The organism is Vibrio sp. 704, from assembly GCF_033339295.1.
In genome coordinates this window covers 1-57671 of sequence record NZ_JAWOUH010000012.1, presented here as the reverse complement: position 1 = coordinate 57671, position 57671 = coordinate 1, and the positions used below count along the sequence as shown (strand labels likewise).

Sequence of the window (57671 nt, the reverse complement as noted above, 5' to 3'; positions counted from 1 at the left end):
GCGACCAATGGTGTTTGCTTAACGGTAGTTGACTTCGGAAGCCACTATTACAGTGCTGATCTGTCATTAGAAACCTTGAAGAAAACTGGGTTTGCTGATTACCAAGTAGGCGATAAGGTGAATCTAGAAAAAGCCATGTTGCCAACAACGCGATTGGGTGGACATATCGTTTCTGGCCATGTCGATGGGGTTGGTGAAATTGTCGAACGCAATTCAGTTGGCCGTGCGATAGAGTTTTGGGTTGCAATGCCTGCGGAAATTAGCAAGTACGTTGCAGAGAAAGGCTCGATTACTGTTGATGGTATTAGCCTAACCGTCAACGACTTACGTAAAAATGCTTTTAAGCTGACGATCGTTCCTCATACGAGTGAAGAAACTACGATTGACCAGTTTCAAGTGGGGCGCAAAGTCAACTTAGAAGTTGATGTACTTGCGCGTTATATGGAGCGTTTACTGCAAGGACAACAAGAAGATAAGGCCGAGTCTCGTATCACGATGGACTTTTTACAGCAAAACGGTTTTGCATAAGTCTTGGGAGTGGCTGCGTGAGGCATGCGATAAAGAGCAGACTCACAGAACACCGCGAGATTCATTGACTTGCTTAATGCAAAGCTCAAACTATTGACCTAACTAGCATTCACTGCAACGTAATTTTTCATTGCTGTCGCAATAACAAATTTAGAATAACGGGATAACAGACTATGCCAATCAGTACGCCACAAGAAATTATTGATGATATTCGCGCAGGCAAAATGGTCATCCTAATGGATGATGAAGACCGCGAGAATGAAGGTGACTTGATCATGGCTGCCGAGCATATTACGCCGGAAGCCATCAACTTTATGGCAACCTATGGCCGTGGCCTGATTTGTTTAACCATGACCAAAGATCGTTGCGAAAGTCTAGGTCTGCCACCAATGGTGCAAGACAATAATGCGCAATACACCACCAACTTTACTGTTTCGATTGAGGCAGCAGAAGGGGTAACGACTGGTATTTCAGCCGCAGATCGCGCACGTACCGTTCAAGCAGCAGTCGCGCCAAACGCTAAAGCTGCGGATTTGGTGCAGCCTGGTCACATCTTCCCTCTCGCAGCTCAAGACGGCGGTGTACTGACTCGCGCAGGTCACACTGAAGCAGGCTGTGATTTGGCTCGTCTTGCTGGTTTAGAGCCAGCATCGGTGATTGTTGAGATCTTAAATGACGACGGCACCATGGCTCGTCGCCCAGATCTAGAGATCTTTGCAGAGAAGCACGGTATTAAATTGGGCACTATTGCCGACCTAATTGAGTACCGCAATAACACTGAGACAACGATTGAACGTGTGGCAGAGTGCAAGCTACCGACAGAGTTTGGCGAGTTCACGTTAGTCACTTACAAAGACACCATTGATAACCAAGTGCACTACGCAATGTGCAAGGGCGATTTGAAAGAAAAAGCGCCACTGGTTCGCGTTCATCTTCAAGACGTTTTTACCGACTTACTACGTAGCGATCGTAATGCAGAGCGCAGCTGGACACTAGATAAGGCAATGAAACGCATTGGTGAAGAAGGCGGTGTGCTGGTTGTTCTTGGCCATGAAGAATCGACCGATCTACTTATTCATCGCGTGAAGATGTTCGAAGCGCAAGACAAAGGTGAAGCCCCAACGCTTGCTAAAAAACAAGGCACGTCTCGCCGTGTTGGCGTTGGTTCACAGATTCTTGCGGATCTCGGTGTACATGATATGCGCCTTCTGTCATCGACCAACAAAAAGTACCACGCGTTAGGTGGTTTTGGTCTGAACGTTGTTGAGTACGTCTGCGAGTAACAACCGAACAATAAGTTCCTAGTCTTTGACGTGCTTAACTCGTCAATGGCTAGGAACCGGTGATTTGCCTCCAATTTCCATTAGATATTGCTCACAAATTTGTGCTAGAATCCGGCGATTCTCACTTGATGAACATATTTCACTTATAAATAGAGTTAAAGGAAAGCTTATGAAAGTGATCGAGGGTGGCTTCCCAGCGCCAAATGCAAAAATTGCTATCGTTATTTCTCGTTTCAACAGTTTTATTAACGAAAGCCTACTTTCTGGTGCGATCGATACACTAAAGCGTCACGGACAAGTAAGCGAAGACAACATCACGGTTGTGCGTTGTCCAGGTGCCGTAGAACTACCTCTAGTAGCTCAGCGTGTTGCTAAAACTGGCAAATTCGACGCTATTGTTTCTCTAGGGTCTGTTATTCGCGGTGGAACGCCTCACTTTGACTATGTTTGTAGTGAAATGAACAAAGGTCTAGCACAAGTGTCTATGGAATTCAGCATTCCAGTAGCATTTGGTGTTTTGACTGTTGATACGATCGATCAAGCGATTGAACGCGCAGGAACCAAGGCTGGTAATAAAGGTGCAGAGGCTGCACTAAGCGCACTTGAAATGATTAATGTACTATCTGAAATTGATTCCTAATGGGGGCCAGTGTGAAACCAGCCGCACGTCGTAACGCACGTCAATTCGCTCTACAGGCGATCTACTCATGGCAAATTACTAAAGAGAATGTTGCCAAGATTGAAGAACAGTTTTTGTCTGGCGACAAATACGATGAAGAAGAACTTCATGCATCTGAGCCAGCGCTTGCTGCTCCAGAGACAGACGTAGCTTACTTCCGTGAACTATTAAGCGGTGTTGTACTTAGCCACGCTGAGCTAGATAGCAAAATTCGTCCATACATCTCTCGTCCTATGCAGGATTTAGATATGATGGAACTTGCTCTTCTTCGCCTTGCTATGTACGAGATGACTCGTCGCGAAGATGTTCCTTACAAAGTTGTTATCAATGAAGCGATTGAACTTGCAAAAGTTTTTGCAGCAGAAGATAGCCACAAGTTTGTGAATGGTGTACTTGATAAAGCAGCACCTCACATTCGTAAGAAATAACGATTTCTTCAATGAAAAGGTCAGCACATGCTGACCTTTTTTGTATCAAAAGCTTTTACATCAAAAAGTAAGTGAATTATGTCTGGTGAATTTAATCTGATAGACAAGTATTTCGTCGGTCGTCAGAGCCAACGTAAAGATGTCCATCTAGCCGCTGGTGATGATTGCGCTTTGGTCAAAGCGCCAGCTAATGTTCAGATTGCGATTAGCACGGATACATTGGTAGCTGGAACGCATTTCTTAGCCGACGCGAACCCAGCATGGGTCGCACACAAAGCATTGGCTTCTAACATCAGTGATTTGGCGGCGATGGGCGCAACGCCTGCGTGGGTGAGCTTTGCATTAACGATGCCTGAGCCAGATGAAAAATGGCTTGCTCCTTTCTGTGATGCATTTTTCGAACTGGCTGATTACTATGGTATTCAGTTAATAGGCGGTGATACCACCAAAGGGCCATTGTGTCTGACACTCACGGTGCAAGGTTTTGTACCTGAAGACAAAGCGCTCACGCGATCCGGAGCCAAGCCTGGGGATTGGGTATATGTAACGGGAAACCTTGGCGATGCAAAAGCTGGCTTGGATGTGATTCTAGATGACTCTCTGCGCAGCAGAGCCGGCGCGGAAGCACTAGAGCGAGCTCATTACCTTAGTTCTCCGCGTGTGCTTGCTGGACAAGCTCTTGTTGGCTTAGCCTCGTCGGCGATAGATATTTCAGATGGTTTAATCTCTGATATTAAGCACATTTTACAGCGATCTCAGGTTGGGGTTAGTATTGATGTCTCTCAGCTACCGATCTCTTCAGAATTAGTCCAGTTTTTAGATGATAAGATCAGCGCGCAGCAGTATGCTTTAGCAAGTGGCGAAGAATACGAGTTGTGTTTTACCGTGCCGGAGCAAAATCGAGGCTCGTTACAAAGCGCTTTATCTCATACTGGCTGTAAGGTCACATGTATTGGTCAAATCCGACCAAATGGAACCTTCGAGCTGCATGATAACAATCAACCACTTGATTGGGACTTAAGTGGCTTCGACCACTTTAAATGATCTGAGCTAAGCTCTAGCCAAGAGCCTGTTACTATTGAGTAACTCGCAGGCATGACGATTGAAACCAAACTAGCAGTATAGGTTTAAGGATATGACCAACCCTCTTTCTCTGATTTCATTAAAGAATCCGTGGCATTTATTGGCGACGGGTTTTGGCAGTGGATTATCCCCGTTTATCCCTGGAACAATGGGCACACTGGCGGCCGTGCCTTTCTTTTTGCTGTTGGCACAATTACCATTTACGGCGTATGTCATTGTTGTTCTGATTTCGTGTGTGATCGGCATTCAAATATGCCAAGTGACGTCTGCAGACATGAAAGTACATGATCATGGTTCAATCGTATGGGATGAGTTTGCGGGCTTTTGGATTACGATGAGCATTGTACCTGCACTGAATATTCCACTCACTGAATGGAAGTGGTTGATCACTGGCTTCATCTTATTTCGTTTTTTCGATATGGTAAAACCTTGGCCAATTGGGTGGCTAGATAAGCGAGTTCACGGTGGGCTGGGTATTATGGTTGATGATATCGTGGCGGGAATTATGGCTGGTGTTGCCCTGTTTCTAGTCGCAAAATACGCTGGCTGGATGAATTAAACCATGAACTAAACACTGGACGTAAAAAAGGGATGCCATGAGCATCCCTTTTTACATGCTATTTTGCTAAATAATCCAAGATGGATTTTTCAATTCCTTTTGCATCGAGACCAAGCTCTTCATGCAGTTCATCTTGTGTTCCCTGATGAATAAACTCATCGGGTAAACCTAGGTTTAAGACTGGCTTAATGATTTTATCTTTCATCATGAACTCAACGACACCCGCACCTGCACCACCTGCGATAACATTTTCTTCTAACGTCACGAGCACGTCATGATCTGCGGCTAATTGACGAATTAATGCTTCATCGAGCGGCTTCACAAAGCGCATATCAGCAACAGTGGCGTTAAGGTATTCTGCCGCTTCTAGCGCGTTACCCAAGAAAGTACCAAAGCTCAGAATAGCAACTTTTTCACCTTGGCGAACCATGCGCCCTTTACCGATTTCTAACGCCGTAAACTCAGTTTCGATTTCTACGCCCATGCCGCTACCACGAGGGTATCGAACCGCACTCGGGCCAGAATGCTTATGGCCAGTGTAAAGCATTTGTCGGCACTCGTTTTCGTCGCTTGGCGCCATGATCACCATGTTCGGAATACAGCGCATAAAGCTCAAATCGAACGCACCTTGGTGAGTTTGACCATCTGCGCCAACGAGACCTGCGCGGTCGATCGCAAACATCACTGGTAAGTCCATGATCGCGATGTCGTGGATCAATTGGTCATAACCACGTTGCAAGAAAGTCGAATAGATAGCAACGATTGGATGATCGCCCGCAATTGCCATGCCTGTTGCCAGTGTCACTGCGTGCTGCTCAGCAATCGCCACATCAAAGTATTGGTCTGGATACTCTTTTGAGAAACGCACCATACCTGATCCTTCGCGCATTGCTGGCGTAATTGCCATTAGCTTAGGATCTTGGGCCGCCATGTCACATAAAAAGTCACCGAAGATCTTTGAGTAAGTTGGCTTACCGCCACTGCTCTTCGGCAGACAATTATGCGTTGGATCGAATTTAGGAACACCATGGTAGCCGATAGGATCTTTCTCGGCAGGCTCATAACCTTTGCCTTTCTTGGTCATGATGTGCAGGAATTGAGGGCCTTTGAGCTCACGCATGTTTTTTAGCGTTTTGACGAGTTCATTGACGTCGTGTCCATCAATCGGGCCAATGTAATTAAAGCCGAACTCTTCGAACAGAGTACCAGGCACTACCATGCCTTTGAGGTGTTCTTCCGTACGGCGAACCAACTCTTTAATAGGTGGAACACCAGACAACACTTTTTTACCGCCTTCACGGATAGAAGTGTACAAGCTGCCAGAAAGTACTTTCGCAAGGTGGTTATTCAGGGCGCCGACGTTTTCTGAAATCGACATTTCGTTGTCGTTCAAAATCACCAACATATCAGGATGAACGTCGCCAGCGTGGTTCATGGCTTCGAATGCCATGCCTGCTGTAATTGCGCCATCACCAATCACACTGACGATTTTGCGACCTTTACCTTCTTTTTGTGCGCTGATGGCCATGCCAAGACCTGCACTAATCGATGTCGAAGAGTGGCCGACAGATAAGGTGTCATATTCACTTTCTTCACGCCAAGGGAAAGGGTGTAGACCATCCTTTTGGCGAATTGTTGGCATTTTATCGCGACGTCCGGTGAGGATTTTGTGCGGGTAAGCCTGATGACCAACATCCCAGATCAATTTGTCGATAGGGGTGTTGTAAACATAATGCAGAGCGACAGTTAGCTCTACGGTGCCTAAGCCAGACGCTAAGTGTCCGCTAGATTGGCTCACTGAATTTAGCAGATACGTTCGCAGTTCATCACACAGATTTGGTAATGTTTCTTTCGGAAGAAGACGTAATTCTTCCGGTGTATTTGCTAACGCCAGTGTTGGGTACTTTGAAATATCAAGAGTCATATAAATGCGCGCTTATAGTGTTAATTTTTGCGCTCGATGACATATCGGGCGAACTCTTCGAGTAACTGAGTATTGTATGGGATAGCTTCCAATGCTTGAAGTGCTTCCTGTAACAGAGTGTGAGCTTTCTCTATGGCTCCCTCTAAACCCAGCAGGGAAGGATAAGTGCTCTTATTCAGACCTTGGTCGGAACCTTGAGGCTTACCCAGTGTTTCTGTGTCACTGATGATATCAAGAATATCGTCTTGAACCTGAAACGCCAAACCAATTGCTTTTGAGTAGCGCTCCAAGTGAGGTAGAACCTCGATACCTTTCTCACCAGCAGCTAATGCACCTAATTTTACCGCACAATCAATCAGAGCTCCGGTTTTTTTACGGTGTATCTCTTCCATTTCTTCAAGAGAAACTTGGCGATTTTCCGCGCCTAAATCTAAGGCTTGCCCTACACACATGCCGCTGGCACCAGAGGAATGCGCTAAGGCTTTGATCATATTGATGCGTTGAGCTTCTGCCGCCGAGCTTAATTGACCATCAGAAATAATAGTGAAGGCAAGAGTTTGTAGTGCATCACCTGTCAGTATTGCGGTTGCTTCATCAAACTTAATATGACAAGTTGGTTGACCTCGACGCAGTTCATCATCGTCCATGGCTGGCAGATCATCATGAATGAGTGAGTAGGCATGTATACATTCGATAGCAGCGGCGGGGGTGTCTAAGTCTTCAGGTTTACAGCCGAGCATTTGACCTGTGATGTAAACAAGAAAAGGGCGAACGCGTTTCCCACCTAGCAAAAGGCCGTATTTCATTGCTTGAATCAATGGCTGCTCTTGATATGGAAGCTGATCGAGCCACAAATTCAATTGCTGATTGTTTCTTTGTTGAAAAGACGTCAATGTCTGTTGCATCACATTGCTCACTACTGATTGTTATTCTGAATCTGGTTTGAAGTCACTCAGTGGTGCTTCATCATCTTCACTAAGAAGAATGCTCACGCGCTGTTCGGCGTCGCTTAATTTAGTTTGGCCTGCACGAGCTAAGGCAATGCCTCGTTCAAACTTACGCAGGGCATCATCTAGAGCAAGATCGCCATTTTCTAATTGATCAACCAAGCTATCAAGCTCTTCAATGGTTGCTTCAAAGGTCATGTTTTCTGGTTTCTTGACCGCCATCTTTTTTCTGCCTTAATCAAGCCTCGGGTAAGATGCACGAAAGTTACCTTAGCCTAGTAACTTGGTCAAATTTAACCTTATATAATTGTCACAAAATTAGCGTTCAACGAGTCTAAGCGATGAAACCCCATATTTTGGTTGAGGTTGTTAAGTGTAATTTGTGATCCATTAGCTAAGATTTTTCTAAAAATTCTGCGCGAGTTGTCGATACAGGTAATAATCCGCCCAATGGCAGTATTTGAGTATAGCGTGAGGAGTGCTTTGTGGATTTAGCAACCCTATTAGGTTTGATTGGTGGTTTTGCATTCGTCATTATGGCGATGGTGCTTGGTGGCAGCATCGGCATGTTTGTCGATGTCACGTCGATCCTTATTGTCGTTGGTGGCTCAATATTCGTTGTGTTGATGAAGTTCACAATGGGACAGTTTTTTGGTGCGACAAAGATTGCTGGCAAAGCCTTCATGTTTAAAGCGGATGAACCCGAAGACCTGATTGCAAAAATTGTGGAAATGGCCGACGCGGCACGTAAAGGTGGTTTTCTTGCTCTTGAAGAGATGGAAATAAACAACACATTCATGCAGAAAGGCATTGATCTACTGGTTGATGGCCATGATGCCGACGTTGTGAGAGCGGCACTCAAAAAAGACATCGCGCTTACGGATGAACGACATACGCAAGGTACTGGTGTATTTCGCGCCTTTGGCGACGTTGCTCCTGCGATGGGAATGATTGGCACCTTGGTTGGTCTTGTTGCGATGCTTTCAAACATGGATGACCCTAAAGCGATTGGACCAGCAATGGCCGTTGCACTCTTGACCACATTGTATGGCGCGATCCTGTCCAATATGGTGTTTTTCCCTATTGCGGATAAGCTTTCTCTTCGCCGTGACCAAGAAACGCTAAATCGCCGTTTGATCATGGATGGCGTATTAGCGATTCAAGATGGCCAAAACCCGCGAGTGATCGATAGTTACTTGAAGAACTACCTCAATGAAGGTAAACGTGCCCTTGAGATTGACGAGTAACTTGGAGAGTCGTGATGGATGATGAAGATAACAAATGCGATTGTCCGCCACCTGGCCTCCCGTTATGGATGGGGACATTCGCAGATTTGATGTCGCTGCTGATGTGTTTCTTTGTTCTTCTGCTCTCGTTTTCTGAGATGGATGTACTGAAGTTCAAACAAATTGCAGGATCAATGAAATTTGCCTTCGGTGTGCAAAATCAGCTTGAAGTGAAAGACATTCCCAAAGGCACTAGCATTATTGCCCAAGAGTTTCGACCGGGTCGGCCGGAACCTACTCCGATTGATGTTATCATGCAGCAAACCATGGACATCACTCAGCAGACGCTCGAATTCCATGAAGGAGAGTCTGATCGAGCTGGTGGCACAAAACGTGATGAAGGCAAGTTAACGGGTGGGCAATCGCCAGAAACGTCAACTCAAAACAATGAGTCTGCCGAAGCGGACATGCAACAACAGCAATCTAAAGAGATGTCGCAAGAGATGGAAACCTTGATGGAAAGCATCAAGAAAGCCTTAGAACGAGAGATTGAACAAGGCGCCATTGAAGTTGAAAACCTCGGTCAGCAGATTGTTATACGTATGCGTGAAAAAGGTGCATTCCCAGAAGGTTCGGCCTTCTTGCAGCCTAAGTTTCGCCCTTTAGTTCGTCAGATTGCAGAGCTAGTAAAAGATGTGCCAGGCATTGTTCGAGTATCTGGCCATACAGACAATCGACCGCTAGATTCGGAGCTTTATCGTTCTAACTGGGATCTCTCTTCTCAGCGCGCAGTATCAGTCGCGCAAGAGATGGAGAAAGTGAGAGGCTTCTCTCATCAACGTTTAAGAGTACGAGGCATGGCGGATACTGAGCCCTTGTTACCGAATGATTCTGATGAAAATCGCGCACTTAACCGACGGGTTGAAATCAGCATTATGCAAGGCGAGCCTCTCTACAGCGAAGAAGTGCCGGTAATTCAATAACTAGGCTTTAGTTTTAAGTCAGTAAAGAGATAAGAAAGCGAGCAGATTGCTCGCTTTTTTTGTTTTTCCAATCCGCTTGGGTGTATAATCTTGCGCCTTAAAAGTGAGCTCAGACTACTTTTTGTGACTGAAACGCGGTTTTACTGCGTATGAAGTATTGAAGTTGAGTGTCACTCTTTGTTGATTGCGAAACTAACCTGCGAATTAGACTATGAAATTTATTGTAAAGCCCCATCCAGAAATTTTTGTAAAAAGTGAATCTGTGCGTAAGCGCTTCACAAAGATTTTAGAGTGCAACATTCGTAACATCATTAAGAGCCGCACGGAGTCTGTCGCGGTATTTAACCGTCGTGATCACATTGAAGTGACCTCTGAGAGTAACGAATTCCACGCTGAAGTTCTTGAGGTTTTGACTCATACACCAGGTATTCACCACGTACTGGAAGTGAAGCAAACTGAATTTAAAGACTTGCACGATATCTTCGAGCAAGTACTAGAACTCAACCGTGCTGCACTCGAAAATAAAACCTTTGTTGTACGTGCGAAGCGTCGCGGCAAGCATGACTTTACCTCTATTGAACTAGAGCGTTATGTAGGCGGTGGTTTAAATCAAGCGATTGAAAGCGCTAGTGTTAAGCTACGAAACCCAGACGTGACGATCAAGGTAGAAGTCTCGAACGACAAGCTAAACCAAGTATTGTCTCGTCATAAAGGCCTAGGTGGTTTCCCTCTGGGTACGCAAGAAGACGTGTTAAGCCTGATCTCGGGTGGTTTCGACTCTGGTGTTTCAAGCTATCTTCATATCAAGCGTGGTTCAAAAGTACATTACTGCTTCTTTAACTTAGGTGGTCCAGCACACGAAATCGGCGTTAAGCAGGTTTCTCACTACCTATGGAACAAATACGGTTCTTCAGCAAAAGTACGTTTTATCTCAGTTGATTTCGAGCCTGTGGTTGCGGAAATCCTAGAGAAAGTCGATGACGGCCAAATGGGCGTGATCTTGAAGCGTATGTTCATGCGTGCAGCAGGCATGATCGCTCAGAAGATGAAGATCGAAGCATTGGTAACAGGTGAAGCGCTAGGTCAAGTATCGAGCCAAACGCTAACCAATCTACGCCACATCGACAACGTAACAGACACGCTGATTCTGCGTCCGCTTATCAACTGGGATAAAGAAGACATCATCAATCTAGCACGTGAAATCGGCACAGAAGATTTCGCGAAGACAATGCCAGAATACTGTGGTGTTATCTCTAAGAAGCCAACCGTGAAAGCGGTGAAAGGCAAGCTAGAAGCTGAAGAAGAGAAATTCGACTTTAGTATCCTTGAGCAAGTGGTTCAAGAAGCTCGCATGATGGACATTCGTGATATTGCGAAAGAGTCTGAGCAAGCCGCACCAGAAGTAGAGCAAGTTCAAGCGGTAGAAGAGCACGCGGTTGTGCTAGATATTCGTAGTCCTGAAGAGGAAGACGATAACCCACTTGAAATCGAAGGTGTGGATGTGAAACATATCCCTTTCTACAAGCTGGGTACACAGTTTGGTGACTTAGACCAGTCTAAGACATACCTACTTTACTGTGACCGCGGTGTGATGAGCCGTCTGCAAGCGCTTTACTTGCAAGAGCAAGGCTTCAGCAACGTAAAAGTTTACCGTCCATAGCTGACTGTTAAAATACGTTAAAAGGCGCAAATTGAGACATCAATTTGCGCCTTTTTTGTTTTTGATCGCGTTACAGACAACCATTACTTAGCATAATGTTGAGGCTTATCGCAAAGCCATACACTTTGTGTTGATATAACGATAATTAATCCGAAAGAAGAGTAATAAAGTGATATTGCTGCCAGATATGCGGAGGAGATTTTTGATAGATAAAAAAACACCGCCTAATTTAGGCGGTGTAACAAATTTGACAGACAGGTCAAAAATAAATACAGGAAGTATATGTTTTGTCACAGGGAGTGTGGACAAAACATTATGGTAGAAATCTACCTAACTCGAAATACGAGTTTGCAAACACAACATCGCAACAACGAAGCCAATTGATTTCCAAAGAAATCAAGCCGTTCAGGCCCGTGTTGCGGGGTGAAATATAGAATTTATCTGGCTGTTCGACAACGGACATTTTATAATGTTTCAGATTAAAAAAACTAATCCTATTAGAGGTCCCATATGTCTCGCAGATTGCCTCCATTAAATTCGCTTCGAGTCTTCGAAGCGGCTGCTCGTCATCTCAGTTTTACACGAGCAGCAGAAGAGTTATTTGTTACTCAAGCCGCGGTCAGTCACCAGATTAAAGCGCTTGAAGAGTTCTTATCATTGAAGCTCTTCCGTCGACGTAATCGTTCTTTGTTGTTAACAGAAGAAGGCCAAAGTTACTTTCTCGATATCAAAGATATTTTCACCTCGATTGCGGAAGCGACAGATAAGGTGTTGGAACGTAGCGAAAAAGGGGCATTGACGATTAGCCTACCGCCGAGTTTTGCTATCCAATGGCTTGTACCTCGTTTGGCCGATTTTAATGCTCAAGAGCCCGATATCGATGTTCGTATTAAAGCCGTAGATATGGATGAAGGCTCACTGACTGATGATGTTGATGTGGCGATCTACTATGGCCGTGGGAACTGGCCAGGTTTGCGAGCAGATAAATTGTACCAAGAGTTTTTGATCCCACTTTGTTCACCTTCATTACTTTTGGGTAACAAACCATTAGAATCTTTAAGTGACCTCAAATTACATACTTTGTTACACGATACTTCGCGTAAAGACTGGAAGCAGTTTGCTCGTCATTACAACATTGAAGGCATCAACGTAAACCACGGTCCTATTTTTAGTCACTCAACGATGGTGCTACAGGCAGCTGTGCACGGTCAGGGGGTCGCGCTCGGTAACAACGTACTCGCCAAACCTGAAATGGAAGCCGGACGACTCATTGCACCATTCGACGAAGTTTTGATATCCAAGAACGCATTCTATGTGGTGTGTCATGAACAGCAGGCAGATATGGGCCGAATCGCAACGTTTAGAGATTGGATGTTAGCAACCGCGAGAAAAGAACAAGAGGAAGTATTGGATGAATCACTGGATAGCTGAGGGGCCTGAAAACGGACCGCTGTTTATTTTTGCTCACGGCGCAGGTGCGGGGATGGAGCATGACTTCATGACAGCGGTTGCCAAAGGATTAGTGGAGCAAGGTATTCGTGTAGTGCGTTTTAATTTCCCTTACATGGTGAAACGTTCGGAAGATGGCAAAAAGCGTCCGCCCGATCGCGCGCCAAAGTTGCTCGAAGCATACAGCGAAGTGATCGCTCACTTTACTTCTTCTCCCGTGGTTATTGGTGGTAAGTCAATGGGCGGTCGTATGTCGAGCTTGTTGGCTGAAAATGAGCTGGTGGCGGGCATTGCCTGTTTAGGGTTTCCATTTCACCCGCCAGGAAAGCCAGAGAAATACAAAGGCGAGCACTTAGCAACCATTGAGAAACCTACGCTGATTCTGCAAGGGGAACGAGACACCTTTGGTAAGCGTGAGGAATTCGATGATTTCGTCCTTTCGTCACAAGTAACGGTGAGCTTTTTACCTGATGGTGACCACAGCTTCAAACCGCGCAAGATCTCAGGTCATACTGAAGTGGGTAACATTGCACTCGCGATAGAGCAGTTAGCGGCGTTTATACAAGAGGTGTACAGTGAAAAGTAAGTGGTTACTCTCATTCTCTGGTTTGTCTGGGCTGCTTTCGGTCGCTCTTGGAGCATTTTCTGCTCATGGGCTAAAAGCGACACTGGCCCCTTATTTGCTCGGTGTATTTGAGACCGGAGTTCTGTATCAATTTATTCACACGTTGGCGATTGTGTTTTGTGCCATTCTGCTTCTGCTCAATTTGGGACAAAAAGCACAAAAGTATTTTTTCATTGCGGCGATTTGCTTTATTATCGGCATCTTTTGTTTTAGCGGCAGTCTTTACGCGCTGGCGCTGACGGGCATTAAGTGGTTTGGGCCAATTACTCCTGTAGGAGGGTTGCTGTTCATGATTGGTTGGTGTCTGTTCTTTTTTGCTGCGTTCAATATCAAAGAGGTCTCCAAGTGAAACAACTAATGCTCTATTGCCGTTCTGGCTTTGAGAAAGAGTGTGCTGGTGAAATTCAGGACAAAGCGACACAGTTGGAAGTGTATGGCTTCCCTCGTGTGAAGAGAAACTCAGGTTATGTTGTCTTCGAGTGTTACCAAGATGGAGATGCCGACAAACTTGCGAGAGGTTTAGACTTTAAGTCTTTAATTTTTGCTCGACAAATGTTTGCGGTAGCAGCTGAGTTTCAATCGTTGCCAAGTGATGACCGCATTAGTCCAATTTTGAATGAACTAGCAGACATTGAAGCATTCCCTCGTTGTGGTGATTTGAGAATTGAAACGCCAGATACAAATGAAGCGAAAGAGCTACTGAAATTCTGCCGTAAGTTTACCGTCCCAATGCGTCAAGCGTTGCGCGGCAAAGGCTTAATGCTGAACAAAGATAACGCGAAAAAACCAGTACTGCACATTTGCTTTGTTGAGCCTGGCCACTGTTACGTTGGTTACTCTTACACTGACAACAACTCACAGTTCTTCATGGGTATCCCTCGCCTTAAATTCCCAGCAGACGCTCCAAGTCGTTCAACACTTAAACTGGAAGAAGCATTTCATGTCTTTATTCCACGTGAAGAGTGGGATGAGCGTTTGGCACCAGGTATGTGGGGTGTGGATTTAGGTGCATGTCCAGGCGGTTGGACGTACCAATTAGTGAAGCGCTCAATGTTCGTTCACTGCGTAGATAACGGCATGATGGCAGACAGTTTGATGGAAACTGGCCAGATCAAGCACCATATGGTGGATGGTTTTAAGTTCGAACCAGACCGCAAGAACGTAACATGGATTGTTTGTGACATGGTGGAAAAGCCAGCTCGTGTTGCTCACCTGATGGGACAGTGGCTGTTAAAAGGTTGGGCAAAAGAGGCCATCTTTAACCTTAAGCTGCCAATGAAAGGGCGTTATGACGAAGTGCTGCAAGACCTTGAAAATCTGAAGCAGTTCCTCATTGATAATAAGGTAAAGTTCAAGCTACAAGCTAAACATTTGTATCATGATCGTGAAGAGATCACGATTCATATCCAATGTCTGTCGAATATTTCACCTTACTAACTTTATTCCCCGAGTCTTTTGGGAATAGTGATTAGAATAGAAAAAGCGCCTTCAAATGGCGCTTTTTTAATATCTGCCGGATTTCATGGTGTGAAACTTCCATCGGGCACTACTTCGCTTTGTTTGGCCCTAAAAAGCGAATATCTTGCAAGTTAAAGCCTAGTTCGATATCGCACTTTAAAGCGGCGACGCGTTTACATAAACGAGCAGACTCAATGTGCTCGTCCAATTTTTTACGGTATTTCGGTACGAGGTCTTCACTAGCGTAGGCAGCTTCAATACTCTCAAACTGAGTGAGAATCTCTTTCGCTGCTTTCGGGCCAATTCCAGGTACGCCCGGAACCTGGCTAGAGCTTATCCCTGTCAATCCCCAGTAGTCCGCTAGTTGATTTGGTTTTACGCCGAACTCTTTTTCGATAAATGGTTCATCTAACCAACGGTGTTGGAAATAATCACGGATTTGTAGGGTAGGGGAAAGTAGCTGGCAGTAACCTTTGTCTGTGGAAACGATGGTGACTTTTTCACCATGGCTGGCCACTTTCGTTGCGAGTGTAGCAACCAAATCATCTGCTTCATCGCCTTCAGAAAGCAATGAATCAATACCTTGCTCCCACCACGCTTGTTGAATCGCATCTAACCCTTGCAGTAGTGGCTGAGGCATTGGCTTTCGGTTTTGCTTATAGTCAGGGAGAATTTCAGCGCGCCAACCTCTGTCTTGTTCGTGGTGATCAAAAACTGCGATGATGTGTGTCGGGTTGGCCTCTGACAGAATGCGAGTGAGGGTTCTTTGCGTTGTGGTTATGGTTCTTGCTATGTCGGTTGGATCTGGTTGTGCTGAGTGCACTCGGCGGATCAGGTTTAGGGCATCAATGATAACAAGATGAATAGACATAATGACTTAGCAATAAAAAAGGGGCGTAATGCCCCTAGTGTAACGAATGCTAGCCTGACTATCGACCACCAATTTCCGGGTGAGCGATTCGATAACACGGTTCGTAGTCTGAACCGCCAGGTAATTTCATTCGGTGCTGTTCGACAAAGTCTTTTAGCAACTTATCGAGTTTTTTCATGAGGACTGCGTCGCCATGAATGGTGAAAGGCCCTCTACGTTCTATTTCTCGAATGCCTTCAGCCTTTACGTTACCTGCCACTATGCCAGAGAAGGCTTGACGCAAGTTGGCCGCTAAAACTTGCGGTTCTTGATCTAGGCTTAAATCCAATTGTTCCATCGACTCATGAGTAGGCTCGAATGGTAGTTGGAAGTTTGGCTCAATTTTCAATGACCAGTTAAAGCTGTACGCATCGCCTTTCTCTTTTCGGTGAAGGCGTACCGAGTCCATGGAGCGTTTCATAATACGAGCGACTTCTGCCGGGTTGTCAATGATGATCTCGTAGTGCTTTTGCCCTTCCTCACCAAGTGTGTCGCGAATGAACTCATCAATAGAGCGGAAGTACTCTTCACTCTCTTTTGGTCCTGTTAATACGATAGGCATTGGCTGATCGGCGTTATCCGGGTGCATCATGATGCCAAGAATGTACAGTAGCTCTTCCGCTGTGCCCGGGCCTCCTGGGAAAATAACGATACCATGAGCCATACGGACGAAAGCTTCCAAGCGCTTTTCGATGTCGGGCATGATGACCAGTTCATTTACTATTGGGTTTGGTGGCTCGGCAGCAATAATCGAGGGTTCGGTTAAACCAAGATAACGTTGCTGAGTATAACGTTGCTTTGCGTGCCCAATTGCTGCACCTTTCATCGGCCCTTCCATTGCACCAGGGCCGCAACCTGTGCAGATGTTAAGTTCACGCAGGCCCAGTTCGTTACCCACTTCACGTGTGTACTGATACTCCACTCCATTGATAGAGTGACCACCCCAACATACGACAAGATTCGGTGCGATACCTGGAGTTAATGCTCTGGCATTACGAAGAATGCCGAATACGAGGTTCGTAATGTGAATTGGGTTAGTAAGGTTGAGCCGCTGGGCGTCTGCCAAATGCATGTTTACGTAAACGATATCACGCAATACGGAGAACAGATGCTCTTGGATACCTTTAATTATTTCGCCGTCAACAAAAGCGTGCTCTGGCGGATTAGTCAGCTCAAGCTTAATACCACGCTCACGACGCACGACGTTGACATCAAACGATTGGTATTTATCGAGCAGTTCTTTCGAGTTATCGGTATGGCTACCGGAGTTCAACACCGCTAATGTGCAATTACGGTACAGCTGATAAAGTTCACTCGAGGCTGTGTTCTTTAAGCGCTCTACTTCTAGTTGAGATAGCAAGTCCATGCTACCAGCGGGGCTTATATGGGTAATCATAACGCCTCCTTGTGTTGCATTAATTTGAGGGAAAGTACCAACTTACCTTTTTGGTGTTATACGTATGGTTTGATGAAAGGTAGTTGGCCGATTTGGTTTTATGGTTATCAACTCCCAAGCAACCTCAAGATGATACATTTGCCTTTTATAAATACATCATCTTGAAGTGACTTGGTTTTTTACAGCTTAGCAGACTAAAAGGGAAGAAATGTGATAACTCGTTGAAAATGGGTGGTTATAAAGCGAAGATTGCACCAAATTTGGTTTGTTTGCTCGCTTTTTGTACGAATCTTAGCTCCAGTTAAGCTGGTTTGTTCCACGTTTTTTAGCGTCCGCAAGCATCTTGCCAAGACGATCGAGCACATACTCTGGCGTATCGGACTCTTTGAAAGACGTCGATACAGCAGCTAAGGTAATCATGATATTTTGCTCACGGAACTTAAAGGGTAATTGGCTAATATCACGCTGGATATGCTTAATAAGATCCAGTGTGTATTCTTCAGATTGTTCCGGGACGAGTAGAATGAACTCCTCGCCACCAAAGCGAGCCACTGTTTCCGTTTCTGATACGCGCTTGTTAATAGTACGAGCGATGATCTTCAGCGCTTTATCGCCAGCCGTATAACCATAGCTATCATTCACCGCTTTGAAATTGTCTACATCAAACAGCACAACACGAAGGTTTTGCTGAGAGCGAATCCAACGGCGATACTCTAGCTCTAGTCGATCGTTAAATGCAGTGCGGTTATAAACTTTAGTCAGCGGGTCGAGCAACATACGCTGAGCTTGGTCATCTAAGCGTCGACGATAATCTTGCGTAGTTTCAAATACCGCTTCGAGTTGGTTCTTACTGTAACTTAACCGCTCTTGCAGCGCTTGCTCTCGCTCTTCCGTCATTTTCAGTCGCTCTGTCAGCGACGCCATTTTTTCGAGAAGAGGCGTGATTTCTTTTTTCACAACCGCGATATCTTGAGCTTGATTAAGTGACTTTTGGCTTAATTCAACCAAGCTGTTCATTTCTGTGTTGAGCTCTTGGCGGTGTTCAAAGTAGGTATGATGCTGGTCGACGTTCTGATGAACGGTTTTTAGGTTACTTGCGAGAGAAGTGTTCAGCTGATCAAGGAATTGGCTAGACGCCTCGCGCTCGAACTTTGTTGCTTCGACAACCAATTTCAGCGTTGAGAGCGTAAGCTCAATGAGAGACTCGGCACTCACGCCAAGGAGCAACTTAGCGCGAATATCCAGCAATCTATCGCCTGATTCTCCCTCGAAATCAAGCTCTGTAATAGTATGTTGGAGGTCGCTGGCTAAGCACTCAAGCTGAGATCTGTCGGGATTGTTTTCAAATTCACTAAGATGTAGACGTGAATTAGACGTGATGATTTTCAGAGCGCGTTCGTAAATACTCAGTAGCTTAGTGGCTTGATCAGCTTTATTGCTGGCGTGAACTTCAGAGAAACTCATCAGGTTCCGTAGTTCACGTTTTAACTGCGCAGGTAAGCCCGTGACACGTTGCAGTGTTTCACCACTGTGCTTGATTTGTTCGTCAAGGTAACCGTTTTGTTTATCCATCGTCTTCGACTGCTGTTTGAGCATCCTCTCTAATACCGCTAAACGCGGGATAAGAGTGCTGATATCTTTTTGATGTTGCAGCTCTTGTTGGATTTCAAATAGGTAGTTGGATACCTGAGTATTCGAACCCTGGCAAGCTGAAGACAATGATGCCACAACGCGTTTAAGAACTTGTTGTTCACGTTTGAATTTGAGTGAAGTATCACGATGAGTCAGTCTGAGTTGGTCAAGTTGACAACTCAGCTGATGCAGCTGCGACTGAATATCGGATTCCAAGATTCCCATGAAGTGACTACGGTTAAGTCCATGTACTACTGACAATTATCTGATAATAACAAAAAACTTTATAGCGTCATTAGTTATTACGTTCAACAGGCGTTTAATTATCCATTTTTTAATATTTTCTTGATGTCGTCCTCATTCTTGTAGGACGAATGGATCTTGATCAGGCCTTGGCTAATGGCATGTTGACAGGCAGTTCTTATGTTACCTGTTGCAAAGCTAGCAGCAGGCGCATTATCGATGGCTTTTAAGAACACCCAGTGGCTTTGCTTATCCTTCAAGCTGACTTCTCGTGCGATGTGAGTAGCAAGCAATAACAGATCGAGTAATTCCTCATCGTTAATTGCAGTGTAGGCTCGGGGTAAGAACGGATAATCGCTGATGCCCATACGAATAATACGATTGACGTTGTGCTGCTGTGCGAACTCATCCACCCAAGTCTGGAATTTTTCGAACATGACTTCGGCAGAAGCATCACGGTCAGCGTTCGGTTCTATGTAGAGTAAGTTCGCATCTGAGAAATGGTAAAGACGCGACGGTTTTTCTATTTTTTCCGCAAGGAAGTCGCCAAATGCCCGTTCTAGTTCTAGACCTGCCTTATAGCCGTTATGGACGTACATGCTTCGTAAGAATGGCAAATCGATCATAACAAAGCGTAGGCGATCATTAAGTGGTTCGTGGATCAATTCACCCATTTGCCATTGCTCGAAAGTTTCGCTCGACTTTTTCAATGAGCGAGAAAGCTTAACATTCAGCATACGCAAGTTACGTAAACGAGAGCGAGAGTGGGTGAAGAGGTCGTTACGCAGTTTTTCGATTTCACTTGCTTGGCGCTGCATAATGACACCACGGCGCATAATGAACAAAAACATGACCAAGACAGTAATAAACAATGCAAATGAGATTTTCTGGAATTTACGATGCTCTCTTTCCACTTGCTCTAAGCGTTCTGATTGACCGATGTAATGGATGGTTTGTTCGGCAAATTCTTTTTGCTGACGGAACGCATCCTCACTGATTTGGTTAAGCTGCTTTTGTTCTAGACGAACGAGGTTGGTGTATTTTTTATAAGCTTGCAGAGAAAGTTTGTATTCGCCTGCCTGCTCGTAACCCAACCCAAGTAAACGGTATGACTGCTGCTTAATGAAGTTGTTATTTTCAGGTGACTTTTCAGCAAGTGCTAACGCCAGCTTAGCATTAGTAATGACGTCTTTACTGTCATTTTGATGATAAGCCAGACCTGACTGAAGCAGGGCAGCCTTTGCTTCAAGCTTAGGAATATTGGTGTATTCTAAAAGCTCTTTAGAGCGGTCTAAGTACTGCTCTGCTAGCGCGTAGTTATAGAGTTGTAGGTAGGTAGCCGCCAAGCTTAAGCGAATTTTAATGATTCTATTGATGTTCTTACTGGTACTTTCATGGTCAAGCACGTTGAAGTAATGCACTAACGCAAGGTTAAACTTACCCTGATAAAAGTAGATGTCGCCCATTTGCTCTAGGACGTCCGCTAGGATCGGAGAGCTAGGGTAAGAGTCATAAAAATCTGCGGCTTGAGATAAGTATTCGATCGCTTTGTCGTACACTCGTCGCTCCTGGAAGAGCCTAGCCAAAAGGCGATTCACTTTTGCTAATCTTGCACCACTGTTACTTTCAATAGATTGCCAATAACCGTATAGCAGCTCTGACAAAGCCAAATTGTATTTCTTGCTATTGAGGTAAAACTCGCCGACGGCTGTGTAGTAGTCGATCAAGGCTAACTCAGAGCGGCTATCGTCAAGCATGGTCTTTGCTTCAGAGTACAAGTTTTCCGCTTTAATGATATCGCCACTATGTGAAGCGAGGAGTGCTCTTTGCATCACTAGTCGGTAGCGAACGCTGTCGGTGCGTTGTAATACGGCATCGGCTTCATCGAGCTGTTGTTCAATTTGGTTAAGCGTGTCTTCCGCTTTTGAGTAGTTTTCGTCGTACATCCAAATCATTTGGTTGCGCATCAGCTGGAGATCTAAGTCCATGTACGGCAATTGATATTCTTGCGCTAAGCGTTCCGCTTTATTTAGGTGCTCGATAGCCGAACGAACATTACCCATGGCGTAATCTGCCTGAGCGATAATCTTGTGCGCTTCGATGGTGCTGCTTGGTGTGCGAACGCTACGATCTGTTTCGTCGCGAGACATGGCTGAAGGGCTGTCACTTTCTTTGCGTTCTGTTAGCTCACGCTGTGACAAATAGTTGGTTGCCGCTTGTTTTGCTTGTGATGGTTCTATTTCCGCCAATTGTTGTGCTTCGTTGAGTAACGCGGACGATAAAATGGTTGCATGAAGTGGCTGTACAAACAGCAAGCAAAGAAAGCCAATCAACTTGAATAGACGCGAACTGTCCCAAAACATCCTTTCGTTCCCTCGAACTGTTTTTAGATATGGCGATAACGGCGAAAAGCCTCAATTAGCCTTTTAAATGCGGGTTGAAGCCATTTGATATAGTAACATGCCTGAACAATAAAAACGTCCGGCAACCCTTTAGATTGCCGAACTTATTTCTGTTGCCTATGCGCTTACTGACGAGCCATACGGTGATTGTGAGCTGGCTTATCTTGTTCCGTTGAGCGGTAAGGGTTGATATCCAAGCCACCACGACGCGTATAGCGGGCAAATACGGTCAGTTTGCTTGGTTGGCAGTATTTCATTAGATCCGTAAAAATACGCTCTACACACTGTTCGTGGAACTCATTGTGCTCGCGGAAAGACACTAAGTAACGTAACAACTTCTCACGATCTATTTTTGCGCCTTGGTAGCGAATTTCTACACTGCCCCAGTCGGGTTGGTTAGTGATTAAACAGTTTGATTTCAATAGGTGGCTATGTAGCACCTCTTCAACTTGTACTTCACCTGCTGCACCTTCAAGCAAATCGGCATCAAAATCGTAACTGGTGATGTTAATGTCTTGGTCATCAATACATTCACCGTCCATTGTTACGATAGGTTGATTGGTATAGTGGGTCACTGGATTCACCTCAACCAGCACCTTTTCACCTGCGCATTCAGACAGGTCTTGTGTTAAACGCTCAGTCACTTCTTCCCAGCTTGCAAAGCGGGTTTGGTTATAGCTGTTTAAGTACAGTTTGAAAGACTTCGATTCAATCAAGTTTGCACTGGTGGCTGGAATGTATACTTCGCCAACGGCCACTTGTGGTAAACCTTTACTATTTAACCAAGACAGTTCGTACAGCGTCCAAATGTCGTGCCCCATGAAAGGCAGAGTATCGCCTAACTGGAGGTCATCTCGGTTCAGGCTGCGAGGGACTGGTTGCAGTAAGCTTGGGTCATACTGGTTCGCATACTCGGTCGTTTTACCTAGTGTTAGGCCAGCAAGCTCTTTAGCGTCAGAATATTTGCTCATACTTTGTGGTCGTTTTCGATTAGAATGGCGAGAATTTTACTGAATCCGCTGGTCAATTGCCATCCGGCAAGTACGGCTATCTGATAAATAAGGAATGAGGAGACCTTCATGACCCAAAACGTTACTCAGGCGCTACAAGAGTTCAGCCTGTGCTACCAACAAGCTTGGCAAGCTAAGCACAATGAGTTGCCAAGCAGTGAAGAGCTTGCAGAGCTTGTTTCTCCTTGTGTCGAAGAGAAGCGTGATGGAAAGGTGCTTTGGAAAGCGGTCGCACGTGATGAAATTGCCGATTTCACCAATGTGGAAAATGCGATTGAGTTGTCACTGCAAGATGATGTTAAAGCCTTTTATGGTTCTCAATACTGCGCTGATATGGAGGCAACTTGGCAAGGTAATTCGTTGACGCTGCTGCAAGTCTGGAGCGATGACGATTTCGTGCGTCTACAAGAAAATATTCTTGGTCATTTGGTGACGCAGCGCCGCTTGAAACTTAAACCAACAGTATTTATCGCAGCGACAGATGAGGAAATGGATGTGATTTCTATTTGTAACCTCACTGGCAATGTGATTCTAGAGCGTTTGGGCACCTCTAAACGTGATGTATTGGCAGATTCATTGGTTGAGTTCTTGAATAAGTTAGAGGCTGCCGTCTAAGTATGTATGTTGTTGAGTTGCAGTTTGAGTGTTTTGATAACACCACCGTCAGCGCGGTAGACAAAGCCATTAATGGCTTGATGGATGCTCTGCGTTACAACGGCCAAGTATTAGGTCGTGAATTCCCGATAGTGATGGGAGAAGGTGAATTTTTCGTTCGTGTTGTTTGCCCAGAACAAGACAGCTTGCATCCACGTTATCACTCAGATTTCGTCAAAGTGTGCATGAACCGTTTGTCGGATGCGTCTTTGCTTGCTCCGAAAATGCGTATGCTGGGGCGTGATTTGAATTCAGAACAAGCAGCCGAAGAAGAGACACCTAGCTGGCAAGTGTTGTACACGACTTATGTTCATACGTGTTCGCCTTTGCGAAGTGGTGAAACCCTGTTGCCAATTCCTTTGTATCGTAATGAGCCAACACTTAATGGAGACCATAAAGCCGTCATTAAGTGGCAGACTGAGTGGCAAGCGTGTGATGAAATCCAAATGGCAGGGGGTTGCCGAGCGGAACATGCGGCGCTGCACGAAATTTGCGATGTGGATAGTGTGCTGTTTCGCCGAGGTTGGGACTTACGTGGCCGTATCGAATACATCACGAAGATCCCTACGTACTATTACCAGTATCGTGTCGGAGGTCAGTCGCTGGAGAGCGAGAAAGCGCGCAAGTGTCCAAAATGCGATGGCGAGTGGCTACTCGATGAGCCACTACATGACATATTTCATTTTAAGTGTGATGACTGCCGAATCGTTTCCAACATCTCTTGGGACCACCTTAAGTAGCGAATTGAAGTTACTTAAATGGGCGGATAGACAAATAGAAAGGGCTGATGTTTTCACATCAGCCCTTTTAGGTTTAGAACGTTTATGTTTAGAACGTTGTTTTCGGTCATGTTTTGAAAAGTGGGATTACCAACCTTTCACAACACCGCCTTTGAACAGCTCTTTTGCCGCTTCGTAAACTTCTTCCGTTTGGTAAGCTTTTACGAAGTTTTGTACGTTTTGCGCATTAACATTTTCTTCGCGAGCGACAATTAGGTTTACGTATGGTGAGTCTTTATCTTCAACGAACACGCCGTCACGCTCTGGCGATAGGTCGATAGAGCTTGCGTAAGTGGTGTTGATGATAGATAGCGTTACGTCATCCAGTGAACGTGGAAGCTGTGGGGCTTCTAGTTCAATGATTTCGATATTTTTAGGGTTGCCTACGATGTCACGTACTGTAGCGAGTAGACCAACGCCATCACGTAGCGTAATCAAACCTTGTTGCTCAAGAAGCAGTAGTGAGCGACCTAGGTTCGTTGGGTCGTTTGGTACTGCGATGCGTGCGCCATCTTGAATTTCATCAATTGATTTTACTTGCTTTGAGTAACCAGCAATAGGGTAAACGAATGAGTTACCCGCGATAGCCAGTTTGTAGCCGCGGTCTTTCACTTGTTGGTCTAGGTATGGTTTGTGCTGGAACGCATTCGCGTCTACTGAACCATCATCCAGAGCGGCGTTTGGTGTTACGTAATCGGTAAATGTTACTAGCTCAACGTCTAGGTTGTATTTCTCTTTTGCTACTTTAGCGGCAACTTCGGCTACTTGTGCTTCAGCACCAGCAATAACGCCAACTTTTACTTTGTTTACGTCTACTTCTTTGTCGCCGCAACCCGCTAGAGCAAGAGCAGAGGCGGCCGTTGCTACAGTCAAAAGACCTTTAAGGCTAAATTTCATCTTTATCTCCTTATAATTTGTATTTTTGATGCTTATCTGTGGTCTACACGGCGCACCACTGCGTCGCCGATAGACTGAATAATCTGTACTAGAACAATCAACATCACGACAGTCACGGCCATGATAGTTACATCGTAGCGGTGGAAACCGTAACGAATGGCTACGTCACCTAGGCCGCCGCCGCCTACCGTACCCGCCATAGCTGAGTAGCTAACGAGAGTGACCAAGGTAATCGTTACTGAGTTAACAATAGTCGGCATTGCTTCAGGTAGTAGAACTTTTGTGATGATCTGTGTTGGTGTCGCCCCCATTGACTGCGCTGCTTCCACCAAGCCTGTCGGTACTTCTAATAAAGCACCTTCAATAAGACGAGCGACAAAAGGAATGGCGCCAATAGTCAGTGGGACGATTGCTGCGGTTGTACCGATAAAGGTTCCAACTAGCATTTTTGTCACTGGAATAATCGCAACCATCAGTACGAGGAATGGTACAGAACGACCAATGTTAACGATAGCGCCTAAGCCGCTATTTAGTTTGGTGTTTTCAAGTAGGCCGCCTTTCTTAGTAATATGGAGGATTACGCCTAATGGAATACCCACAGCAAAGCCGACTAATCCGGCAACCGCAACCATGTAAAGCGTTTCCCACGTTGCACCTAAAAGTAGTTTGCTGTTTAAGCTCAGCCATTCAGAAATCGTATTAAAGGACATAACCAAGTACCTCTACTTTTACGTTGTGCTTACGCAGGTATTCAAGAGCTGCGTTGTCATCTTCTTCGTTACCAAATAGCTCTGCGACCATCATGCCGAATTTCACGCCACCAGCGTAATCAAGGTCGGAACTCAAAATACTCACATCAATATTGTATTTACGAGAAATTTGCGACATTAACGGTGCATCGACGGTTGCGCCAGTAAACTCTAAGCGAACCAACGGGTAGCTGCCATCAACACGCTCTGCTTGCAGACGAGCTTGGTAATCTTCAGGAATGGAAAGATCCAGCGTTGAGCGAATGAATTGGTGCGCTAGCTCTGTCTTAGGGTGCGCAAAAATATCGCCAACGGTGCCTTTTTCCACCAGCTCACCACCACCGATGATTGCTACTTCGTGACAGATACTTTTTACGACTTCCATTTCGTGAGTGATAAGTAAAATCGTGATGTTGAGTTTGCGGTTGATCTCTTTCAATAACTCAAGGATAGATTGAGTTGTTGCCGGGTCTAGCGCACTAGTGGCCTCATCACAAAGCAGCACGCTAGGATCGGATGCCAATGCACGAGCAATTGCCACACGCTGTTTTTGTCCGCCACTTAAGTTAGATGGGTAGCTCTCGTGTTTGTCGGCTAAGCCCACAAGCTTTAGCAACTCAGTTACTTTTGTTGTGATTTGCGATTTGTCTTTACCTGCCAGTTCTAGTGGCAGTGCTACATTATCAAACACAGTACGAGACGAAAGCAGGTTAAAGTGCTGGAAGATCATGCCAATGTTACGGCGTGTTTCGACTAGTTGTTTTTTACTGAGTTTGGTTAGATCCACACCATCAACGATGATGGAACCAGAGGTCGGTGCTTCTAGCATGTTGACACAGCGGATCAGCGTACTTTTACCAGCACCTGATGAACCGATAACACCAAAGATGGTGCCTTTGTCGATGTGTAGGTTAATGTCTTTCAGGGCAAGGATTTCCTTACTGCCTTGGTAGAACACTTTATTGATGTTTTTTATTTCTATCATGTTTCAACCTGCCCAAAGATACGGGGAACTTCGCTGTCAAAAACGGCCTTTGACAGAACTTAATGTTGAGCTTTATCTCAATTTTCAGTTGATGCTATGGGTTAAGCAGAATGAAGTCAATAGATATTTTTACGTCTAGACGTCTAAATGTATGGGTGTTCTGTTTTGAAACGAAGATGTATAGATAACAAGCAGGAGGTAGACGGCAGGGCACCCTCAGATTTACCGATTCTTGCCCAACAAATCAACCGTTTTGTCGAGGCCAAGAATGAATTAGATAGTGTTGAAGTTTATAAGGTATGTAATAATCTGATTAAACCGAGTTAATAGAGAAATACGTTTTGGCAAAACCTGCTGTTTTTATCGATCGTGATGGCGTGATAAACGTTGACCACGGCTACGTTCATGACGAACATGATTTTGAGTACATTGATGGTGTATTTGAAGCGACGAAAGCGCTAAAAGATAAAGGCTACCTTCTAGTGTTAGTGACGAATCAATCGGGCATCGCACGCGGTAAATTCAGTGAAGACCGTTTCTTGTCTCTGACTCAATGGATGGATTGGAACTTTGCTGATAAAGGTGTTGAGTTCGATGGTATCTATTACTGTCCACATCATCCAGAACATGGCATTGGCGAGTACAAGCAAGATTGTGAGTGCCGTAAGCCAAAACCAGGCATGTTCATTTCTGCGCGTGATTTCTTGAAGATCGACATGGAGAAATCTGTGATGATCGGCGATAAAGCTGAAGACATGATGGCAGCAGAAGCGGCAGGCGTTGGCACTAAGATTTTGGTTCGCACTGGTAAGCCAGTAACGGAACAGGGCGAAGCCATTGCAACGGTAGTATTAGATAGCATTGCAGATGTGCCTGCGTACTTAAACAAGTAATCTTCATTACTGACTGAGATAAGGGAAGCCACTGCTTCCCTTTTGTTTGATTCCTTCTTTTAATCTGAACACTTATGAGCAAAAAACTCACCATTCTTGATATCGCAAAATTGGCAGGCGTGGGCAAATCAACAGTAAGCCGTGTGCTTACTAACGATCCCAAGGTAAAACCGCAAACGCGTGAGAAGGTAGAGCAAATCATTCGTGAATCAGGCTACGTCCCATCAAAGTCGGCGCAGTCGATGCGTGGTGGCAGCCAAAAAGTCATTGGGGTTATCATCTCCCGTTTAGACTCACCATCAGAAAATCGCGCCGTTGGTACCATGCTCAATGCTTTGTATTCCGCTGGTTATGATGCGGTGATCATGGAAAGCCAATTCGATCGCGATAAAACCAATGAGCATTTGGATGTGCTTAAACGTCGCAACGTCGATGGGGTGATCGTGTTTGGCTTTACTGGATGTGATGAGCGAGCATTGGCGGAGTGGGGGAATCGTATCGTCGTGATCGCGATGGACACGCAAATGGTTTCCTCGATCAACTACGATAACCAAGGTGTGATAGACATGGCTTTGTCTCACCTTGAGCAGCAATCTTTATCTCGCATTGCTTATATTGGTGTTGATCCTGAAGACAAAACCACTGGCTTAGCTCGTCTAAATGCTTATAAAGCTTGGTGTCAACGCAAGCAAATTGCACCTTGTTTCCAAACGGGTAAGTTGAGCCATGAAAGTGCTTATCAGTTGGTAGACAAAGTCCTTCAATCTGATACTCAGGCCATCGTGTGCGCCAGTGACACTATCGCGTTGGGCGTGATTAAGCGTCTTCAAGAGTTAGGACGTGAAGACGTGGTTGTGACAGGTGTTGGTGGTAATGAATTGCTCTCTTTCCTTTTCCCTAAAGTATTTAGTGTCGACCCAGGTTATACCCTTGCAGGTGAGAAGTCCGCTAACATGCTGATCAATCAATTAAATGGCGATGAGGAAGTGGTTCACTTTACTCAACAGCCTATCGTTTGTTAATCCACACTAAAACGATCTGCTCTAAAATTATACTGTGATCATTCTCAATTAATGGGACTGTTCCCATTTTGTTTTTTGTCTTCGAATGGCAATATTAAAATTAAGAAATGGGAATGTTCCCATTTATAAAAACAAAATGATGAATCGAATGTATCCAATACAGGGTGGACAAAGTTATGAGTAAGATTGCGCGTCAAGATGTACAGCGTCTTATTGAGCTGGTCGGGGGATCGGACAATATTGCCAGTGTAAGCCACTGCTTAACTCGCTTGCGTTTCGTGTTGAATGACACTGACAAAGCCGATACAAAACAGTTAGATGCACTGCCTATGGTGAAGGGCTGCTTTACCAACGCAGGTCAATTTCAGGTCGTCATCGGCACTGAAGTTGATGAAGTTTACAAAGTACTGATCGAGCTAAGCGGCAAAAGTGAATCGAGCAAAGATGAATCTAAGAACGCTGCTCGTCAAAACATGAACATCGTTGAGCGTGGTATTTCCCACCTTGCTGAAATCTTTGTACCACTGCTACCTGCGATCATCACCGGTGGTCTGATTCTTGGCTTCCGTAACGTGATTGGCGACATCAAGATGTTTGATGGTCAAACGCTAACGGAAATCAGCCAGTTTTGGGCAACGGTACACTCTTTCCTATGGCTAATTGGTGAAGCAATCTTCTTCTTCCTACCAGTTGGCGTGTGTTGGTCGACAGTGAAAAAACTCGGCGGTACTCCGATTTTGGGTATCACATTGGGTGTCACGCTGGTTTCGCCACAGTTAATGAACGCCTACCTAATTGGTAAGCAAGTACCCGAAGTGTGGGATTTTGGCTTATTCGCCATCGAGAAAGTGGGCTACCAAGCGCAAGTGATTCCGGCAATGCTCGCTGGTATGGCACTGGCGTTTATTGAAACCAACTTAAAACGCATCATTCCGTCTTACCTTTACCTAGTGGTTGTGCCGTTTGTCTCTATCATTGTGTCTGTGATTCTTGCGCACTCTATCATTGGCCCATTCGGTCGTATGTTGGGTGATGGTGTTGCTTTCGCAGCAAAAGCAGCCATGACAGGTGACTTCGCAATGATTGGCTCAACCATCTTCGGCTTCCTATACGCGCCATTGGTCATTACTGGTATTCACCACACCACCAACGCGGTTGACCTTCAATTAATGCAAGAGCTAGGCGGCACGCCAATTTGGCCTCTGATTGCGCTTTCAAATATTGCTCAAGCGTCTGCGGTCGTCGGCATCATTATCATCAGTAAAAAACATGGCGAGCGTGATATCTCAGTACCTGCGGCTATCTCTGCTTACCTTGGTGTGACCGAGCCGGCGATGTACGGCATCAACTTGAAATACAAGTTCCCAATGCTGAGCGCGATGATCGGTAGTGCGTGTGCTGCTGCTATTTGTGGTAGTGCGGGCGTAATGGCGAACGGTATCGGTGTGGGCGGTTTGCCGGGCATCTTGTCTATCCAACCGCAGTTCTGGGGCATTTTTGCTTTGGCTATGTTAGTCGCAATGCTAGTACCTGCTGCATTAACGTTAATTCTTTATAAGCGTGCACAAGCCAAAGGTGAGCTTGAGCCTGCAAACGCGTAATTCTATTTGAGGCAGTGACTTGGCTGCCTCCTCCTATTTTTCTTTTCAAATTTTAAGTTTCCGATTACTGGTAAGTGAGTGTTAGAAATGGCTATGACCAAGCATGATGAGAGCTGGTGGAAAACCGCAACCATCTATCAAATTTACCCAAAAAGCTTTTGTGACAGTGGCAGTAAAGGCACGGGCGACATCAAAGGGATCATTTCTAAGCTGGATTATCTTAAACATCTTGGTGTGGATGCGATTTGGCTGACGCCGGTTTACCAATCACCAATGATCGACAACGGTTATGACATATCCGATTACTACTCGATCAACCCTGAGTTCGGCACTATGGAAGATTTCGATACTTTGCTAGCAGAAGCGCATCAGTTGGGCATTCGTATTATCATGGACATTGTAGTGAACCACACGTCGACAGAACACAAGTGGTTCCAATCCGCACTGGGTGATAAAAACAGCCCATACCGTGATTACTACATTTGGAAAGATCCGGTAGATGGTGTAGAACCAAACAACTGGCAATCTAAGTTTGGTGGTAACGCTTGGGCGCTGGATGAAAAAACAGGCCAGTACTATTTGCACCTTTTTGCTAAAGAGCAAGCGGACTTAAACTGGGAAAACCCAGTAGTGCGTGAAGAAGTGAAAGAAGTCATCAGCTTCTGGGCAGACAAAGGTGTCGATGGTTTCCGTCTCGACGTTATCAACCTGATTTCCAAGCAGCAAGATTTTCCAAGTGACGATATTGGTGATGGTCGTCGTTTCTACACGGATGGTCCACGTGTGCACGAATACCTTCAAGAGATTAGCGAATCTGTGTTTCAAAAATACGGCAGCGTGACGGTGGGTGAAATGTCTTCCACTACGCTAGAGCACTGCCAGCAATATTCTTCGCTAGACGGCAAAGAGCTATCCATGGTGTTCAACTTCCATCATCTGAAAGTCGATTATCCAAATGGTGAAAAATGGACCAAAGCGCCGTTTGATTTCATTCAGTTAAAACAGATCTTCAATCATTGGCAAACGGGCTTAAATGGCAAAGGGTGGGGGGCGCTGTTCTGGTGTAACCACGACCAGCCACGCGTTGTGAGCCGATTAGGTAACGACGAGCAATACCGTGTTGAATCTGCCAAGATGCTTGCGGCATCAGTGCACATGATGCAAGGCACACCTTATGTTTACCAGGGGGAAGAGATCGGCATGACCAACCCGGGTTATACCGAAATCAGCCAATATCGTGATGTTGAAAGTACTAACATGTACGACATCATGGTCAACCGTGATGGTGTATCTCATGACGATATGATGGCGATCTTGGCACAGAAGTCGCGTGATAATTCACGTACACCAATGCAATGGAACAGTGCAAAACACGCGGGCTTTACTGAGGGAACGCCGTGGCTTGAAGTGGCGCAGAATTACTCTGAAATCAATGCTGAAGCTGCGGTTGCCGATTTGAACTCGGTGTTCTACTTTTACAAGCGTCTGATTGAACTGCGTAAACAGGTTCCAGTCATCACCGATGGCCGTTATGAAGATTTACTGCCAGAGCACAAACGTATTTTCGCTTACGCTCGTCAGAACGATAAGCAAACGCTGCTGTGTATCAATAACTACTATGCTGAAGAGGTGGAATGCGTTCTGCCAGAACGTTTTGATATGAGTAAAGCGAAAAACTTGCTATCTAACTATCAAAACTCAGCGAGCGCAGTCGCGTCAAACCATCAAGTGTTACGACCTTACGAAACTCGTATTTTATTGATAGAAGAATAAACTCGGGTGTCATCACCCCTAAGATTGATGTTCGAGATGAAGGCTTTGGTGTGCTCCCCAAAGCCTTCTTTTATTGAGATATCTATAAAAAATGCAAGCTTATTTTGTTTCAATCGCTGTTAGCTGCACTTTCTCTTCGTTGATTTGTACTTGTTGTACTTTCAGCAGTTCAATTTGTTCTATCAGACCTAAGCTCGGATTAAACCAACGTTCTGCCGAAGTGGCGAACTCCATTGAGTCCATATCATCACAGTTTAGGTTGTAGATGTTCTCTTCCATCAGGTATGCCGCTTCAATTTTCTTGCCTGAGATCGAGAACGCTTTACGCACGCCAGTTTCTCGGATTTGCTGTTGCCAAACCACTTGGCAAGATGCTGTCATAGGAAGGTTTTGTACCCACTCATGCTCTTCAAAACGGTCTAGTAGGTTGTGAACTGAGTAGCCTGTAAGAGTGGTTTGCAGAGACATAGTTTCTTCACCGATGTCAATATTCGGGCTTTTCTCTTTTACGTCGTCACCGTTTAGGCGGAAAATCGGACCGCTGTGCATAAGCATGGCAATAAACTGATGACCAATGAAATAAGCGTCAGTGATTTCATGGAGTGCACCATCTGATCCTGCAAAGTAAAGCGTATTGCTCTCTTCGTCGTCGTTGTACTGCTCGTCTGAATAGTAGAACTGTTCGGCGCCGTAGTTCATCAAGTCATTAACCAACTGGACCATTGCCTCGCTGTTTGGGATTTGTGCCAATGCTGCCAATATTTGCTCGCTATCCATCGCTTGGAAGCTCAGTTTCATGTCGCCCTCTGGTTGGCCATCCAAGCTAAACGAATAGCTCAATTGTGTGTTTGGTACAGGAGCGAAAATGGAGTTGTGAATCGAGACGTCGAAACTTTCTTGAGGCACTTTGTTTGGATTCGCACTGCCAGAAGACGAACCTCCGCCACAGCCGTAAAGAGCCAGAGTTGCTGCTGCGATAAGCGTCATTTTGTTTAGCATGGTTTACATTCCTGATTGATAAGGCCGCTTCATGTTGGGCCGTTGCTTGAATGCGAGCATGCTAAGTTCAGCGAGAGAAAAAGGGCAAAAAACAAAAGATAACAGGGGTTAATGAAAGCTTAATTTTATATTTAGGTCTTTGTTTTATTTGGATTTATTTCGTTGGCTACATTAGTGCAATACTCGTTAATGAGCGCTTTCCATCGGCTTATGATTTCTTGATCGGTCACACTAACATGCAACGTTTTCCACGGTTGGAGGCAAGTCTCTTTTGATTCAGATTGAGAAAGACGCTCAAACAAGGTTTCGGAAGGTAAAACGCGCAGCAGCGCCACCAGTGATTCCATGTAGTTGAGACGGAACTGTTCAAGTTTGTTCTGCTTGTAAGCAATGTGAGACACAAAGGTATAAATCAGTGCGTTTTGGATACGTGAGTCGCCATCTGGTGTCGTTAACAGGGCTTTTGCCCTGTCTAAGTTACCTAATTTGAAATGCAATAGACCTAACCAGAGGCTCAGCTCATCTGGCAAAACATCAAACGACGATTGTACTTGAGTTAAATACGCTTCCAGCTTTTGATGTTCGTGCTCGTATAAGGCGAGATGTCTTGCCGTTGTTATAGCCGCAAACTCATCAGATTGTCGGAGAGGTTGGCTAGAAAAGGCATTCTCGAATAACATTTTTTTGTGAAGATCCGAAAGCTGCCACGTACTTGCCGAAGGTGCAGGCAGATTGAAGTATTGCGCGACATCCGAGTGCATTTGGAAAATATCCGATTGTAGGTCAGATAAACGCAGTGTGTACTCATTGCGAAACGCCAGCTTGCCCGTCGCAGGATAAATAAGGTTCATCTGCGCTTTCAAGATGCCTTGCTCTGCGCCGTCTTTTAACTCGATATTGAGCTCGTAGTCGCTGGTCTGCATGTTTCGTGCGCCAGGGAAATATGGCGTATGACCGATAGGATCAAGAAAGTAACTGGGAGCATCTTGGTTGGCGATGTCGGTGTATGGATATTCGACCTGTTGTTGCAGCAAGATGGCTTTGACCAGTATGCGGTATTTTCGCGCCTGAGAGCCGATTGAATCGACACGGTTGAGTAGTAGCTCGACTTTGGGAATCAGTAGTTGATGACGTGTTTGTTGTGTTGAGATTTCTTGGCGTTGCCATAACAAGCTTGCGAGTGTCATGCTACATACCGCAAGTATGGCACATAAGCTGTAAGCAAAAATCAGCTTGAAGTTCTTATTACTCGCCACCTGGGTTGAGATAACGCGCCGATGGTTTTTCGCTGGTGGCACTAAACGAATATTGGCAGGGTTAAGAAAGTAGCCTTTGCGGGGGTAAGTGACCAAGAGCTTAGCGGCATCGTATTCGGGTAAGTACTGCTGTAGCAGGGCACGTAAGGTGCTAATGCGGTTCGTGAGCACATTCTTAGAGATGAACTTGCTCTGCCAAATGGTTTCAATAATGGTGTCAGCAGAGAGTGGGTGGCCAACGCTTGTTAACAGCAGTTCTAATAATTCAATGGTGCGAGGTTCAAGATCAATCGCGATAGCATCTTGATGAAGGGTCTGTGTCTTCGGGTTATAGATCAGCTCTCCAATCGCAATACAACTGTGAGTCTGTTTAGCTTGTTGCAGAAAGTCGCGCATACCGTACCGATCTATTTGGAAATCGCGAAGTATTATATAGCGATTGGAGCGCGAAATCTTATAAATCGCGCTTCAATCATTATCAAAAATTTATGAACCGTAGGTCACGGAATAGCGGTGCGGTTTGTGGTTCATCGCTAACACGAGATTGAGTGCAAACGCCCCCAAAATTGAAAGGCCAATCACTTCTGGTGTGACAAAGAAGAATGAAGCAAACAGGATACATGCATCGATTGCCATTTGGCTTTTGCCAACTGAAATGCCAAATTTGTCTTGGATAAACAAACACAGCACGTTAAAGCCACCCAAGCTGGAGCGATGTCGGAATAGGATCAGCATACCAAGCCCCATTAAAAGTCCGCCTGCGACGGCGCAATAAACTTCATTTACCGATTCGAGCGAGATTAGCAAATAAAGATGATCGGCAAAGATAGAAACCAACGCGCCAGAAATGGCACTATTAATGGCGAAATGACGGCCGAAGCGTTTCCATGCTAGTAAGTAAAAAGGACTGTTTGCTAAAAAGTACAGCACACCAAAGGTAAAAGGTGTAAATTGGCTAATAAGCAGAGCCAATCCAGTCGTGCCTCCCGTTAGAAGGTTCGCGGATTGGAGAAAGAAAACGCCTTGAGCTACTAAAAAGGTACCCGTGAGAATCGCTATCCAGTCTTCTTTTAATGAGTGTTTTTCCATCAATGTTGCAGTCATTAGTGATAAATAAGGCGTGCATAGTAGTAAAAAGATGATCTTTTCGGTAGCTAGAGGGTAAAATTTACGGTAAACCTATGTAATTGCTGTTTTACAGGGTGTAAAGCACAAATTTGACAGGCAATAGATTGTCGTTATGCGATTGCAATGCTGGCATGGTAAACATTGCTTGTCATCATGAAAAAACTGCATGAGAAAAATTGTAAATTTCTCTTTATGACCTAAATCAAATTATGTAGAATGCGCGCCATTAGGGTGACGAAAACGTTTGCGTTGGGTCATTCAACAGTTTTTTTGCAACTTTCAGTACTAATCTGAGTCAGGAGATACAGATGCTTAAGCGTGATATGAACATCGCAGATTACGATGCGGAACTGTTCGCAGCTATCCAGGAAGAAACCCTTCGCCAGGAAGAACACATTGAACTTATCGCTTCTGAAAACTACACAAGCCCACGTGTAATGGAAGCGCAAGGTTCTCAGCTAACGAACAAATACGCTGAAGGCTACCCAGGTAAGCGTTACTACGGCGGTTGTGAGTACGTAGATAAAGCTGAAGCACTAGCAATTGAGCGTGCATGCCAACTATTTGGTTGTGAGTACGCTAACGTACAGCCTCACTCAGGTTCTCAAGCAAACAGCGCAGTTTACATGGCGCTTCTTAACCCAGGCGATACAGTTTTAGGCATGAGCCTAGCGCACGGTGGTCACCTAACTCACGGTTCACCAGTAAACTTCTCTGGTAAGCACTACAACGTTATCCCTTACGGTATCGATGAAGCTGGTCAAATCAACTACGACGAGATGGAACAGCTAGCACTTGAACACAAACCTAAGATGATCATCGGTGGTTTCTCTGCTTACTCGCAAATCGTTGATTGGAAACGCATGCGTGAAATCGCTGACAAAGCAGGTGCTTACTTATTTGTTGATATGGCGCACGTAGCTGGTCTTATCGCTGCCGGTGAATACCCAACACCAGTACCGCATGCTCACGTGGTAACAACAACGACGCACAAAACACTAGCAGGTCCTCGCGGTGGTCTTATCTTGTCAAATGCTGGCGAAGATATGTACAAGAAACTGAACTCAGCAGTGTTCCCTGGTGGTCAAGGTGGTCCTCTAATGCACGTTATCGCTGGTAAAGCAGTAGCGTTCAAAGAAGCGATGGAGCCAGAGTTCAAAGCTTATCAAGCTCGCGTAGTGAAAAACGCAAAAGCAATGGTTGGTCAGTTCCAAGAGCGTGGCTACAAAATCGTATCTAACGGTACAGAAAACCACTTGTTCCTTGTTGACCTAATCGACAAAGATATCACTGGTAAAGACGCAGACGCGGCACTAGGTGCAGCAAACATCACTGTAAACAAGAACTCAGTACCAAATGACCCACGCAGCCCATTCGTAACGTCTGGTATTCGTGTAGGTACGCCAGCGATCACTCGCCGTGGCTTCACTGAAGAAGATGCAAAAGAGCTAGCAAACTGGATGTGTGACGTTCTAGATAACATCGGCAACGAAGAAGTTATCGAAGCGACTAAACAGAAAGTGCTAGAAATTTGTAAGCGTCTACCAGTTTACGCATAACTGCTTTTCATCGAGTGAGTCGATTTCGGTGTCGAACATACTCATTTGCTCGCGCAAACTCCGTGTGTTCTCCTAGAACTCGACTCATCTATTTTGAACATTGATATACTAAAGGTCCTCAATTGAGGGCCTTTTTGTTTGTCTGGCGTTTGGAATGAGATATAGCGAAGAGTGTGTGATAAGGAGATGGCTACCAACACTGTCCCTTTCAATATATCCAAACCGCGTCATTCCGACGAGCCTAGGCGAGAGCAGGAATCTTGTTGAGGCACACTCTTTTACTCAGCGTTTCCCTAAAAATCATCAGTATTCTGAAAACAGATTCTGAATCACGCTCGTTCCTCGCTGTTCAGAATGACGGAGGTAGAATGGCTTTTTATCATCATTTGACAGATACAAAAAAGGTTGGCACTGAGCCAACCTTTCTTTTGAAAACAAACGAGAGCTTACTTAATCTCGATACCTTGAGCCTGCATATCGGCATGGTAAGAAGAGCGAACAAATGGACCACACGCTGCATGCGTGAAGCCAAGTTCTAGTGCAACTTCTTTTAGCTCGTCAAACTCTGATGGTGGAACGTAACGTTCTACTGGCAAGTGGTGACGGCTTGGCGCTAAATACTGGCCTAGAGTCAGCATCGTTACGCCGTGTGCGCGTAGATCTTTCAGTACTTCGATGATTTCTTCTTTGGTTTCACCAAGACCCATCATCAAACCAGACTTGGTCGGTACATCTGGATGCTGCTCTTTGAACTTCTTAAGGAGCTCAAGTGACCATTTGTAGTTCGCACCTGGGCGAGCTTTACGGTAAAGACGTGGCGCGGTTTCTAAGTTGTGGTTGAAGACATCTGGCGGATTGTCTTTCATTAGATCAAGCGCTACATCCATGCGACCACGGAAGTCAGGAACCAGTGTTTCAATCTTAATATGCGGGTTTAACGCACGGATCTCGCGGTTACAATCGGCAAAGTGTTGTGCACCGCCGTCACGCAGATCGTCACGGTCAACAGAAGTGATTACTACGTATTTCAGCTTCATATCGGCAATGGTTTTCGCCAGTTTTTGAGGCTCTTCTGCTTCCGGTGGTAATGGGCGGCCATGAGCAACGTCACAGAAAGGACAACGACGAGTACAAATAGCACCTAAGATCATGAAGGTTGCTGTACCGTGGTTAAAACATTCCGCTAGGTTCGGGCAAGATGCTTCTTCACATACGGAGTGAAGTTTATTCTTACGCATCGCCGCTTTGATGTCTTGAATTCGTTGGCTGTCGGCTGGTAGCTTGATCTTCATCCAATCAGGCTTACGTAGCACTTCTTTCTGCTCTGTAGGCATGTTCTTTACGGGAATCAATGCCATTTTATCGGCGTCACGATATTTAACGCCTTTTTCCATCTGGATTGGTTTGCTCATGCTTTATTACCTTGAGAAGGTGCTTCTGTGCTGAATTCTACTTGCTCATAATCGAGCAAAGTAACGAGTTCTTCTATTAATTGTTTTTCTACGGCTTCTACATTGTCTGGGCCGCCAAATTGGCTGACCTGAACCATTTCCATACCTTCATAACCACAAGGGTTAATACGCAGAAACGGTGTTAAATCCATATTTACGTTCAAGGCTAAACCATGAAACGAGCACCCTTTACGAATGCGTAAACCGAGAGAGCATATTTTCTTACCGGCAACGTAGACACCTGGTGCGTCAGGTCGCGCGGCTGAGTCAATATTGTATGCTTTTAGCGTGTTGATCACGAGGTTCTCGATTGTGGTAACGAGATCTCGTACACCTAATTTTTTGCGGCGTAGGTTGATCAAGAAGTAGGCGACCAACTGACCAGGGCCATGATACGTAACCTGGCCTCCGCGATCACTTTGTACAACAGGAATATCGCCAGTGTTAATCAAGTGCTCAGCTTTACCTGCCTGTCCTTGCGTAAATACTGGGTTATGTTCTACCAACCAGACTTCATCACGGGTTTCTTCTGTGCGTTGGTCGGTGAACTCATGCATCGCCTTCCATACAGGCTCATAGTCTTGGCGGCCAAGTCGTTTTACAACAAGTTGGTGTTGCATGGGAATTCCTGTTGCTAATATATAAAGTTTTTGGATTATAAACCGGATAACCCTGATGCTCTACCGCTGCGTAACAGATTTTTAACTGAAAGCGATGTAAAGTCTCGTTATCTCTTTGATAAATAAAAAGAAAGCAGCCAAGGCTGCTTTCAAAAAAAATTTAATATATCAAAAAATTATAGAACCATGCGTACGATGTCAATTTCACCTAACTCTTTGTACAGTGTCTCAACCTGCTCGATAGAGGTTGCAGTAATGTTGATTGACACAGAGTGGTAGTTGCCCTTAGCACTTGGTTTAACGGTCGGGCTGTAGTCACCTGGAGCATGGCGCTGAATAACTTCAAGAACAAGCTCTGGAAGTTCAGGCTTTGCATGACCCATTACCTTGTAAGTAAATGAACAAGGGAACTCAAGCAGGTCTTTTAATTTTGCATCAGAGTTGATGGTTAGCATATCGATAACTCCAGTAGATATTCGTTGCGGTGCGAAATAGTACAGTCAAATTAGGGGGAACTCAAGACGAGGAGCTCAAACTTAAAAAGCCGCCCATTCAGGCGGCTTTGCGAATAAGTTTGCTACTCTAACGTTCTTTTTAGAAGAAGCTCTTGAATAACAATACGATGTAATCCCACATGCGGCTAAATAGACTACCTTGCTCTACGGTTTCTAGTGCCATTAGTGGGTACTCGGCAATATCTTCACCATCGATCTGATAGTATAGCTTACCAACTACATCACCTTTATTAATTGGGGCTTCTAGCTCTTTTTCAAGGACGAAGCTTGCTTTTAGGTTTTTCGCTTCACCACGCGGTAGTGTTACGTAAGTATCTTGGTCAAGACCCAGTGCTACGGTGTCTTTGTTACCCATCCACACTTTTTCTTCTACGAACGTTTCACCTGCTTTGTGCGGTGCCACTGTTTCGAAGAAACGGAAGCCGTAGCTTAGCAGCTTTTTGCTTTCTGACTTACGAGCATTGGCATCTTTAGTACCCATAACGACCGCAACCAAGCGCATTTGACCTTCAGTTGCTGAACTTACTAGGCTGTAACCCGCATTACTTGTGTGACCCGTTTTGATGCCGTCAACGTTCATGCTCTTATCCCAAAGTAGACCGTTACGGTTGTATTGGGTGATGCCGTTGTAAGTAAATTTCTTCTCTGAGTACACTCGGTACTCATTTGGTACGTCACGGATAAGTGCTTTACCTAGCAGTGCCATGTCGTATGGTGTTGAGTACAATTCTGCGTTATCTAAGCCATGAACGTTGGCAAAGTGCGAGTTAGTCATACCCAATGTGTTGGCCCAAGCGTTCATTAGGTCAACAAATGCATCTTCTGAACCTGCAATATGTTCTGCCATCGCAACACAGGCATCGTTACCTGACTGGACGATGATACCTCGGTTCAGGTCACGTACTTTAACTGTTGTGCCTACTTCAATGAACATCTTTGATGAATCAGGGAAGTTTTTCGCCCACGCATTTTTACTGATGGTGACATCATCATCTTCTGAGATATTACCACGCGCTAGCTCTTGGCCGATTACATAGCTGGTCATCATCTTAGTCAGACTAGCTGGAGACAATTTTGTGTTCATCTCTTTCTCTGCCAGTACTTTACCTGAATGGTAATCCATCAGCACGTAGCCCTTCGCCGCGATTTGAGGGGCATCTGGAACAACGATAGGTGATGCAAGAGCAGATTGAGCGAAAGTTGCAGAAAGGGCAACCGAAGAAACGAGAATAGATTTCACAAACTTATTTTTATTCATGGTAATTCAAATTTTTGGGTTAACTGCAGACATCTTATCAGAATCCCTAGTTATGTAAGAGGGGGATCAAAGAGAAATTCATGACACGAGGTCATTTGGCAGTGTTGTGTTTTTTAATAAATGCAGACGAATAGCCGAGCAACTTTACTTTATCTAATGTGGCTTGCGTCAGGGAATAGTCAGTAAATGGCCCTAACAACAAGCGATAAGACTCTTTCGCACTCTCTAGGAAAGTTTCTGTATCCAATTTTTGACCAAGCTCGGTACCTAAAGTTCGCGCGCGTTCTTCATTTTTTGATGATGCCACTTGAATAACGTACCTAGGGTGCGCTTCTAATGACTTTTTGTCCGTGGGCTGATTGATACTGATCACTTCAATTTCCACGTTCGCGGTGCCTGTTTTTATGACATCTAACTTGTGCGCGGCGGCATAGCTTAAATCAATGATACGGCCATCGTGAAAAGGACCTCGGTCATTAACTCGTACTATGGTGGTTTTGCCGTTGTCAGTATTGGTAACTTTTACGTAACTTGGTAACGGTAGCGTTTTATGCGCTGCCGTCATTGAGTACATGTCATAGATTTCGCCATTAGAAGTCAAATGACCTTGGAATTTTTTCCCATACCAAGATGCGCGGCCTTTTTCTTTAAAGCCTTTCGCATTGCGAACTATTTTGTAGTCTTTGCCTCGCAAGTGGTAATCTTTGTTCCCACCTAGGCTGTACGGTTCATATTTAGGATGCGCATCCTCGATGTGTTCGACTGAAAGCGGTGTATCCGGTGCAACATCGGATTCGAGTTCGTAACGGCCTTCTTGTTCTTTTTGGCTAGTTGATGAACAGCCTGCCAAAATAAGAGCAGAGAAAACCAAGGAATATAAAGCGCGTTTTTGCATGTCTAGGTCGCCTTAGAGAATGCTTTTCGGTGCGTATGAATCGACATCAGAATACCAAAACCAGCCATCAAGGTTACCATTGATGTGCCGCCATAACTGATGAGTGGCAACGGTACACCTACTACAGGTAGGATGCCACTTACCATGCCAATATTTACAAAAATATACACGAAGAAGCTGAGTACAATACTGCCTGCCATCATTCGTCCAAATGCGGTTTGCGCTTGGCTGGCGAGATATAAACCTCGTCCAATAATAAATAGATAGATGGCTAAAAGGCAAAGGAAGCCAATCATACCCCATTCTTCAGCAATTACTGCAAAGATAAAGTCAGTGTGTCGTTCTGGAAGAAATTCTAGTTGTGACTGCGTACCTTGCAACCAACCTTTGCCGGAAATACCACCGGAGCCAATCGCAATTTTACTCTGAATAATGTGGTAGCCCGCTCCTAGCGGATCAGATTCCGGGTTAAATAGAGTACGAACTCGCACTTTTTGATACTCTCGCATCAAGAAAAACCACAGAATTGGAATGAAACCACCTAATGCAATCGCAGCACCAGCGATGATTTTCCAGCTAATGCCGGCGAGGAAGATAACAAAAATACCGGAAGCGGCGATCAGGATCGAGGTACCTAAGTCAGGCTGCTTTGCAATGAGAATGGTTGGTAAGCAGACCATAATCAGTGCAACAATGAGTGTTTTTAGCGTTGGTGGAAGGGGCTGTCTACCGACATAGCGAGCCACCATTAATGGCACTGCGAGCTTCAATAGCTCTGACGGTTGAAAGCGCACAAAACCGAGGTTAAGCCAACGCTGCGCGCCTTTCGATGCTTCACCGAAAAACAGCACGCCGAAAAGCAGTATAACGCCACCAACGAACATCAAAGGTGCCAAGCTTTCGTAAGTTCGTGGAGAAAGCTGTGCAAGGACGAGCATCACAACGAGTGAAAGCACCATTCGCATGGCTTGGCGATCCATCATCAGTAAACTTTGGCCACTGGCGCTGTACATGATCACCAGGCCAAACCCCATCAGGGCCAGTATGCCAAGTAGGAGTGGTAAGTCGATATGGAAGCGTTCAAACAGGGCGCGATTTTTACCTGTAGAGGGATCCATCTTCATTACTGTTTTACCTCTTTCTTCGCATTGTTTTCAGGCTCAATTTCTTCTGGACCAAGAACGACTCGGTCAAAAATTTTCCTTACTACTGGGGCACCGTTACTAGAACCACCACCGGCATTTTCTAGTACTACAGTGACGACCACTTTAGGATCATCAAATGGTGCAAAGCCAGTAAATAACGCATGGTCACGTAAGTGCTCGGCGATCTCATCGGCGTTGTATTCTTCGTTTTCACCCAGACCGAAGACCTGTGCAGTACCTGATTTACCCGCTGTTTCATAATTCATTTTGTAGAATGAGCGGCGAGCTGTTCCGCGCGTGCCATGGTTTACCCGACGCATGCCTTCTTTCGCCATATCCCAGTACTTTTTCGGTACATTCTTGATTGGCGGGTAAGTCACGTATTCTGTTGTTTGTTGTTCTTCGAAGTCGTTGCCGTTCTCTATCGTCGCTTTGAGCAAGTGAGGTGCGATCACTTCTCCCTCATTTACTAATACGGAGGTCGCTTTGGCGATTTGCATTGGTGTTGCTGTCCAATATCCTTGGCCGATACCTACAGGGATCGTATCACCTTTATACCATGGGGTTTTATGGCGAGACATTTTCCAGTCACGAGTCGGCATATTCGCCTTACTTTCTTCGTAGATATCAATGCCAGTGTAATCACCAAAACCGAACATCATCATCCAATTCGAAATACGGTCAATACCCATGTCATAAGCGATTTGATAGTAGAAGGTATCAACAGACTCTTCGATCGACTTAATGATATCGACGCGCCCGTGCCCCCAACGCAACCAGTCACGAAACGGGCGTGTGTTGGAGTTTGGTATGCGCCAATAACCAGGGTCATTTCGTGTGGTGTTAGGTGTGACGACACCTTCTTGCAGCGCGGCTACCGCCATAAATGGTTTGATGGTAGACGCAGGAGGGTAAATGCCAAGTGTAGTGCGGTTGACCAAAGGACGGTTTTTATCGTTCAAAAGGGCGCGATAGTCTTTACCTGAGATTCCGTGCACGAACGAGTTAGGATCGTAGCTAGGGCTTGAAACCATAGCCAGTACGCCGTTGTCTCTAGGATCGATTACTACAGCACTGCCTCGGCGGCCGTCCAACAATTGGTGTACGTACAACTGCAAGTTGATATCAAGGTTTAAAACGATGTCTTTTCCGGGTACAGGTGGAACGTACTTTAAGGTACGAATTACTCGGCCGCGGCTGTTTACCTCGACTTCTTGATATCCGGCTGTACCGTGTAAGAGGTCTTCGTAGTATTTTTCAATACCCAGCTTACCAATGTCGCGAGTGGCTTGATAGTTTGCGTCTTTTTCTTCTCGGATCAGGCGCTGCATGTCGCGATCATTGATTCGAGAAACGTAACCAATCACGTGGGTTAAGACTTCGCTGAAAGGGTAGTAGCGCTTTAAGGTCGCACTTATTTCCACACCTGGAAAGCGGTACTGATTGACGGAGAATACCGCTACTTGTTTTTCGTTCAGTTGGGTCAGCAGTGGGACCGATTTAAATCGACGAGTCCGTTTACGCTCGTGGTGGAAACGTTCAATCTGGTCTGGTGTAATTTCCAGAATAGTTTGTAATTCTTGGATGGTTGCATCAATGTCTTTAATTTTTTCTGGGGTAAGTTCTAAGTTAAAGACGGGGCGGTTCTCTGCGAGTAAAACGCCATTTCGGTCATAAATTAGACCTCGGTTAGGCGCGATAGGCACTACTTTGATGCGGTTATCGTTCGAGCGGGTTTGATAGTCTTGAAACTGGTTCACCTGAATGTTGTACATGTTGGCAACCAGAGCTCCCATCAAGACAACAATGCCGATAAAAGCAACAATAGCGCGGCTGGCAAACAGACGCGCTTCGGCTTGATAATCTCGGATTTGACTGCGGCGCTTACGAATCATTAACGCTTGGCTCTAAAGTTAAACAACGATTATTCGCGATGATAAGGGTGGTTAGCGGTGATGCTCCACGCTCGGTACAAGCTTTCTGCCATTACGATACGCACTAGAGGGTGGGGTAGCGTTAAGGCAGACAATGACCAGCTTTGGTCTGCTGCAGCTTTGCATGTAGGAGCGAGTCCTTCAGGACCGCCGATTAATATTGATACATCACGGCCATCTAATTTCCAAGCTTCTAACTGCTCAGCGAGTTGAGGAGTGTCCCATTTTTTACCTGGGATATCTAACGTGACGATACGGTTGCCTTTTGGTACCGCAGCGAGCATCGCTTCCCCTTCTTTTTGCAGGATGCGAGCGATATCGGCATTCTTACCACGCTTGCCAGCAGAGATTTCAATCAACTCCAACGGCATATCATGCGGGAAACGGCGACGATATTCTTGAAAGCCTTCCTCAACCCATTTTGGCATTTTTGTGCCAACAGCAATTAGTTGAATTTTCAAAAGATTAACCCCAGAGTTTTTCTAGCTGGTAGAGTTCGCGGTGCTCTTCTTGCATCACGTGAAGCATGGCGTCGCCCATATCAAGGACTACCCATTCACCTTCGTTTTCACCTTCCATTCCTAGTGGCTCAAGACCGGCTTTTTTCACCTCTGTTGCAACATGGTCAGCGATGGATGAAACGTGGCGTTTGGATGTACCAGTACAGATGATCATGTAATCTGTCACGCTTGATTTATCTTCCACATTTAGGACGATAATGTCTTCCGCTTTCATGTCGTCGGCTTTATCAGCTAAAAAGTCTTTCAGTTCTTCGCGAAGCACTCGGTTTTCCTCGGTTTGTCTCTTATCTCTACAGTGTTTTACATTCTTGCTTGCAAAACAGGTCGCGCACTATATCACGCTTTGATTTTTAAATTGCCAGCTTAATATCAGGAGAGCAGGTTTCTAAGCTCAACTGATGAATAGTTGGCCATACAGACTCGTCATACTGAGTTTTGGCTTTTATCTCGGCTTGAGCCAACAAGGAGAGCAATGCACAAATACGACTCGCTGATAAGCGGGCCAGTGCTGCGTTATAGAGTGGACGCTTGTTTTGCCAAACTCGATATTTCTCAAATACCTGGTTCATTCCCATTTGAGTTAAGTCTTGATGCATATTTAAAAGTTGGCTCAACTCTTTTTGTACACTTCGAATCAAGATCACGGTCTCAACCCCTTCCGCCTCAAGTTGGCGAAGAATACGTTGTGCACGGTTTGCTTTACCTGCCAGTAAGGCGTCGATCCAGTTAAAGGTAGTGAAGTGGTTATGGCGACTTAGGGCTTCCTCTAAACGTATGATGGTCAGCTCACCATCCGGGTAGAGTAGGGCCAATTTCTCTAAGCTTTGTGTCAATGCAAATAGGTTACCTTCATGCCATTGAGCCAACATTTGCAGTGATTGTTGATCGGGTTTTAGGCCCAACGTGCGGCAACGTGCCTGAATGAACATAGGTAAGCGTTGTAGATCTGGCGACAAACAGCTTACCCAGTCGCCTTTTGAGCTTAATGCTTTGAACCATTTCGCATTTTCTTGGGCTTTGGTCAGTTTGCTACCAACAATGACGAGCATGATGTCATCATGCAGCATATCACACAGTGTTTGCAGCTCTTTGCTGACGGCGGTTGTCACGCCACTCTCTGGAATTTCAAGCTCGATCAATTGACGGTTTGAGAACAGGCTCATCGCTTGGAAACAGTCGTAAACTTGGTTCCAGTCGATGCTAGCATCCACCGCAAAACGGTGTTTTTCCTCAAAACCTTGCTGAAACGCTGCCTTTTGGATGGCTTGGCGGCTTTCTTGAATCAGTAACGGCTCATTACCAAAGATTAAGTAAACCTGTTTAACTTGTTTAGTTAAATGATCCGTTAGCTTATCGGCATAAATTCGCATAGTGACTAAGAGTTTTTGTTCGCTGGCTCAGAGATTTGTCCTGCTTCATATTCGGCACGAATACGGCCCAACTGGCGCATCATCTGTTTTGCAGCTTGCAAGCGCATCTCGTCTTCAATTACGTCACGCTCAACAGATTTTGCAAGTGCGGTCAACGGGTTGTCTAGGTAGTTGCGGTTTACTGTTGTCGTAAAGTTTTTAGAACCATAGCCAGGAATTGTCACACGGTATTTTACTACGTATGTCAGCTCTTTTTCTGCTGCACGGCTATTTTGATAAAGCGATAGTGTACGCTCATCGATTGTCGCTTCCGTCAAATGAAGGTTGGGTACCGTCGATGATGGTTGAACAAGTTCAACTTTGTTCAGTTCGAGTTGAGAGCGAACATAGCGAGTTAATTCACTGTATTCATCGTAGCTGGAGAAAGACATAGTGTGCAGCTCTTCCGGTACGGAATACTCGCCGCGAAGGTGAAAACCACAGGCAGAAAGAAGCCCCGCTAATACCAATACCACTGGTAGTTTAATCAAAGAGAAAAAGCGCATTGATTGTATTCATCCTAAATTGAAGGGGTTATTTACCTTAAACCACTCATGTGAATGGTTTGAGGTAAATAAACAGGGTAGCTAACTACCCTGTTTAATGACTCTTGGTTAACAAATAAGTTCGCTACACAGAGACAAATTGACAGCTGTGATTAGTTTGCAACGATGTTCAGCAGTTTACCTGGAACGTAAATGACTTTACGAATAGTCAGGCCATCAGTGAACTTAACCACGTTTTCGTCGTTTAGACCAAGCTGTTCGATATCGTCTTTAGAGATATCAGCTGGGACTGTTAGCTTCGCACGTAGCTTACCGTTAACTTGAACAACGATAGTTTTTTCGTCTTCAACTAGCGCTTTTTCGTCAAACGTCGGCCATGCCGCGTTATCAATGTCTGTTTCACCTAGTGCTGCCCATAGCTCGTATGAGATATGCGGAGTGATAGGGTAAAGCATGACAACAATAGCTTTCAGTGCTTCGTCAAGGATTGCACGATCTTGCGCAGATTCTTGAGGCGCTTTCGCTAGTTTGTTCATCAGCTCCATGATCGCAGCGATCGCGGTGTTGAATGTTTGACGACGAGCGATATCGTCCGTCACTTTCGCGATAGTCTTGTGAACGTCGCGGCGAAGTGCTTTTTGATCACCAGAAAGCGCTGCGGTATCTACTGCTTCTGCTGCGCCTTTCGCTGTGTGCTCTTTCACTAGTTTCCAAACACGTTTTAGGAAGCGGTTCGCACCTTCTACGCCAGACTCTTGCCATTCAAGTGTCATGTCCGCTGGAGACGCGAACATCATGAATAGACGTACTGTGTCTGCGCCGTACTTGTCTACCATTTCTTGAGGGTCGATACCGTTGTTCTTAGACTTAGACATCTTGATCATGCCTGAGTGCGTTACATCACGACCTTCAGTGTCTTTAGCAGAAGTTATGCGGCCTTTACCATCACGTTCAACGGCTACGTCTGTTGGAGCTACCCACTCTTTGCCGCCTTTCTCGTTCTCGAAGTAGAACGCATCAGCCAGTACCATGCCTTGACACAGTAGTTGCTTGAACGGTTCGTCAGACGTTACGTAACCCGCATCGCGCAGTAGTTTGTGGAAGAAGCGTGAGTACAGTAGGTGCATACAAGCGTGCTCGATACCACCGATGTATTGATCTACTGGTAGCCAGTAGTTTGCTTTTTCTGGGTCTAGGATGTCGTCCGCTTGTGGTGAACAGTAACGCGCGTAGTACCAAGAAGATTCCATGAACGTATCGAACGTATCTGTCTCACGTAGAGCAGGTTCGCCGTTAAAGGTTGTCTTCGCCCACTCTTTGTCTGCTTTGATTGGGCTAGTTACGCCGTCCATTACCACGTCTTCTGGAAGAATCACTGGTAGTTGGTCAGCAGGTACTGGGTGAACTTCACCGTCTTCAGTCGTTACCATTGGGATTGGTGCGCCCCAGTAACGTTGACGAGATACACCCCAGTCGCGTAGACGGAAGTTTACAGTCTTAGTGCCTTTGCCTTCTGCTTCTAGCTTCGCTGCAATTGCATCGAACGCCGCTTGGAATTCTAGGCCGTCGAATTCACCAGAATCGAACAGTACGCCTTTCTCTGTGTATGCCGCTTCAGAAATGTCTAGCTCGCTGCCATCAGCAGGCTTGATAACAGGCACGATGTCTAGACCGTACTTCGTTGCGAACTCGTAGTCACGTTGGTCGTGTGCAGGTACTGCCATTACCGCGCCTGTACCGTAGTCCATCAGTACGAAGTTTGCTACGTAAACAGGAACTTCACGGCCGTTCAATGGATGAATAGCAGTAAGGCCAGTAGCCATACCTTTCTTCTCCATTGTCGCTAGCTCAGCTTCTGCAACCTTGTTGTTCTTACATTCGTCGATAAACGCTGCAAGCTCTGGGTTGTTCTCTGCAGCAAGAGCTGCAAGAGGGTGGCCGGCTGCGATGCCCACGTAAGTCACACCCATTAGCGTATCTGGACGTGTTGTGTAAACTTCTAGGTCTTGTTGACCCTTAACTTCAAACTTCAGCTCAACGCCTTCAGAGCGGCCAATCCAGTTGCGCTGCATGGTTTTCACCATTTCAGGCCAACCTTCAAGCTTGTCTAGGTCGTCTAGTAGCTCTTGAGCGTATTCAGTGATTTTGATGAACCATTGAGGGATTTCTTTTTGCTCTACAGGCGTATCACAACGCCAGCAACAACCGTCTTCAACCTGCTCGTTTGCAAGAACAGTTTGGTCGTTAGGACACCAGTTAACAGAAGAAGTCTTTTTGTAAACTAAACCTTTCTCGTAAAGTTTAGTGAAGAACTCTTGTTCCCAGCGGTAGTACTCCGGTGTACATGTTGCGAATTCACGGTTCCAATCGTAACCAAAGCCTAGAAGCTTAAGTTGGTTCTTCATGTATTCGATGTTTTCGTAAGTCCAAGGTGCTGGCGCAGTTTTGTTTTTTACTGCTGCGTTTTCTGCAGGTAGACCGAATGCGTCCCAACCGATTGGTTGCATCACGTTTTTACCTTGTAGGCGTTGGAAACGAGATACTACATCACCGATAGTGTAGTTGCGCACGTGACCCATGTGCAGTCGACCACTTGGGTATGGGAACATGGACAGACAGTAGAATTTTTCTTTATTTGGGTCTTCACTTACAACAAAGGTTTTGTTGTCATCCCAGTGCTTTTGAACTTTTTGTTCAATATCTTGTGGGTTGTATTGTTCTTGCATCGATGGTATCCGTTATCTTGGAATTTGTGAGTTCGGTTAGAACAGACTTAAATAGATCGTCATAGAATACCTAAAGCTAGGGATCACAACAATAGCCAATCTGTACCCATGCGCCCTTAAGTGACGCAGGTAGGAGAAAGATGGAGGTCAGTTATGCCTAAACGTAAAACAGGTTATGAGGAAATGCTCGAGGATGTGATTGAAACCTTGAAGCACAGTCCGGAAGAAGTTAACAAAGCGATTGAGACGTCGGGCAAAGTGGTGGATGCTGCTAATGACTTGACCAAAGATGAATTGGCTTTAATCAAAGCGTACCTTAAAGCAGACTTAAAAGAGTTTTCAGAGAGTTACGAGGATAGCAAAAGCGGCCCGTTTTACTTAACGATTGCGGACTCGATATGGCAAGGGCTGTTAGAGATTACTGACCGAACTAAAGTTGAGTGGGTTGAGTTGTTCGATGACTTAGAGCATCAAGGGCTATATGAAGCAGGAGAGGTGATAGGCTTAGGCACTTTAGTCTGTGATGAGTGTGGTCACAAGACAACGTATAACCACCCAACTGTAATCATTCCGTGTATTAAATGTGGTCACAAAGGCTTTACTCGTCAGTCATTAAAGCCATAAATGGCGCGTAACGACAGTATAATGCTATGAATAAAAAAGAGGCTTAGTCGCCTCTTTTTTGTCTTTTCTACTTTCAAGCTGTTATCAGCTCTGTTTTCTTCTTAAGCCGAAAGCCAGCGCTAAACTTAACCCAACCCAAATATACAATGGCCAAGTACCAAGGACTCGATATGGCGTTTGTCCATTGGTTGGGGTGAGCTCTGCGCGCAGTACTGCAGTTTCAAACTGCGGTACTTGCTCAACGATTTTACCTTTGTGATCGGTTACCGCTGTTAATCCGTTGTTAGTCGAGCGGATGAGCGGTTTACCTAACTCTAAGGCACGCATACGGGCGATCTCCATATGCTGAAGAGGACCGATAGAGTGACCAAACCATGCATCATTTGAAAGCGTTAGAATGAAGTCTGTTTCGTCAGTCACATTTTGACGCACTTGCTCATTAAAGATGATCTCATAGCAAAGCGCTGGTGCCATGTGCATGCCATTCGCAACGATGTTTGGCTGCACAAAAGCCCCACGGCTAAACGACGACATCGGTAGGTTAAAGAATGGCGCTAATGGGCGCAAAATATCTTCAAATGGTACAAACTCACCAAACGGTAGTAGGTGATGCTTATGGTAACGTTCGCTTAAATCGAAGCTGTAGTCACCGTATGGTGTGATGCCGAGGGACAGAATACTGTTGTAGAACTGTCGGTCTTCAGCTTGGTTGACGACACCGGTGATGATTGCGCTGTTATTCATTTTTGCAGCGCTGTCGATATTGCTCAAAAATGAAGGCACTTCAATTTCAAAAGCGGGAATTGCTGCTTCTGGCCAAACGATAATGTCAGCGTCCCAGTTTTCACGAGTTAAGTCAGCATATTTCATGATGGTTGGCCAGCGTTGACTTGGTAGCCACTTTAGGTTTTGGTCTACGTTACCTTGAATCAGTGCGAGCTTAGTCGTGTCTTCTGGTCGGGGTGTTACCCAATCGTAGTTGCGAATCCCAAAGCCAGTACTGAGTAGTACCGCAGGGATAATCACCATCAGCCACTGCTTATGAATCCATGCATAGGCTAACGCCCCTGCGCTGATAAGGATAAATAGAGTAAGCAGTTCTACGCCGCCAATTGGTGCAAAGCTTGCGAGTGGAGCATCTATCTGGCTATAGCCTAGCCATAACCAAGGGAATCCAGTCATCACCCAACCACGTAACCAATCACTGATCAGCCATAAAGCAGGTGCAGCGAGAAGTGCTTTTGTGAGCGTAAATTGAGGAAACAGCTTGTTGTTGAGCCAAGCAAATAAGCCTGAATAAACAGCCAAGTAGGCAACAAGCAAGCCCATTAAAAATAAATTGGCAATGAGCGGCATACCGCCAAAACCGGAGATACTGACGTAAACCCAGCTAACGCCAGTTGCAAATTGACCTAACCCCCAAGCATAACCAATCCATAGTGCGCGTTTCGGAGTTTGGTTAGCAAGAAGAATCAGTAGAATTGCAGGGCTAAGAATGGCAATAGGCCACAGCTGGTAAGGAGCGAAAGCGAGTGTAGTAGAGGCGCCAACAAAAGCGGCCACTAAGGGCCGCTTAAGGCGATGAAAGAGTTCATTCATCATTGTAATTTTCTGAGATTCCCAATGGGTATCGCGTTACTCTTGAGTGGCTTCAACCAGGGTTTCTTCGTCTGGGATCGTCACTTGGAGTTGAATGACACGACGGTTATCGGCAGCGGTGACTTTGAAGTTGTAGCCTTCAATTTCAACCAGTTCACCACGAGAAGGTAAGTGACCAAAGGCAGTCATGACCATACCACCAACGGTATCAACTTCCTCATCGCTGAAGTTGGTTCCGAATGTCTCATTAAACTCTTCGATGGTTGTCAGCGCTCTGACAGCAAACGTATGCTTGCTCAGCTTACGAATGTCCGTCTCTTCACTTTCATCGAATTCATCTTCAATATCCCCGACGATTTCCTCAAGGATATCTTCAATGGTCACAAGACCAGAAACACCACCGAATTCATCGACAACAATGGCCATATGATAACGTTCTTCACGGAATTCTTTCAGCAGTCGATCAACGCGTTTACTTTCCGGTACCACAACCGCTGGTCGAATGACTTCTTCGATATCAAATGGATTACTGCCTGAGCCTAAGTATTTAAGTAAGTCCTTCGCTAGAAGTATGCCTTCCACATGGTCTTTATCTTCGCTGATCACAGGGTAGCGAGAGTGTTGAGCATCGGTAATCAAAGCAACCAAGGTATCAAGGTCGTGAGTACGCTCAACGGTAACCATTTGCGAACGCGGGATCATAATGTCACGCACACGCATTTCGGAGATTTCCATAACACCTTCGAGCATATCGCGAGTGTCATGGTCAATCAGGTCGTTAACTTCAGAGTCGCGGATAACATCCACAAGCTCTTGGCGATCTTTTGGTTCGCCCTGAAATAGTTGACCTAGACGTTCAAAGAAGGACTTTCTACTCGGACCTTCTGCCTTTTCTTTCTTATCTTCGTTAGAAGAGGGAGAATTATCTTCGTTCATTGTTTCTCAATTAAGTAACGCTATCAGAAGTGTGATAGCACACATAGAGAGGCGAACACGAGAGTCATTTAGGTGGTTCGCCTTTCCCTGTCGAGTGGCCAATAGCTACTCTTTTTCAGCAATGTAAGGATCTTCATAACCCATACCTTGCATGATTTCGGTTTCGAGGGACTCCATCTCTTCGGCTTCGTCATCCTCTATATGATCATAACCTAGCAGATGCAAGCTGCCATGTACAACCATATGCGCCCAATGTGCTAGCAGAGGCTTGCTCTGTTCAACCGCCTCTTTTTCAACAACTTGGCGGCAAATAATCAAATCACCAAGTAAATCTATTTCCATACCAGGAGGTGCTTCAAATGGAAACGACAACACATTAGTTGGTTTATCTTTGCCGCGATACTCATGATTGAGCGTATGACTTTCTTGTTCATCAACAATACGAATGGTGACTTCGGCTTGTGGCTGGAAGAGAGGAATTGTCTTATCTAGCCACAATTGGAAATCTTGCTGCGAAGGCAGACCTTCTTCATTTTCGACTGCCAGTTGCAGATCAAGTTCAATCGCCATGATTATTCCTTAGTTGAAGCAACTTGTGCATTCAGTTCGGCCTTTGCTGCTTCTAGTAACTTCGCATCGCGTTCTTCACGACGGCGTTTCTCGAACTCTTTACGCTCTTTCTGGTCTTGCGCTTCCCACTTCTCGTACGCGTTAACGATACGAGCAACCACAGGGTGACGTACAACGTCGTCGGCTAAGAAGAAGTTAAAGCTGATGTCGTCAACTTCGCTTAGTACTTCAATAGCATGACGAAGACCCGATTTCGCACCACGAGGTAAGTCAATCTGCGTGACATCACCAGTGATAACCGCGCGAGAGTTAAAACCAATACGCGTTAGGAACATCTTCATCTGCTCAACAGTGGTGTTCTGACTCTCATCAAGAATGATGAAGGCGTCGTTTAGAGTACGACCACGCATGTAAGCAAGAGGGGCGACCTCAATCACGTTACGTTCAATCAGCTTCTCTACGCGCTCAAAGCCCAGCATTTCAAATAGGGCGTCGTATAGCGGACGTAGGTATGGGTCGACTTTCTGGCTTAAATCACCAGGCAGGAAGCCCAATTTCTCACCAGCTTCAACCGCTGGACGAGTAAGTAGAATACGGCGGATCTCTTGGCGCTCTAGTGCGTCAACAGCTGCTGCTACAGCAAGGTAGGTTTTACCTGTACCAGCAGGGCCAATACCAAAAGAAATATCATGCGTGACCATGTTAACCAAGTACTGCGCTTGGTTTGGCGTACGTGGTTTGATCACACCTTTCTTGGTTTTGACGAAGACTTCTTTACCATGCTCGATGTTAGACTCAGTATTCTGCTCAAGAACACCAGACTCTTTGATCGCTAGATGGATTTGCTCAGGCTCAATATCTGGGATCTCACCTCGTACAGGTGCGGTATCAACATATAGAGTTTTCAGGATATCCAGCGCAGCTGATGCGGTATGAGGTTTACCGACAATCGTAAAGTGGTCACTACGGTGGTTAATTTCAACGCCTAGACGACGTTCTAAATGCTTGATGTTGTCATCGAATGGACCGCACAGGCTAGCTAGTCGGCGGTTGTCTGAAGGTTCTAGGTTAATTTCTAGAGTTACGATTTTATTGCTCAATGTTGCCTCTCATTTTTTGCCACTTAGTGAGAGCCTGATAACGACCAGGCTCTCTATGGCTATTTATACGAGCTTACGGCGTAAAAGTAGCTACACCCAGCTCATCTTCGCGACGTGTTTTCGCCATCATCTGCGTTGGGGAAATCACACTACGAAGATCCATGTCTTTTTCAGTACGTACTAGCTCACCACGCAGTGAGTTTGCAAATACGTCTACGATCTTCACATCAACGAACTGACCAATTAGGTCTGCACTACCTTCAAAGTTTACTACACGGTTGTTTTCTGTACGAGCGCGTAGTTCCATTAGGTTTTTCTTCGAAGGACCTTCAACTAGAACACGTTGTTCTGTGCCAAGCATTAAGCGAGAGTAACGCATCGCTTGAGCATTGATAGTTTGCTGTAGTTCGTAAAGGCGCTCTTTCTTCACTTGTTCTGACACATCACAAGGGTAATCCGCTGCTGGCGTACCTGGACGTGGAGAGAAAATAAAGCTGAAGCTCATGTCAAAGTCTACATCTTTGATTAGCTTCATGGTGTCTTGGAAGTCTTTGTCTGTCTCACCAGGGAAACCAACAATAAAGTCTGAACTGATTTGGATATCAGGACGAGCTTTACGCAGTTTACGGATGATCGATTTGTATTCGATAGCGGTGTGAGGGCGTTTCATCATCGTTAGGATACGGTCACTACCACTTTGCACAGGTAAGTGCAGGAAGCTCACAAGTTCTGGCGTATCTTCGTATACTGCGATGATGTCGTCTGTGAATTCTAACGGGTGGCTCGTCGTGAAACGAATACGGTCGATACCATCGATAGACGCAACCAAACGAAGCAGCTCTGCAAATGAACAGATCTCACCATCGTGCATAGGACCACGGTACGCGTTTACGTTTTGACCCAGAAGGTTTACTTCACGTACGCCTTGTTCAGCAAGTTGGGCGATTTCGAACAGTACGTCATCCATTGGACGGCTTACTTCTTCACCACGAGTGTACGGTACGACACAGTAAGTACAGTACTTAGAGCAGCCTTCCATAATAGAAACGAATGCTGTCGCACCTTCAGCGCGAGGTTCAGGTAGGCGGTCGAATTTTTCGATCTCTGGGAACGAAATGTCCATAACTGGTGCATCATCGGACTGAGATTGTTTGATCATCTCAGGTAGGCGGTGCAAAGTTTGTGGGCCAAAAATAACGTCAACGTATGGTGCACGTTCACGAATATGGTCACCTTCTTGCGTTGCTACACAACCACCTACACCGATAACTACGCCAGGTTTTTTATCTTTTAGTGTTTTCCAGCGGCCTAACTGGTGGAAAACTTTCTCTTGCGCTTTTTCACGGATCGAACAGGTGTTAAGTAGAAGTACGTCTGCTTCCTCTGGCTCTTCCGTCAGCTCGTAGCCGTTTGCAGCATTAAGCAGGTCGGCCATTTTTGATGAATCGTATTCGTTCATCTGGCAGCCCCAGGTTTTAATTAGCAGTTTCTTACTCATCTCACTTTCGCTCGTTCAGTTGTACTTAAATCGGAGAGCTATTGCTCAAATTATAGCCGCCATCACGGCGGTAAGCGGCGTATTGTACTGCTTTAAAAAGCACCTGACTAGTGATCTAGCTAATTCTCTGCAAAGCCTGATGAAATCTAGTTTTTCGCCCTATGCAGAACAAGGTTTTTTGTTAAACAATTTTGTAAAAATAGCCATGGAAAGTACAATAAAAAACGCCAATTAATCAGCACGATGAAGAGTGAAAAATGAACAAGTATGACATCGCCGTGATCGGTGGCGGTATGGTCGGGGCAGCCGTCGCTGTTGGATTTGCCAAGCAGGGCAGAAGCGTTGTCTTGGTTGAAGGTACAAAACCTAAAGTTTTTGATGCCGCTCAGGCGATGGATATTCGTGTATCTGCAATCTCGCACCAGTCGGTGGAGTTACTTGATTCACTCGGAGCATGGTCAGAGATCAAGAGCATGCGAGTTTGTCCTTATCGGCGCTTAGAAACTTGGGAGCACCCAGAGTGCCGTACTCGTTTTCACTCTGATGAATTGTCATTGGATCAGCTAGGTTACATCGTTGAAAACCGCCTAATCCAATTAGGTCTTTGGCAAGTCTTCTCTCAGCATGAAAATCTAACCGTGATGTGTCCTGAGCGATTAAAAGCCATTGAGTTTGCAGATATAAATCTTGTGACACTAGAAAGTGGGGAGCAGTTTGAAGCTAACTGGGTGATTGGTGCTGATGGTGCAAACTCTAAAGTTCGTCAATTGGCTGGAATTGGTGTAACTGCGTGGGATTACCGACAACACTGCATGTTGATTAACGTGAAAACAGAATTGCCTCAGCAAGATATTACTTGGCAACAATTTACACCTTCAGGCCCACGTTCATTTTTACCTCTGTGCTCTTTGAGTAACGACGATGGTCAAGTAGTAGGCCAAGGTTCTTTGGTTTGGTATGACTCGCCTAAACGTATTAAACAACTGTGTGCGATGAGTAAACCTCAACTAAGAGAAGAAATTTTACGTCATTTCCCTGCTGAATTAGGCGATATTGAAGTTTTACAGTTTGGCTCATTCCCACTCACTCGTCGTCATGCGCAAAGCTACTCAAGCAAAAATTGCGTGTTAGTGGGTGACTCTGCCCATACGATCAACCCGCTTGCAGGGCAAGGGGTAAACTTAGGCTTCAAAGATGTAGACGTTCTCCTTTCGGTAACAGAACAACAAGAAAAGCTGGAAGATACCTTACTCGCGAAATACGAACGCGCACGTCGACCTGACAACTTACTCATGCAGACGGGCATGGACTTTTTCTATAAAGGTTTTAGCAACGATCTAGGGCCATTGAAGTTCGTACGTAATGCTGCATTGAAGCTTGCTGAAAACTCAGGGCCAATTAAGGCTCAAGTACTGAAATACGCGTTAGGTATGTAGTAAGCTACTCAAATCACAGATAGAAAAAAAGCGAGCCATGAGCTCGCTTTTTTAATTCGGCAAATCTAATGATTTCCCGAGTCCAGAACCAAAAAAAGAAAAAACCCAGCAAAGTCATGCTGGGTTTTCCGATAATGGTGCGGAAGGAGAGACTTGAACTCTCACACCTTGCGGCGCCAGAACCTAAATCTGGTGCGTCTACCAATTC

Annotated in this window: 54 protein-coding genes (1 of these 54 running past the window's edge); 22 read left to right on the top strand and 32 right to left on the bottom strand. The window is 45.4% G+C overall.

Translation table 11 applies throughout. The features are described 5' to 3' along the window. The 6 genes from R7R24_RS16210 to pgpA form a co-directional block, all read left to right on the top strand. Nucleotides 1–528, top strand: partial view of a riboflavin synthase gene (locus R7R24_RS16210; RefSeq protein WP_005383626.1) — the 3' portion only. It extends 126 nt beyond the left edge of the window; 528 of the gene's 654 nt are visible here — the last part of the coding sequence; its start codon lies beyond the left edge, outside the window; the stop codon is at nt 526–528. A 173-nt stretch (nt 529–701) separates the two neighbouring features. Beyond that, the gene (ribBA, locus tag R7R24_RS16205; protein WP_005381573.1) at nt 702–1811 is read left to right on the top strand and encodes a bifunctional 3,4-dihydroxy-2-butanone-4-phosphate synthase/GTP cyclohydrolase II; all 1110 of its coding nucleotides are present in this window, start codon (nt 702–704) and stop codon (nt 1809–1811) included. 169 nt (nt 1812–1980) lie between these two features. Then, entirely contained in the window at nt 1981–2451 is a 471-nt protein-coding gene (gene ribE, locus R7R24_RS16200; RefSeq protein ID WP_005381572.1) for a 6,7-dimethyl-8-ribityllumazine synthase, read from the top strand. Further along, the gene (nusB, locus tag R7R24_RS16195) at nt 2451–2918 is read left to right on the top strand and encodes a transcription antitermination factor NusB (RefSeq protein WP_005381571.1); all 468 of its coding nucleotides are present in this window, start codon (nt 2451–2453) and stop codon (nt 2916–2918) included. The genes ribE and nusB overlap by 1 nt, the downstream gene beginning before the upstream one ends. Before the next feature lie 78 nt (nt 2919–2996). Further along, nucleotides 2997–3962, top strand: a complete 966-nt coding sequence (gene thiL / locus R7R24_RS16190) for a thiamine-phosphate kinase (protein ID WP_047102095.1) — start codon at nt 2997–2999, stop codon at nt 3960–3962. Between the two features lie 91 nt (nt 3963–4053). After that, nucleotides 4054–4560, top strand: a complete 507-nt coding sequence (gene pgpA, locus R7R24_RS16185) for a phosphatidylglycerophosphatase A (RefSeq protein WP_005381569.1) — start codon at nt 4054–4056, stop codon at nt 4558–4560. Between the two features lie 58 nt (nt 4561–4618). Here the strand turns inward: pgpA and dxs are convergent, their stop codons facing one another. The 3 genes from dxs to xseB are packed head-to-tail and all read right to left on the bottom strand — an operon-like array spanning nt 4619 to nt 7653. Further along, a complete protein-coding gene (gene dxs / locus R7R24_RS16180; RefSeq protein ID WP_005381568.1) occupies nt 4619–6484 on the bottom strand; it encodes a 1-deoxy-D-xylulose-5-phosphate synthase in 1866 nt (621 codons plus the stop codon). A gap of 20 nt (nt 6485–6504) precedes the next feature. Next, on the bottom strand, nt 6505–7389 hold the full coding sequence (ispA, locus tag R7R24_RS16175; protein WP_206946951.1) for a (2E,6E)-farnesyl diphosphate synthase: 885 nt from the start codon (nt 7387–7389) through the stop codon (nt 6505–6507). Between the two features lie 21 nt (nt 7390–7410). Further along, entirely contained in the window at nt 7411–7653 is a 243-nt protein-coding gene (xseB, locus tag R7R24_RS16170; RefSeq protein WP_005381566.1) for an exodeoxyribonuclease VII small subunit, read from the bottom strand. A 263-nt stretch (nt 7654–7916) separates the two neighbouring features. On the opposite strand from xseB, the gene pomA reads away from it, so the two are divergent. The 7 genes from pomA (at nt 7917) to rlmM (ending at nt 14811) form a co-directional block, all read left to right on the top strand. Continuing rightward, on the top strand, nt 7917–8678 hold the full coding sequence (gene pomA, locus R7R24_RS16165) for a flagellar motor protein PomA (RefSeq protein WP_005381564.1): 762 nt from the start codon (nt 7917–7919) through the stop codon (nt 8676–8678). 14 nt (nt 8679–8692) lie between these two features. Further along, on the top strand, nt 8693–9640 hold the full coding sequence (locus R7R24_RS16160) for a flagellar motor protein MotB (RefSeq protein WP_042521210.1): 948 nt from the start codon (nt 8693–8695) through the stop codon (nt 9638–9640). Between the two features lie 211 nt (nt 9641–9851). After that, nucleotides 9852–11300, top strand: a complete 1449-nt coding sequence (thiI, locus tag R7R24_RS16155) for a tRNA uracil 4-sulfurtransferase ThiI (RefSeq protein ID WP_005383617.1) — start codon at nt 9852–9854, stop codon at nt 11298–11300. Nucleotides 11301–11810: 510 nt separating this feature from the next. Beyond that, the gene (locus R7R24_RS16150) at nt 11811–12731 is read left to right on the top strand and encodes a transcriptional regulator GcvA (RefSeq protein ID WP_206946949.1); all 921 of its coding nucleotides are present in this window, start codon (nt 11811–11813) and stop codon (nt 12729–12731) included. Next, complete coding sequence (locus R7R24_RS16145) at nt 12712–13335, top strand: alpha/beta fold hydrolase (protein WP_085569905.1); 624 nt, start codon at nt 12712–12714, stop codon at nt 13333–13335. Before R7R24_RS16150 ends, R7R24_RS16145 begins: the two co-directional genes overlap by 20 nt. Continuing rightward, the gene (locus R7R24_RS16140) at nt 13325–13723 is read left to right on the top strand and encodes a DUF423 domain-containing protein (RefSeq protein ID WP_206946947.1); all 399 of its coding nucleotides are present in this window, start codon (nt 13325–13327) and stop codon (nt 13721–13723) included. The genes R7R24_RS16145 and R7R24_RS16140 overlap by 11 nt, the downstream gene beginning before the upstream one ends. Beyond that, nucleotides 13720–14811 carry a 23S rRNA (cytidine(2498)-2'-O)-methyltransferase RlmM gene (gene rlmM, locus R7R24_RS16135; RefSeq protein WP_017820611.1) on the top strand — a complete coding sequence of 364 codons (1092 nt, stop codon included), beginning with the start codon at nt 13720–13722 and terminating at the stop codon, nt 14809–14811. Before R7R24_RS16140 ends, rlmM begins: the two co-directional genes overlap by 4 nt. A 109-nt stretch (nt 14812–14920) precedes the next feature. On the opposite strand, the gene xni is transcribed toward rlmM, so the two are convergent. From xni to queF, 5 genes are all read right to left on the bottom strand, one after another. Beyond that, on the bottom strand, nt 14921–15703 hold the full coding sequence (xni, locus tag R7R24_RS16130; protein WP_025768895.1) for a flap endonuclease Xni: 783 nt from the start codon (nt 15701–15703) through the stop codon (nt 14921–14923). Nucleotides 15704–15761: 58 nt separating this feature from the next. Then, a complete protein-coding gene (gene ppnN / locus R7R24_RS16125) occupies nt 15762–17138 on the bottom strand; it encodes a nucleotide 5'-monophosphate nucleosidase PpnN (RefSeq protein WP_047102074.1) in 1377 nt (458 codons plus the stop codon). A gap of 291 nt (nt 17139–17429) precedes the next feature. Further along, a complete protein-coding gene (locus R7R24_RS16120) occupies nt 17430–18995 on the bottom strand; it encodes a sensor domain-containing diguanylate cyclase (RefSeq protein WP_005381978.1) in 1566 nt (521 codons plus the stop codon). Between the two features lie 98 nt (nt 18996–19093). Beyond that, nucleotides 19094–21376 (bottom strand): tetratricopeptide repeat protein, encoded by a 2283-nt coding sequence (locus tag R7R24_RS16115; RefSeq protein ID WP_017635678.1) that lies wholly within the window; start codon nt 21374–21376, stop codon nt 19094–19096. Between the two features lie 164 nt (nt 21377–21540). Continuing rightward, nucleotides 21541–22386 carry an NADPH-dependent 7-cyano-7-deazaguanine reductase QueF gene (queF, locus tag R7R24_RS16110; protein ID WP_005383608.1) on the bottom strand — a complete coding sequence of 282 codons (846 nt, stop codon included), beginning with the start codon at nt 22384–22386 and terminating at the stop codon, nt 21541–21543. A 108-nt stretch (nt 22387–22494) separates the two neighbouring features. Between queF and syd the strand changes: the two genes are divergently transcribed. Continuing rightward, on the top strand, nt 22495–23040 hold the full coding sequence (syd, locus tag R7R24_RS16105; protein WP_042521219.1) for a SecY-interacting protein: 546 nt from the start codon (nt 22495–22497) through the stop codon (nt 23038–23040). A gap of 2 nt (nt 23041–23042) precedes the next feature. Beyond that, the gene (locus R7R24_RS16100) at nt 23043–23819 is read left to right on the top strand and encodes a Zn-ribbon-containing protein (protein WP_005383605.1); all 777 of its coding nucleotides are present in this window, start codon (nt 23043–23045) and stop codon (nt 23817–23819) included. 126 nt (nt 23820–23945) lie between these two features. Here the strand turns inward: R7R24_RS16100 and R7R24_RS16095 are convergent, their stop codons facing one another. The 3 genes from R7R24_RS16095 to metN are packed head-to-tail and all read right to left on the bottom strand — an operon-like array spanning nt 23946 to nt 26489. Beyond that, the gene (locus tag R7R24_RS16095) at nt 23946–24755 is read right to left on the bottom strand and encodes a MetQ/NlpA family lipoprotein (RefSeq protein ID WP_005381966.1); all 810 of its coding nucleotides are present in this window, start codon (nt 24753–24755) and stop codon (nt 23946–23948) included. 32 nt (nt 24756–24787) lie between these two features. After that, the gene (locus tag R7R24_RS16090) at nt 24788–25465 is read right to left on the bottom strand and encodes a methionine ABC transporter permease (RefSeq protein ID WP_005383604.1); all 678 of its coding nucleotides are present in this window, start codon (nt 25463–25465) and stop codon (nt 24788–24790) included. After that, complete coding sequence (gene metN / locus R7R24_RS16085) at nt 25455–26489, bottom strand: methionine ABC transporter ATP-binding protein MetN (RefSeq protein ID WP_191116344.1); 1035 nt, start codon at nt 26487–26489, stop codon at nt 25455–25457. Before metN ends, R7R24_RS16090 begins: the two co-directional genes overlap by 11 nt. Before the next feature lie 341 nt (nt 26490–26830). Here metN and gmhB point away from each other — a divergent pair, with 341 nt between their 5' ends. From gmhB to treC, 4 genes are all read left to right on the top strand, one after another. Then, nucleotides 26831–27382, top strand: coding sequence for a D-glycero-beta-D-manno-heptose 1,7-bisphosphate 7-phosphatase (gene gmhB / locus R7R24_RS16080; protein WP_054729997.1), 552 nt, complete (start codon nt 26831–26833; stop codon nt 27380–27382). Between the two features lie 74 nt (nt 27383–27456). Further along, complete coding sequence (gene treR, locus R7R24_RS16075) at nt 27457–28404, top strand: trehalose operon repressor TreR (protein ID WP_005381960.1); 948 nt, start codon at nt 27457–27459, stop codon at nt 28402–28404. 176 nt (nt 28405–28580) lie between these two features. Continuing rightward, on the top strand, nt 28581–30005 hold the full coding sequence (gene treB, locus R7R24_RS16070; protein ID WP_054729996.1) for a PTS trehalose transporter subunit IIBC: 1425 nt from the start codon (nt 28581–28583) through the stop codon (nt 30003–30005). An 87-nt stretch (nt 30006–30092) separates the two neighbouring features. Then, nucleotides 30093–31778, top strand: coding sequence for an alpha,alpha-phosphotrehalase (gene treC / locus R7R24_RS16065; protein WP_191116343.1), 1686 nt, complete (start codon nt 30093–30095; stop codon nt 31776–31778). A gap of 99 nt (nt 31779–31877) precedes the next feature. On the opposite strand, the gene R7R24_RS16060 is transcribed toward treC, so the two are convergent. The 3 genes from R7R24_RS16060 to R7R24_RS16050 form a co-directional block, all read right to left on the bottom strand. After that, the gene (locus R7R24_RS16060) at nt 31878–32777 is read right to left on the bottom strand and encodes a hypothetical protein (RefSeq protein WP_132937043.1); all 900 of its coding nucleotides are present in this window, start codon (nt 32775–32777) and stop codon (nt 31878–31880) included. Nucleotides 32778–32908: 131 nt separating this feature from the next. Next, nucleotides 32909–34429: a transcriptional regulator gene (locus tag R7R24_RS16055; protein ID WP_191116342.1), complete on the bottom strand. Its 1521-nt coding sequence runs from the start codon at nt 34427–34429 to the stop codon at nt 32909–32911. A gap of 90 nt (nt 34430–34519) precedes the next feature. After that, a complete protein-coding gene (locus R7R24_RS16050; RefSeq protein ID WP_017635671.1) occupies nt 34520–35122 on the bottom strand; it encodes a YitT family protein in 603 nt (200 codons plus the stop codon). Between the two features lie 347 nt (nt 35123–35469). Between R7R24_RS16050 and glyA the strand changes: the two genes are divergently transcribed. Further along, on the top strand, nt 35470–36720 hold the full coding sequence (gene glyA / locus R7R24_RS16045; protein ID WP_005381985.1) for a serine hydroxymethyltransferase: 1251 nt from the start codon (nt 35470–35472) through the stop codon (nt 36718–36720). A 446-nt stretch (nt 36721–37166) separates the two neighbouring features. On the opposite strand, the gene lipA is transcribed toward glyA, so the two are convergent. The 12 genes from lipA to leuS form a co-directional block, all read right to left on the bottom strand. Beyond that, nucleotides 37167–38132, bottom strand: a complete 966-nt coding sequence (lipA, locus tag R7R24_RS16040; protein ID WP_005391329.1) for a lipoyl synthase — start codon at nt 38130–38132, stop codon at nt 37167–37169. Then, a complete protein-coding gene (lipB, locus tag R7R24_RS16035; protein ID WP_005384137.1) occupies nt 38129–38791 on the bottom strand; it encodes a lipoyl(octanoyl) transferase LipB in 663 nt (220 codons plus the stop codon). Before lipB ends, lipA begins: the two co-directional genes overlap by 4 nt. Before the next feature lie 176 nt (nt 38792–38967). Next, on the bottom strand, nt 38968–39246 hold the full coding sequence (ybeD, locus tag R7R24_RS16030; protein ID WP_005384135.1) for a DUF493 family protein YbeD: 279 nt from the start codon (nt 39244–39246) through the stop codon (nt 38968–38970). Nucleotides 39247–39385: 139 nt separating this feature from the next. Then, entirely contained in the window at nt 39386–40564 is a 1179-nt protein-coding gene (locus tag R7R24_RS16025) for a serine hydrolase (protein ID WP_005384132.1), read from the bottom strand. Between the two features lie 91 nt (nt 40565–40655). Continuing rightward, nucleotides 40656–41459 (bottom strand): septal ring lytic transglycosylase RlpA family protein, encoded by an 804-nt coding sequence (locus R7R24_RS16020; RefSeq protein ID WP_017635670.1) that lies wholly within the window; start codon nt 41457–41459, stop codon nt 40656–40658. Between the two features lie 2 nt (nt 41460–41461). Further along, a complete protein-coding gene (gene rodA, locus R7R24_RS16015; RefSeq protein WP_005373004.1) occupies nt 41462–42583 on the bottom strand; it encodes a rod shape-determining protein RodA in 1122 nt (373 codons plus the stop codon). Further along, nucleotides 42583–44499: a penicillin-binding protein 2 gene (gene mrdA / locus R7R24_RS16010; RefSeq protein ID WP_005384126.1), complete on the bottom strand. Its 1917-nt coding sequence runs from the start codon at nt 44497–44499 to the stop codon at nt 42583–42585. Before mrdA ends, rodA begins: the two co-directional genes overlap by 1 nt. 29 nt (nt 44500–44528) lie before the next feature. Beyond that, nucleotides 44529–44999: a 23S rRNA (pseudouridine(1915)-N(3))-methyltransferase RlmH gene (gene rlmH / locus R7R24_RS16005; RefSeq protein WP_054579056.1), complete on the bottom strand. Its 471-nt coding sequence runs from the start codon at nt 44997–44999 to the stop codon at nt 44529–44531. 4 nt (nt 45000–45003) lie between these two features. Next, nucleotides 45004–45321 (bottom strand): ribosome silencing factor, encoded by a 318-nt coding sequence (gene rsfS, locus R7R24_RS16000; protein WP_005373015.1) that lies wholly within the window; start codon nt 45319–45321, stop codon nt 45004–45006. Between the two features lie 88 nt (nt 45322–45409). Then, nucleotides 45410–46429, bottom strand: coding sequence for a DNA polymerase III subunit delta (gene holA / locus R7R24_RS15995; protein ID WP_054576930.1), 1020 nt, complete (start codon nt 46427–46429; stop codon nt 45410–45412). Between the two features lie 5 nt (nt 46430–46434). Further along, the gene (lptE, locus tag R7R24_RS15990; RefSeq protein ID WP_005384122.1) at nt 46435–46974 is read right to left on the bottom strand and encodes an LPS assembly lipoprotein LptE; all 540 of its coding nucleotides are present in this window, start codon (nt 46972–46974) and stop codon (nt 46435–46437) included. A gap of 152 nt (nt 46975–47126) precedes the next feature. Beyond that, nucleotides 47127–49700, bottom strand: a complete 2574-nt coding sequence (leuS, locus tag R7R24_RS15985) for a leucine--tRNA ligase (RefSeq protein WP_005391313.1) — start codon at nt 49698–49700, stop codon at nt 47127–47129. 153 nt (nt 49701–49853) lie between these two features. On the opposite strand from leuS, the gene R7R24_RS15980 reads away from it, so the two are divergent. Then, nucleotides 49854–50324, top strand: coding sequence for a zinc ribbon-containing protein (locus R7R24_RS15980; protein WP_005373024.1), 471 nt, complete (start codon nt 49854–49856; stop codon nt 50322–50324). A gap of 84 nt (nt 50325–50408) precedes the next feature. Here the strand turns inward: R7R24_RS15980 and lnt are convergent, their stop codons facing one another. From lnt to miaB, 5 genes are all read right to left on the bottom strand, one after another. Continuing rightward, nucleotides 50409–51926 carry an apolipoprotein N-acyltransferase gene (gene lnt, locus R7R24_RS15975; protein ID WP_054576929.1) on the bottom strand — a complete coding sequence of 506 codons (1518 nt, stop codon included), beginning with the start codon at nt 51924–51926 and terminating at the stop codon, nt 50409–50411. Nucleotides 51927–51959: 33 nt separating this feature from the next. Then, nucleotides 51960–52859: a CNNM family magnesium/cobalt transport protein CorC gene (corC, locus tag R7R24_RS15970; protein ID WP_005384118.1), complete on the bottom strand. Its 900-nt coding sequence runs from the start codon at nt 52857–52859 to the stop codon at nt 51960–51962. 105 nt (nt 52860–52964) lie between these two features. Then, nucleotides 52965–53429, bottom strand: a complete 465-nt coding sequence (gene ybeY / locus R7R24_RS15965) for an rRNA maturation RNase YbeY (RefSeq protein WP_005373030.1) — start codon at nt 53427–53429, stop codon at nt 52965–52967. Between the two features lie 2 nt (nt 53430–53431). Continuing rightward, complete coding sequence (locus R7R24_RS15960) at nt 53432–54529, bottom strand: PhoH family protein (protein ID WP_005373033.1); 1098 nt, start codon at nt 54527–54529, stop codon at nt 53432–53434. A 73-nt stretch (nt 54530–54602) separates the two neighbouring features. Beyond that, on the bottom strand, nt 54603–56027 hold the full coding sequence (gene miaB / locus R7R24_RS15955; RefSeq protein WP_005373038.1) for a tRNA (N6-isopentenyl adenosine(37)-C2)-methylthiotransferase MiaB: 1425 nt from the start codon (nt 56025–56027) through the stop codon (nt 54603–54605). Nucleotides 56028–56284: 257 nt separating this feature from the next. On the opposite strand from miaB, the gene R7R24_RS15950 reads away from it, so the two are divergent. Beyond that, nucleotides 56285–57463 (top strand): 2-octaprenyl-3-methyl-6-methoxy-1,4-benzoquinol hydroxylase, encoded by a 1179-nt coding sequence (locus R7R24_RS15950; RefSeq protein ID WP_025768908.1) that lies wholly within the window; start codon nt 56285–56287, stop codon nt 57461–57463. 13 nt (nt 57464–57476) lie between these two features. On the opposite strand, the gene R7R24_RS15945 is transcribed toward R7R24_RS15950, so the two are convergent. Next, nucleotides 57477–57671, bottom strand: a 195-nt coding sequence (locus tag R7R24_RS15945; RefSeq protein WP_206949545.1) for a hypothetical protein, incomplete at its 5' end; no start/stop codon positions are given.

Excerpts from the sequence above, each read along its gene's own strand:
- ribBA (WP_005381573.1), top strand. The coding sequence starts at position 702 with ATGCCAATCAGTACGCCACAAGAAATTATTGATGATATTCGCGCAGGC.
- ribE (WP_005381572.1), top strand. The coding sequence starts at position 1,981 with ATGAAAGTGATCGAGGGTGGCTTCCCAGCGCCAAATGCAAAAATTGCT.
- nusB (WP_005381571.1), top strand. The coding sequence starts at position 2,451 with ATGGGGGCCAGTGTGAAACCAGCCGCACGTCGTAACGCACGTCAATTC.
- thiL (WP_047102095.1), top strand. The coding sequence starts at position 2,997 with ATGTCTGGTGAATTTAATCTGATAGACAAGTATTTCGTCGGTCGTCAG.
- pgpA (WP_005381569.1), top strand. The coding sequence starts at position 4,054 with ATGACCAACCCTCTTTCTCTGATTTCATTAAAGAATCCGTGGCATTTA.
- dxs (WP_005381568.1), bottom strand. The coding sequence starts at position 6,484 with ATGACTCTTGATATTTCAAAGTACCCAACACTGGCGTTAGCAAATACA.
- ispA (WP_206946951.1), bottom strand. The coding sequence starts at position 7,389 with ATGCAACAGACATTGACGTCTTTTCAACAAAGAAACAATCAGCAATTG.
- xseB (WP_005381566.1), bottom strand. The coding sequence starts at position 7,653 with ATGGCGGTCAAGAAACCAGAAAACATGACCTTTGAAGCAACCATTGAA.
- R7R24_RS16160 (WP_042521210.1), top strand. The coding sequence starts at position 8,693 with ATGGATGATGAAGATAACAAATGCGATTGTCCGCCACCTGGCCTCCCG.
- thiI (WP_005383617.1), top strand. The coding sequence starts at position 9,852 with ATGAAATTTATTGTAAAGCCCCATCCAGAAATTTTTGTAAAAAGTGAA.
- R7R24_RS16150 (WP_206946949.1), top strand. The coding sequence starts at position 11,811 with ATGTCTCGCAGATTGCCTCCATTAAATTCGCTTCGAGTCTTCGAAGCG.
- R7R24_RS16145 (WP_085569905.1), top strand. The coding sequence starts at position 12,712 with ATGAATCACTGGATAGCTGAGGGGCCTGAAAACGGACCGCTGTTTATT.
- xni (WP_025768895.1), bottom strand. The coding sequence starts at position 15,703 with ATGTCTATTCATCTTGTTATCATTGATGCCCTAAACCTGATCCGCCGA.
- ppnN (WP_047102074.1), bottom strand. The coding sequence starts at position 17,138 with ATGATTACCCATATAAGCCCCGCTGGTAGCATGGACTTGCTATCTCAA.
- R7R24_RS16120 (WP_005381978.1), bottom strand. The coding sequence starts at position 18,995 with ATGGGAATCTTGGAATCCGATATTCAGTCGCAGCTGCATCAGCTGAGT.
- R7R24_RS16115 (WP_017635678.1), bottom strand. The coding sequence starts at position 21,376 with ATGTTTTGGGACAGTTCGCGTCTATTCAAGTTGATTGGCTTTCTTTGC.
- queF (WP_005383608.1), bottom strand. The coding sequence starts at position 22,386 with ATGAGCAAATATTCTGACGCTAAAGAGCTTGCTGGCCTAACACTAGGT.
- syd (WP_042521219.1), top strand. The coding sequence starts at position 22,495 with ATGACCCAAAACGTTACTCAGGCGCTACAAGAGTTCAGCCTGTGCTAC.
- R7R24_RS16100 (WP_005383605.1), top strand. The coding sequence starts at position 23,043 with ATGTATGTTGTTGAGTTGCAGTTTGAGTGTTTTGATAACACCACCGTC.
- R7R24_RS16095 (WP_005381966.1), bottom strand. The coding sequence starts at position 24,755 with ATGAAATTTAGCCTTAAAGGTCTTTTGACTGTAGCAACGGCCGCCTCT.
- R7R24_RS16090 (WP_005383604.1), bottom strand. The coding sequence starts at position 25,465 with ATGTCCTTTAATACGATTTCTGAATGGCTGAGCTTAAACAGCAAACTA.
- metN (WP_191116344.1), bottom strand. The coding sequence starts at position 26,489 with ATGATAGAAATAAAAAACATCAATAAAGTGTTCTACCAAGGCAGTAAG.
- treR (WP_005381960.1), top strand. The coding sequence starts at position 27,457 with ATGAGCAAAAAACTCACCATTCTTGATATCGCAAAATTGGCAGGCGTG.
- treB (WP_054729996.1), top strand. The coding sequence starts at position 28,581 with ATGAGTAAGATTGCGCGTCAAGATGTACAGCGTCTTATTGAGCTGGTC.
- treC (WP_191116343.1), top strand. The coding sequence starts at position 30,093 with ATGGCTATGACCAAGCATGATGAGAGCTGGTGGAAAACCGCAACCATC.
- R7R24_RS16060 (WP_132937043.1), bottom strand. The coding sequence starts at position 32,777 with ATGCTAAACAAAATGACGCTTATCGCAGCAGCAACTCTGGCTCTTTAC.
- R7R24_RS16055 (WP_191116342.1), bottom strand. The coding sequence starts at position 34,429 with ATGCGCGACTTTCTGCAACAAGCTAAACAGACTCACAGTTGTATTGCG.
- R7R24_RS16050 (WP_017635671.1), bottom strand. The coding sequence starts at position 35,122 with ATGGAAAAACACTCATTAAAAGAAGACTGGATAGCGATTCTCACGGGT.
- glyA (WP_005381985.1), top strand. The coding sequence starts at position 35,470 with ATGCTTAAGCGTGATATGAACATCGCAGATTACGATGCGGAACTGTTC.
- lipA (WP_005391329.1), bottom strand. The coding sequence starts at position 38,132 with ATGAGCAAACCAATCCAGATGGAAAAAGGCGTTAAATATCGTGACGCC.
- lipB (WP_005384137.1), bottom strand. The coding sequence starts at position 38,791 with ATGCAACACCAACTTGTTGTAAAACGACTTGGCCGCCAAGACTATGAG.
- ybeD (WP_005384135.1), bottom strand. The coding sequence starts at position 39,246 with ATGCTAACCATCAACTCTGATGCAAAATTAAAAGACCTGCTTGAGTTC.
- R7R24_RS16025 (WP_005384132.1), bottom strand. The coding sequence starts at position 40,564 with ATGAATAAAAATAAGTTTGTGAAATCTATTCTCGTTTCTTCGGTTGCC.
- R7R24_RS16020 (WP_017635670.1), bottom strand. The coding sequence starts at position 41,459 with ATGCAAAAACGCGCTTTATATTCCTTGGTTTTCTCTGCTCTTATTTTG.
- rodA (WP_005373004.1), bottom strand. The coding sequence starts at position 42,583 with ATGAAGATGGATCCCTCTACAGGTAAAAATCGCGCCCTGTTTGAACGC.
- mrdA (WP_005384126.1), bottom strand. The coding sequence starts at position 44,499 with ATGATTCGTAAGCGCCGCAGTCAAATCCGAGATTATCAAGCCGAAGCG.
- holA (WP_054576930.1), bottom strand. The coding sequence starts at position 46,429 with ATGCGAATTTATGCCGATAAGCTAACGGATCATTTAACTAAACAAGTT.
- lptE (WP_005384122.1), bottom strand. The coding sequence starts at position 46,974 with ATGCGCTTTTTCTCTTTGATTAAACTACCAGTGGTATTGGTATTAGCG.
- leuS (WP_005391313.1), bottom strand. The coding sequence starts at position 49,700 with ATGCAAGAACAATACAACCCACAAGATATTGAACAAAAAGTTCAAAAG.
- R7R24_RS15980 (WP_005373024.1), top strand. The coding sequence starts at position 49,854 with ATGCCTAAACGTAAAACAGGTTATGAGGAAATGCTCGAGGATGTGATT.
- lnt (WP_054576929.1), bottom strand. The coding sequence starts at position 51,926 with ATGATGAATGAACTCTTTCATCGCCTTAAGCGGCCCTTAGTGGCCGCT.
- corC (WP_005384118.1), bottom strand. The coding sequence starts at position 52,859 with ATGAACGAAGATAATTCTCCCTCTTCTAACGAAGATAAGAAAGAAAAG.
- ybeY (WP_005373030.1), bottom strand. The coding sequence starts at position 53,429 with ATGGCGATTGAACTTGATCTGCAACTGGCAGTCGAAAATGAAGAAGGT.
- miaB (WP_005373038.1), bottom strand. The coding sequence starts at position 56,027 with ATGAGTAAGAAACTGCTAATTAAAACCTGGGGCTGCCAGATGAACGAA.
- R7R24_RS15950 (WP_025768908.1), top strand. The coding sequence starts at position 56,285 with ATGAACAAGTATGACATCGCCGTGATCGGTGGCGGTATGGTCGGGGCA.